At 49.4% G+C, this 57671-nt stretch carries 47 protein-coding genes and 1 pseudogene (1 of these 48 only partly in view); 19 read left to right on the top strand and 29 right to left on the bottom strand.

The genetic code is table 11. The features are described 5' to 3' along the window. Positions 1–118: 118 nt before the first annotated feature. Positions 119–1318 carry a cell division protein FtsZ gene (gene ftsZ, locus ACTHTK_RS04345; protein WP_003682480.1) on the top strand — a complete coding sequence of 400 codons (1200 nt, stop codon included), beginning with the start codon at positions 119–121 and terminating at the stop codon, positions 1316–1318. A 121-nt stretch (positions 1319–1439) separates the two neighbouring features. Here ftsZ and ispH read toward each other — a convergent pair whose 3' ends face one another. The 19 genes and pseudogenes from ispH to carA all read right to left on the bottom strand — a co-directional run bounded on the left by ispH (position 1440) and on the right by carA (position 23798). Next, a complete protein-coding gene (gene ispH, locus ACTHTK_RS04340) occupies positions 1440–2408 on the bottom strand; it encodes a 4-hydroxy-3-methylbut-2-enyl diphosphate reductase (RefSeq protein WP_107723742.1) in 969 nt (322 codons plus the stop codon). A 13-nt stretch (positions 2409–2421) separates the two neighbouring features. After that, positions 2422–2928 (bottom strand): signal peptidase II, encoded by a 507-nt coding sequence (gene lspA / locus ACTHTK_RS04335; RefSeq protein ID WP_308905100.1) that lies wholly within the window; start codon positions 2926–2928, stop codon positions 2422–2424. 148 nt (positions 2929–3076) lie between these two features. Continuing rightward, the gene (gene glyQ, locus ACTHTK_RS04330) at positions 3077–3976 is read right to left on the bottom strand and encodes a glycine--tRNA ligase subunit alpha (RefSeq protein WP_003685919.1); all 900 of its coding nucleotides are present in this window, start codon (positions 3974–3976) and stop codon (positions 3077–3079) included. A gap of 81 nt (positions 3977–4057) precedes the next feature. Next, positions 4058–4240 (bottom strand): DNA gyrase inhibitor YacG, encoded by a 183-nt coding sequence (gene yacG, locus ACTHTK_RS04325; protein WP_003682475.1) that lies wholly within the window; start codon positions 4238–4240, stop codon positions 4058–4060. After that, the gene (gene coaE / locus ACTHTK_RS04320) at positions 4237–4857 is read right to left on the bottom strand and encodes a dephospho-CoA kinase (protein ID WP_440378405.1); all 621 of its coding nucleotides are present in this window, start codon (positions 4855–4857) and stop codon (positions 4237–4239) included. The genes yacG and coaE overlap by 4 nt, the downstream gene beginning before the upstream one ends. After that, entirely contained in the window at positions 4857–5744 is an 888-nt protein-coding gene (locus ACTHTK_RS04315; RefSeq protein WP_440378404.1) for a prepilin peptidase, read from the bottom strand. Before ACTHTK_RS04315 ends, coaE begins: the two co-directional genes overlap by 1 nt. A 1-nt stretch (position 5745) precedes the next feature. Continuing rightward, entirely contained in the window at positions 5746–6987 is a 1242-nt protein-coding gene (locus tag ACTHTK_RS04310; RefSeq protein WP_070843323.1) for a type II secretion system F family protein, read from the bottom strand. 79 nt (positions 6988–7066) lie between these two features. Then, a complete protein-coding gene (gene pilB, locus ACTHTK_RS04305; RefSeq protein ID WP_440378403.1) occupies positions 7067–8746 on the bottom strand; it encodes a type IV-A pilus assembly ATPase PilB in 1680 nt (559 codons plus the stop codon). Positions 8747–9138: 392 nt separating this feature from the next. Next, positions 9139–10200, bottom strand: coding sequence for a DNA polymerase beta superfamily protein (locus ACTHTK_RS04300; RefSeq protein WP_107723735.1), 1062 nt, complete (start codon positions 10198–10200; stop codon positions 9139–9141). Positions 10201–10214: 14 nt separating this feature from the next. Further along, positions 10215–10973 carry a nucleotidyltransferase domain-containing protein gene (locus ACTHTK_RS04295; RefSeq protein WP_107723734.1) on the bottom strand — a complete coding sequence of 253 codons (759 nt, stop codon included), beginning with the start codon at positions 10971–10973 and terminating at the stop codon, positions 10215–10217. 51 nt (positions 10974–11024) lie between these two features. Next, positions 11025–14123 (bottom strand): type I restriction endonuclease subunit R, encoded by a 3099-nt coding sequence (locus ACTHTK_RS04290; protein WP_440378402.1) that lies wholly within the window; start codon positions 14121–14123, stop codon positions 11025–11027. A 78-nt stretch (positions 14124–14201) separates the two neighbouring features. Beyond that, positions 14202–15356: a restriction endonuclease subunit S gene (locus tag ACTHTK_RS04285; RefSeq protein WP_199903866.1), complete on the bottom strand. Its 1155-nt coding sequence runs from the start codon at positions 15354–15356 to the stop codon at positions 14202–14204. A gap of 132 nt (positions 15357–15488) precedes the next feature. After that, positions 15489–15572 (bottom strand): annotated as a pseudogene (locus ACTHTK_RS04280) (DNA-damage-inducible D domain protein); the annotation flags it as partial. Between the two features lie 116 nt (positions 15573–15688). Further along, positions 15689–17230: a type I restriction-modification system subunit M gene (locus tag ACTHTK_RS04275; protein ID WP_107723732.1), complete on the bottom strand. Its 1542-nt coding sequence runs from the start codon at positions 17228–17230 to the stop codon at positions 15689–15691. Between the two features lie 200 nt (positions 17231–17430). After that, the gene (gene carB / locus ACTHTK_RS04270) at positions 17431–20646 is read right to left on the bottom strand and encodes a carbamoyl-phosphate synthase large subunit (protein ID WP_107723731.1); all 3216 of its coding nucleotides are present in this window, start codon (positions 20644–20646) and stop codon (positions 17431–17433) included. A gap of 28 nt (positions 20647–20674) precedes the next feature. Beyond that, positions 20675–21580, bottom strand: a complete 906-nt coding sequence (locus ACTHTK_RS04265) for a hypothetical protein (protein WP_003748321.1) — start codon at positions 21578–21580, stop codon at positions 20675–20677. Between the two features lie 357 nt (positions 21581–21937). After that, a complete protein-coding gene (locus tag ACTHTK_RS04260) occupies positions 21938–22195 on the bottom strand; it encodes a SemiSWEET family transporter (RefSeq protein WP_049225703.1) in 258 nt (85 codons plus the stop codon). Positions 22196–22273: 78 nt separating this feature from the next. Further along, a complete protein-coding gene (locus tag ACTHTK_RS04255) occupies positions 22274–22531 on the bottom strand; it encodes a SemiSWEET family transporter (RefSeq protein ID WP_049225703.1) in 258 nt (85 codons plus the stop codon). A gap of 136 nt (positions 22532–22667) precedes the next feature. After that, complete coding sequence (carA, locus tag ACTHTK_RS04250; protein WP_070656162.1) at positions 22668–23798, bottom strand: glutamine-hydrolyzing carbamoyl-phosphate synthase small subunit; 1131 nt, start codon at positions 23796–23798, stop codon at positions 22668–22670. A 483-nt stretch (positions 23799–24281) separates the two neighbouring features. On the opposite strand from carA, the gene pilC reads away from it, so the two are divergent. Further along, positions 24282–27770: a PilC family type IV pilus tip adhesin gene (gene pilC, locus ACTHTK_RS04245; RefSeq protein ID WP_440379744.1), complete on the top strand. Its 3489-nt coding sequence runs from the start codon at positions 24282–24284 to the stop codon at positions 27768–27770. 274 nt (positions 27771–28044) lie between these two features. On the opposite strand, the gene ACTHTK_RS04240 is transcribed toward pilC, so the two are convergent. The 3 genes from ACTHTK_RS04240 to tal form a co-directional block, all read right to left on the bottom strand. Next, positions 28045–28779, bottom strand: a complete 735-nt coding sequence (locus tag ACTHTK_RS04240) for a LytR/AlgR family response regulator transcription factor (RefSeq protein ID WP_036493381.1) — start codon at positions 28777–28779, stop codon at positions 28045–28047. A 238-nt stretch (positions 28780–29017) separates the two neighbouring features. Beyond that, positions 29018–29905, bottom strand: a complete 888-nt coding sequence (gene gluQRS, locus ACTHTK_RS04235; RefSeq protein ID WP_371459654.1) for a tRNA glutamyl-Q(34) synthetase GluQRS — start codon at positions 29903–29905, stop codon at positions 29018–29020. Between the two features lie 152 nt (positions 29906–30057). Next, the gene (gene tal / locus ACTHTK_RS04230; RefSeq protein ID WP_107723726.1) at positions 30058–31113 is read right to left on the bottom strand and encodes a transaldolase; all 1056 of its coding nucleotides are present in this window, start codon (positions 31111–31113) and stop codon (positions 30058–30060) included. A gap of 134 nt (positions 31114–31247) precedes the next feature. Between tal and ACTHTK_RS04225 the strand changes: the two genes are divergently transcribed. The 8 genes from ACTHTK_RS04225 (at position 31248) to hpf (ending at position 37261) form a co-directional block, all read left to right on the top strand. After that, positions 31248–32222 carry a KpsF/GutQ family sugar-phosphate isomerase gene (locus ACTHTK_RS04225; RefSeq protein ID WP_107723725.1) on the top strand — a complete coding sequence of 325 codons (975 nt, stop codon included), beginning with the start codon at positions 31248–31250 and terminating at the stop codon, positions 32220–32222. A gap of 66 nt (positions 32223–32288) precedes the next feature. Next, positions 32289–32825 carry a KdsC family phosphatase gene (locus ACTHTK_RS04220; protein WP_003686818.1) on the top strand — a complete coding sequence of 179 codons (537 nt, stop codon included), beginning with the start codon at positions 32289–32291 and terminating at the stop codon, positions 32823–32825. Next, positions 32822–33403 carry an LPS export ABC transporter periplasmic protein LptC gene (lptC, locus tag ACTHTK_RS04215; RefSeq protein ID WP_003686789.1) on the top strand — a complete coding sequence of 194 codons (582 nt, stop codon included), beginning with the start codon at positions 32822–32824 and terminating at the stop codon, positions 33401–33403. Before ACTHTK_RS04220 ends, lptC begins: the two co-directional genes overlap by 4 nt. Further along, complete coding sequence (gene lptA / locus ACTHTK_RS04210; protein ID WP_107723724.1) at positions 33384–33914, top strand: lipopolysaccharide transport periplasmic protein LptA; 531 nt, start codon at positions 33384–33386, stop codon at positions 33912–33914. The genes lptC and lptA overlap by 20 nt, the downstream gene beginning before the upstream one ends. 70 nt (positions 33915–33984) lie before the next feature. Further along, positions 33985–34719: an LPS export ABC transporter ATP-binding protein gene (gene lptB, locus ACTHTK_RS04205; protein WP_107723723.1), complete on the top strand. Its 735-nt coding sequence runs from the start codon at positions 33985–33987 to the stop codon at positions 34717–34719. Between the two features lie 27 nt (positions 34720–34746). Next, positions 34747–35406 (top strand): energy transducer TonB, encoded by a 660-nt coding sequence (locus tag ACTHTK_RS04200; protein WP_107723722.1) that lies wholly within the window; start codon positions 34747–34749, stop codon positions 35404–35406. 135 nt (positions 35407–35541) lie between these two features. Beyond that, positions 35542–36897, top strand: coding sequence for an RNA polymerase factor sigma-54 (gene rpoN, locus ACTHTK_RS04195; protein ID WP_107723721.1), 1356 nt, complete (start codon positions 35542–35544; stop codon positions 36895–36897). A gap of 49 nt (positions 36898–36946) precedes the next feature. Then, the gene (gene hpf, locus ACTHTK_RS04190) at positions 36947–37261 is read left to right on the top strand and encodes a ribosome hibernation-promoting factor, HPF/YfiA family (protein ID WP_004518850.1); all 315 of its coding nucleotides are present in this window, start codon (positions 36947–36949) and stop codon (positions 37259–37261) included. 72 nt (positions 37262–37333) lie between these two features. On the opposite strand, the gene ACTHTK_RS04185 is transcribed toward hpf, so the two are convergent. Both ACTHTK_RS04185 and pgi read right to left on the bottom strand, forming a co-directional pair. After that, a complete protein-coding gene (locus tag ACTHTK_RS04185; protein ID WP_234394597.1) occupies positions 37334–38611 on the bottom strand; it encodes an AmpG family muropeptide MFS transporter in 1278 nt (425 codons plus the stop codon). 207 nt (positions 38612–38818) lie between these two features. Beyond that, positions 38819–40459 carry a glucose-6-phosphate isomerase gene (gene pgi, locus ACTHTK_RS04180; RefSeq protein ID WP_107723720.1) on the bottom strand — a complete coding sequence of 547 codons (1641 nt, stop codon included), beginning with the start codon at positions 40457–40459 and terminating at the stop codon, positions 38819–38821. A gap of 251 nt (positions 40460–40710) precedes the next feature. Between pgi and ACTHTK_RS04175 the strand changes: the two genes are divergently transcribed. The 7 genes from ACTHTK_RS04175 to ACTHTK_RS04145 all read left to right on the top strand — a co-directional run bounded on the left by ACTHTK_RS04175 (position 40711) and on the right by ACTHTK_RS04145 (position 50654). Continuing rightward, the gene (locus tag ACTHTK_RS04175) at positions 40711–41754 is read left to right on the top strand and encodes a LacI family DNA-binding transcriptional regulator (protein WP_107723719.1); all 1044 of its coding nucleotides are present in this window, start codon (positions 40711–40713) and stop codon (positions 41752–41754) included. A gap of 200 nt (positions 41755–41954) precedes the next feature. Next, complete coding sequence (locus ACTHTK_RS04170; RefSeq protein ID WP_107723718.1) at positions 41955–43277, top strand: MFS transporter; 1323 nt, start codon at positions 41955–41957, stop codon at positions 43275–43277. 208 nt (positions 43278–43485) lie between these two features. Further along, a complete protein-coding gene (gene parC, locus ACTHTK_RS04165; RefSeq protein ID WP_107723717.1) occupies positions 43486–45789 on the top strand; it encodes a DNA topoisomerase IV subunit A in 2304 nt (767 codons plus the stop codon). A 70-nt stretch (positions 45790–45859) separates the two neighbouring features. After that, the gene (locus tag ACTHTK_RS04160) at positions 45860–47446 is read left to right on the top strand and encodes a two-component system sensor histidine kinase NtrB (RefSeq protein WP_107696726.1); all 1587 of its coding nucleotides are present in this window, start codon (positions 45860–45862) and stop codon (positions 47444–47446) included. After that, positions 47439–49067, top strand: coding sequence for a sigma-54-dependent transcriptional regulator (locus tag ACTHTK_RS04155; RefSeq protein WP_063069330.1), 1629 nt, complete (start codon positions 47439–47441; stop codon positions 49065–49067). The genes ACTHTK_RS04160 and ACTHTK_RS04155 overlap by 8 nt, the downstream gene beginning before the upstream one ends. A 48-nt stretch (positions 49068–49115) precedes the next feature. Further along, positions 49116–49868: a class I SAM-dependent methyltransferase gene (locus tag ACTHTK_RS04150; protein WP_063069366.1), complete on the top strand. Its 753-nt coding sequence runs from the start codon at positions 49116–49118 to the stop codon at positions 49866–49868. A 102-nt stretch (positions 49869–49970) separates the two neighbouring features. After that, on the top strand, positions 49971–50654 hold the full coding sequence (locus tag ACTHTK_RS04145; RefSeq protein WP_107723713.1) for a 2,3-diphosphoglycerate-dependent phosphoglycerate mutase: 684 nt from the start codon (positions 49971–49973) through the stop codon (positions 50652–50654). A gap of 137 nt (positions 50655–50791) precedes the next feature. Here the strand turns inward: ACTHTK_RS04145 and ACTHTK_RS04140 are convergent, their stop codons facing one another. Next, positions 50792–51583: a DsbC family protein gene (locus tag ACTHTK_RS04140; RefSeq protein ID WP_107723712.1), complete on the bottom strand. Its 792-nt coding sequence runs from the start codon at positions 51581–51583 to the stop codon at positions 50792–50794. A gap of 135 nt (positions 51584–51718) precedes the next feature. On the opposite strand from ACTHTK_RS04140, the gene ACTHTK_RS04135 reads away from it, so the two are divergent. After that, positions 51719–53908: a primosomal protein N' gene (locus ACTHTK_RS04135; RefSeq protein WP_107723711.1), complete on the top strand. Its 2190-nt coding sequence runs from the start codon at positions 51719–51721 to the stop codon at positions 53906–53908. 80 nt (positions 53909–53988) lie between these two features. On the opposite strand, the gene ACTHTK_RS04130 is transcribed toward ACTHTK_RS04135, so the two are convergent. The 3 genes from ACTHTK_RS04130 to ACTHTK_RS04120 form a co-directional block, all read right to left on the bottom strand. Beyond that, positions 53989–54663, bottom strand: coding sequence for a hypothetical protein (locus ACTHTK_RS04130; protein WP_308882091.1), 675 nt, complete (start codon positions 54661–54663; stop codon positions 53989–53991). A 335-nt stretch (positions 54664–54998) separates the two neighbouring features. After that, complete coding sequence (gene erpA, locus ACTHTK_RS04125; RefSeq protein WP_003680162.1) at positions 54999–55337, bottom strand: iron-sulfur cluster insertion protein ErpA; 339 nt, start codon at positions 55335–55337, stop codon at positions 54999–55001. A gap of 132 nt (positions 55338–55469) precedes the next feature. Further along, entirely contained in the window at positions 55470–56156 is a 687-nt protein-coding gene (locus ACTHTK_RS04120) for a S24 family peptidase (RefSeq protein WP_003680158.1), read from the bottom strand. 261 nt (positions 56157–56417) lie between these two features. Between ACTHTK_RS04120 and ACTHTK_RS04115 the strand changes: the two genes are divergently transcribed. Beyond that, a complete protein-coding gene (locus tag ACTHTK_RS04115) occupies positions 56418–56693 on the top strand; it encodes a hypothetical protein (protein WP_003748371.1) in 276 nt (91 codons plus the stop codon). Between the two features lie 80 nt (positions 56694–56773). Here the strand turns inward: ACTHTK_RS04115 and argC are convergent, their stop codons facing one another. Then, positions 56774–57671 carry the 3' portion of an N-acetyl-gamma-glutamyl-phosphate reductase gene (gene argC, locus ACTHTK_RS04110; protein WP_107723709.1) on the bottom strand. It continues 149 nt past the right edge of the window, so the window shows 898 of its 1047 coding nt (coding positions 150–1047); its start codon lies off the right edge, out of view; its stop codon occupies positions 56774–56776.

Below are 57671 nucleotides of genomic sequence, written 5' to 3'. Positions count from 1 at the left end.
AACGCCGACAGCCGAATGGTAAGAAGATTTTTGCCAGTATCTGAATACTTCTTATATAATACGGATAATGAGTTATTTTTGAACCGTCCTTATAAAGCGGGGCGCGGAGGATTATTGAATGGAATTTGTTTACGACGTAGCAGAATCAGCAACGAGCCCTGCTGTTATTAAAGTTATCGGTTTGGGTGGCGGCGGTTGTAATGCCATCAACAACATGGTTGCCAACACTATTCATGGTGTTGAGTTCATCAGTGCCAATACCGATGCGCAATCATTGGCTAAAAACAATGCGGCTAAACGCATTCAATTGGGTACAAACCTGACTCGCGGTTTAGGTGCCGGTGCAAATCCTGAAATCGGCCGCGCTGCTGCCCAAGAAGATCGCGAAGCCATCGAAGATGCCATCCGCGGTGCAAACATGCTGTTCATCACTACCGGTATGGGTGGCGGTACAGGTACCGGCTCTGCTCCTGTTGTGGCTGAAATCGCTAAAGAAATGGGTATCCTAACCGTTGCGGTTGTGACCCGTCCGTTTGCTTACGAAGGCAAACGCGTACACATCGCTCAAGCAGGTTTGGATCAGCTCAAAGAGCGCGTTGATTCCCTAATTATTATCCCGAATGACAAATTGATGACTGCCTTGGGCGAAGACGTGACCATGCGTGAAGCTTTCCGTGCGGCCGACAATGTATTGCGTGATGCGGTTGCCGGTATTTCCGAAGTAGTGACTTGCCCGAGCGACATGATCAACTTGGACTTCGCCGACGTGAAAACCGTGATGAGCAATCGCGGTATCGCCATGATGGGTTCAGGTTTCGCACAAGGTATCGACCGTGCCCGTTTGGCTACCGATCAAGCTATCTCCAGTCCGCTCTTGGATAACGTTACTTTGGATGGTGCACGCGGCGTATTGGTAAACATTACCACTGCTCCTGGCTGCCTGAAAATGTCTGAGTTCAATGAGATTATGCGTATTGTCAACCAAAATGCACACCCTGAAGTGGAATGTAAATTTGGTGCTGCCGAAGACGAGAGCATGAGCGAAGACGCTATCCGTATTACCATCATTGCTACCGGCTTGAAAGAAAACGGTACTGACAACCAACTGCGCGCTGCTGCCCGTACCCAACAATTGGTACGTGGTGCGGAAGAAGCGCCTCAAGCTCAAAGCCAAAGTAGTGCTGAAAGCCTGGTTCGTACCAACCGCAATATCCGTTCTATGAATTTGACTGCGGCTGATTTCAGCAACCAGTCTGTACTGGATGACTTTGAAATTCCGGCTATCTTGCGTCGTCAGCAACATACTTCTGAGAAATAATCAGGATAATGTATGAAAAGACCTGCCTTTAAGGCAGGTCTTTTTTATTAGCAAAATAAACTTAAGGCCGTCTGAAAATTTTCAGACGGCCTTAAGTTTTCAAATAAAGCAAATAACAAGCCTACCCTTTATTGAGAATTTGTTTGTTTTCGCCCTCGCGGCGCAATTCTTTAGGCAAGACAAATACAATGCTTTCTTCTGCACCTTCTCCTTCGCGTATGGTCTCGTGCCCCCAATCTTGAATGGTTTGTAAGACTTCTCGAACTAAGACTTCGGGCGCAGATGCACCGGCAGTGACACCAACCTTGGTTTTGTTTGCAAACCATTCTTTTTTCAGATAGGAAGCATTATCGACCATATAGGCATCAACTCCGCGTAATGCGGCTACTTCACGCAAGCGGTTGCTGTTGGAAGAATTGGGCGAACCGACAACAATTACGATATCGCATTCTTCGGCCAATTCTTTAACAGCAGTTTGGCGGTTGGTTGTGGCGTAGCAGATGTCTTCTTTATGCGGATTACGGATATTGGGGAAGCGTTGGTTTAAGGCCGCAATAATGTCTTTGGTTTCATCTACCGATAAAGTGGTTTGGCTGACGTAGGCAAGTTTGTCAGGATTTTTGACGTTCAGTCCGGCTACATCTTCCACTGTCTCAACCAGAAACATTTTACCCGGAGGCAATTGTCCCATCGTGCCTTCTACTTCGACGTGGCCTTTGTGGCCGATCATAATGATTTCGTAATCTTGCTCATCGAGGCGGGCTACTTCTTTATGGACTTTGGTTACCAGAGGGCAGGTGGCATCAAAAACGCGGAAACCACGTTGTGCCGCTTCTTCCTGTACAGCTTTGGATACGCCGTGAGCAGAGTAAATCAGCGTTGCGCCCTTTGGGACATCCGCCAAGTCATCGACAAAGACGGCACCTTTTGCCCGCAGATTGTCCACGACGAATTTGTTGTGAACGACCTCATGGCGGACGTAAATGGGCGCGCCGAACTCTTCGAGTGCACGTTCAACAATGCTGATGGCGCGGTCAACGCCGGCACAGAAGCCGCGGGGATTGGCAAGGATAATGGTTTTTTGAGTCATGTGTGTTCCGTTTTCAGACGGCCTTTGTGTCGTTTGAAGGTGTTTTTTTGTGCAGCAAACCATCTAATACCAAGCAAACTGCGCCAACGCAGATAAAGCTGTCGGCAATGTTAAATGCTGGGTAAAACCAGTTTTGCCAATAGAAAAGCAGAAAATCGACAACGTGGCCGTGAATCAGACGGTCAACCACATTGCCAATTGCGCCGCCGATAATCATGGCTGCACCCAGTTTGCCCCAGCGTCCAAACTCATCGCGCCAGATGGCACGGGCCAAATACAGGCTGATGACGACGGCCAGACCTAAAAAGAAGAATTTTTGCCAGCCGCCTTGGTCGGCCAAAAAGCTGAATGCCGCGCCTGGATTATAGGCAAGCGTCAGGTCAAAAAAGTCTGGAATGATATTGAGGCGTTCGCCTTCGGTAAAGTGTTTCAAGATTTCCCATTTGCTCAGTTGGTCAAGAATGATGGCAACGAGGGAAAGTAAGAAAAAGGGCGTTTTTGCAGTAGAGGATGAACTCATGTTTTCAGACGGTTTATGTAATAAAGGGCTTATTTTACCTGAAAGCAGGCTGGAAGTGTTTGCGATGGCAATGACGGGAAGGCCGTCTGAAAATACAAACGCCACCACTTGAATGTATCAAAGGGCGGCGTGGTAAGCATGTGCGGGCTTATTGGTTTTTAAGCAATGGGAAGCCCAGTTTCTCGCGGCTTTCAACGAATTTTTGAGCAACGATACGGCTCAGTGCACGAATGCGGCCAATGTAGGTTGCGCGTTCGGTAACGGAAATGGCGCCGCGTGCATCCAAGAGATTGAACGTGTGACCGGCTTTGAGTACAAGCTCGTAAGCAGGCAGGGCAAGACTGGTGTCTTCAACTGCAAGCAGGCGTTTGGCTTGTTCTTCGTAGTCGTTGAATTGGCGCAAGAGCCAATCGGCATCGCTGTATTCGAAGTTGTAGGTGGATTGTTCGACTTCGTTTTGATGATAAACATCACCGTAAGTGACGATGTTGCCATCAAGGGTTTTTGCCCAAACGAGGTCGTACACATTTTCCACGCCTTGCAAATACATGGCGAGACGCTCGATACCGTAGGTGATTTCACCAAGTACAGGGGAGCAGTCGATACCGCCGACTTGTTGGAAGTAGGTGAATTGGGTTACTTCCATGCCGTTGAGCCAAACTTCCCAACCCAAACCCCAAGCGCCGAGAGTAGGGTTTTCCCAGTCATCTTCGACAAAACGGATGTCGTGTACTTTAGGGTCGATACCCAATTCGCGCAGTGAGTCGAGGTATAGGTCTTGAATATTGGCGGGAGCTGGTTTGAGCGCAACTTGGAATTGATAGTAGTGTTGCAAGCGATTGGGGTTGTCGCCATAGCGGCCGTCTTTGGGGCGGCGGCTGGGTTGAACGTAAGCGGCAAACCAAGGCTCCGGGCCTAACGCGCGCAGGCAGGTGGCTGGATGCGAAGTACCGGCACCGACTTCCATATCGAAAGGTTGGATAACGGTGCAGCCTTTGTCTGCCCAGTAGTTTTGTAATTTGAAAATAATTTGTTGGAAGGTGAGCATGGTGGATGGAATAGATTGGAATAAAGAGGGTATTTTACTGTTTTGAGCCTGTTTTGGATAGGCTGAAGGAAGCGGCGCAGTTTATTTGCCGTCCAATAGGTCTGAAAAGGGGTCGTCTTCCGAAGAAACGGTGTATTTTTCTTGCGCCCATTCGCCTAAATCAATGAGTTTACACCGTTTGCTGCAGAAAGGGCGGTAGGGGCTGTCGGTGTTCCAAACGACTTCTTTGTGGCAGGTTGGACATTTTACAACAGGAGCGGTCATGCAGTTTCTTTCAGTGATTGTGCAATGGATTGATAGTATTGATGCAAACGGGCAACCTTGATTTTTGCTTCTTCCAAGCTATGGGTATTGTCCAACACATCGTCGGCATGAAGCAGTCTGTCAGAGCGAGAAGCTTGGGTGGCCATGATTTGACGCGTTTGTTCGTCTGAAAAACCATTGCGTTGGTGTACGCGTTCGATTTGGACGGACTCTGGAACATCTACAACCAAAATGCGGTCAATCTCCGCTTTAAATGCTGGATTCTCAATTAAAAGCGGTACATCGACAATGCCGTAGGTGGAGAAGGCAAGTTGTTGTTTCTGCTTTTGGATTTTGTTTAAGATTAATGGCAGAAGCAGGTTTTCCAGTTGTTTTTTGGATTGAGGCCGTCTGAAAACTTCTTCCCGTAAAGCCATACGATTCAGACGGCCTTCATGATCAAAAACCTCATCACCGAAAAGTTGGCGGATGGCTGGAAGGGCTTCGCCGTTTTCAGCGGTCAGTGAGCGGCTGATGGCATCGGCATCGATAATGGGTATGCCAAGCTCGGCAAACATTTGGGCGATAGATGATTTGCCGCTGCCGATACCGCCGGTCAAGCCTATCCATAATGTCATTATCGGAATCCTGATTGTACGAGCCACCATTGTACCAGTTGGGTAATAGGTGCATTGGCAACCAAAATAATCCATCCTGCCACAGCAAGGCTGGGACCAAAAGCAAAATATTGGCCTTTGCCGACGCGGGCAATGAGTGCGCCCACCAGTCCGACCAAGGCAGCCATGAAGATCAGAACAGGCAAAATTCCTACGCCCAGCCATGCCCCAAGTGCGGCCAAAAGTTTGAAGTCGCCATTGCCCATGCCGATTTTACCGGTCAGAAGTTTATAGACGGCGCATAAAGTATAAAGGCTCATATAGCCTGCGATTGCACCCCAAACGGCTGAATGCAGGGGCACGAATGTATCGTTCAGATTAAACAACAGACCGATCCAAATTAGGGGCTGAGTCAGGCTGTCGGGCAAATATTGCGTATCGGCATCGATAAAGGTCAGCGCAATCAATATGGCAGTCAGAATCAATCCGCCAATAGTCGCCCATGACCAGCCGTATTGCCATGCGACAATACCGAATAAGACACCTGTCAGCAGCTCAATCAGCGGATAGCGTATGCCGATTGCGGTTTTACAGGAGTGGCATTTTCCGCCCAGGAAAACATAGCTGAGGATGGGGATGTTGTGCCAAAGTTTGACTGGGCTTTTGCATTTTGGGCAGCGTGAATCCGGTTTGCGCAGATTAAATGGCTGTTTTTCTTCATCTGTGAGCTCGATGCCCAAATGCTCTTTAGAAAATTGTGTCCATTCGCGTTCCATCATTATCGGCGTACGATAAATGACAACGTTCAGAAAGCTGCCAATCAGTAATCCCAAAATAACGGCTAAAGGAATGGCGAATGGTGCAAGAACGGAGAGGGCGTCGATGGCAGAGTAAATACTATCAAGCATATCAACCTACGACATTACCCAAGTTAAACAGAGGCAGATACATGGCAATCAGCAAGATACCGATGAGCGAACCCAATACCACCATGATGATAGGCTCCATCAAGGCAGATAAGCGGGAGACGGAGTTGTCTACTTCATCTTCGTAGAATTCGGCCGCTTTGTTCAGCATATCATCCAAAGAGCCTGACTCTTCGCCGATGGCCGCCATTTGAATCACCATGTTGGGGAACATATCAGTACTTTGCATGCTGGATGTCAGCGACAGACCTTGTGTTACCTTGGCACGGATGTCTTGAGTGGCTTCTTCATAGAGAATATTGCCGGATGCGCCTGCAACTGAATCTAATACTTCCACCAAAGGAACGCCGGCTGCGAAGAGGGTAGAAGTCGTACGCGCCCAACGAGCAATGGTCGCTTTACGGACGATGGTACCGAAGATAGGCAGCCTCAAAATCAAAGCATCGATTCGCTTTTGGAAGGTGGGCGATTTCTCATGGAGTTTGTACAGGCCGAAGGCGGAAGCAATCAAAAGGATGATCATAATCCAGCCGTAATCGACAAATAAATCGGACAAGTTCATGACGAGTTGGGTAAGGCCTGGCAGCTCTGCACCCATATTGGCATAAACTTCTTTAAAGGCTGGCAGTACAAACATCATCATGATGAAGATAAGCGCGATGGCCACCACGATAATGGCAATCGGGTAGGTCAGCGCGGTTTTAACCTTTTTCTTAATGGCTTGGGTTTTTTCTTTATAAACAGCCAGTTTGTCCAATAAGCTTTCCAGTACGCCGCCGGATTCGCCTGCGCTGACCAGGTTGCAATAGAAACGGTCGAAATATTTTGGATATTTGGAGAACGATTTGCCTAATGCGCTACCTTGTTCGACATCGGAGCGAACCTGCATCAGCATTTCGGTCATGCTCGGATTGGAGTGGCCGCGCGCAACGATTTCAAAAGCCTGCATCAGCGGCAAGCCTGCCTTCATCATCGTTGCCAGTTGGCGCGTAAACACCGTGATGTCTTCTTGGGTAATGCGACGTTTGCGTGCGGTTTTGACTTTGCTGATGCGCAAAGGACGAATGCCTCTGCGCTGGAGTTTTTTGCGTGCCTCTTCTTCATCTTTGGCAACTACTTCGCCGCGGACAAGTCGTTCGGTCTCGGTATTTTTTCCTTCAAATGTAAAACGCTTGCCTTTGCTTCTTGAGCCGAACAGACTTCTTTTTTGCTCTGCTTGAGCCATGAGTTATCCCTTGTTAGTAAGAAATAAAGCGGACTGTTTCCCCGTGCCGCTTTATTTTAATTTTCGAAAATATGGCAGTTTAGTCATTGGTATGAGCAGTCACTTCTTCCAACGAGGTCAGGCCTTGCATGACTTTCATGAGGCCGGCGCGACGCAAGTCTACCATGCCTTCCTGATAGGCCATGTTCATGATATCAACTTCTGTACCGTTGTTCATAATGACTTTTTGCATTTCATCGCTGACCGGCATGACTTCATAAATACCGACGCGGCCTTTAAAGCCTTTGCCACGGCAGCTGTCGCAACCAACCGGGCGGTAGAGTTTCCAATCTTGAGCCAAGTCCGCATCGGTAAAGCCGGCTTTTTTCAATGCCGGAACCGGCGGGCGCTCAACTTCGCGTTTGCAGTTCGGGCACAGTCTGCGCAACAGCCTTTGCGCCATAATCAGGCTGACCGAGCTGGCGATGTTGAAAGGCGCAACACCCATGTTCAAAAGGCGGGACAGCGTGGCCGGTGCATTATTGGTATGCAGGGTCGAGAAAACCATGTGGCCGGTTTGTGCGGCTTTAATGGCAATGTCGGCGGTTTCCAAGTCACGAATCTCACCGACCATAATAATATCAGGATCTTGACGCAAGAAGGATCGGAGTGCGGTGGCAAACGTCAGGCCTTGTTTTTCATTGACGTTGACTTGGTTGACGCCTGGTAGGTTAATCTCGGCCGGATCCTCTGCCGTTGAAATGTTGACATCTTCCGTGTTCAAAATGCTCAGGCAGGTATAGAGCGAAACGGTTTTACCCGAACCTGTCGGACCGGTAACCAACACCATGCCGTAAGGGCGGTTGATGGCCTCAAGCAGCATTTCTTTTTGGAAAGGCTCTAAGCCGAGTTGGTCGATATTGAGCGATGTACCATCGGAATTTAGGATACGCATCACCACTTTTTCGCCGAATAATGTCGGCAAAGTGCTGACACGGAAGTCAATCGGACGGCCGTGTTTGTGGAAGGCAATTTGAATTCTGCCGTCTTGCGGAATACGTTTTTCAGAAATATCCAAACGCGCCATCACTTTGATGCGCGATGCCAACTGGCCGCGCACGGCGACAGGCGGCTGTACGACTTCGCGTAATTGTCCGTCCACGCGGAAACGGACGCGTGCCATTTGCTCGTAGAATTCAAAGTGGATGTCCGATGCGCCCGCGTTCAGGGCATCGGATAAGGTTTTGTGGATGAAACGGGGGATAGGACCGTCTTCAGCTTCTTCATTGTCGATATAAAGCGATTGAGATTGCTGCGTTGCTTCATGTTCGTCGTTGATTTCTTTCAGAATGGTGGTCGAACGTTGGCCCAACCATTCCAGCAATGAGCTGAGCTGGTCGTCTGGAACCACTACCAAGTCGACACTTAAACCTGAAGCAAAAGCGATTTTTTGAAAGTTTTGGATTTGGGTCGGATCGGATACGGCGAAATAAACCTTGCGTCCGCGTTTGAAAATCGGAATGCAACGATTTTGCACCATTTGCTCTTCCGTCAGAATGTCGCTGACTACATTATTGCGCGGGTAGTAGTGCAAATCCAAAAGAGGATAGCTGAATATGCGCGCGACTAACTCTCCCAAAGCTTTAGGGGAGATGATGCCGTCTGAAAATAGGTTGGGCAGGATTTCTTTGCCCGATTGTAAAAGGCTGTTGTAATGTTCCGCTTGTTGATTTGAGATGGTCTGGCTTTGAACCAAAACACGCAATAATCCGACACTCATTTTATTTTCCGTTTCTTGTGCAGTTTTCCCTTTAATTTAGAGGAAAGCCGTATTATTTTATCATTATTATGATTAAAGCATATATTTAATTATGCAAATCTGCTTAAGTTGCAAAGACATGCTTCTGCTTTAATTGTATTTTTATTTCAGACGGCCATTATAAAGCAAGGGGAATAGGCGTTAAACTCGATATTTTGGGATTATGATGAAAAAACAACAATTTTGTCGTATGAATCCAATCAATAACGAAATTATATTTCATGTTGCTATTGCTTGTTTGGAGATGGCAGAAAAGGTTGTTTTGATGGACAGACGGTTGGAATTTGAAATATGAAAAGGCCGTCTGAAAAGAGGAAACACATAATTTCAGACGGCCTTTGTTTTTGATTCTCTTATCCGTAAATCTTGGTTCGGATTCCAACAAGGGAATTGATTGCCAAACTGCTGTTTACAGCTTCCGGTAGATCGGACTGGGCGAACAAATTTTCTACTTCGTTAACCAATGTTTCTGCACGCGCCAACAGTTCATTGTAAGGAAAAGAACCGCGCTTGATGGCCAGTAATTCGTCACGATTGGGACGGCGTGGCCGGATTTCGCCATAAAGGGCAATATCGCGCGCGGTTTCAAGCAGGCGGAAGATGTGCATCATATTTTTTGCATCGTAACCTTGGCCGTGCGCCTGCGTGCCTTGATAGCGTGTTTCGTTGCGTTCTGTCAGCCATTGTTGATAAGAGGCATATTCGCGGCAGTAGCTGCTGTATCCGTCTTGGTTGAAGGATAGATGGGCAAGCGGTGTTTCGCCTTCTGGAATGGTGCTGAGTGAAAGCGTTGTGGCTTCGGGTTTGGGTGCAATACCGTGGTAGCCAAGTGTGCCGTCGGTATCGTAAAACAGGGCATAAAGTTCTCGGGCGTGGGCTATTTTGATTAAGCCTACACGCCTTTGTTCCATTCCGCGTTGTGCAAGCCAGTACTGTAACGGTACGGTTTGCCTGCCTTCTATGATGTGGCAGAAATCAAGGATGCTTTTCTTTTCAGACGGCATCGGATTGCTGATTTTTTTATTCAATCCCCGTGCTTTTTTAATTTGTCCGTAAGCATAACCTGCAAAACTTTGCTGGCAGGTTTTGGAGATAAACCATTCGGTTTTGAACGCATCCATCAATGGCGAACGGTATCGCACACAGTCGGAAGGGGAAGCCAGCAGCTCCAGCGTGTTCGGATTGCTTTGCAGCAGCAATTCGATAAACCGTCCCAGTTCGTAATACACAATGTCGTTGGTTTCATTGCTGATTTGTGGGATGTATTCCATGCCGTAAAACATGAATTTGGGCAGATAAAACACGCCTTTGATGTCGGTATCGGACTCGGGCGTTGCCAAACCGTAGGCGCGGCTGCCGGACACGGCTTCAAGCAGAATCAGGTTTTGCGTGTACAAGTCTTCGAGGGTCAGCATATTCAGACGGCCTTTTATGGATAAATGCTTGCCAAGGTGGAGCGGAACAATTCGTTCAAAGGCCCGCTATCAGCAGGTTCGGCAGCAGGGGCAGACAAGGCAGAAACTTCGTTATATAGGTCAACAGTCAGCTTTTGCAGCTCTGGCGATAATGTGTGCAGATAACTTTCGTCTTGTCCTGTTTTTAATGCGACTAGATCAGTAATTTGGGTAGCACAATCTGTCTGCCACTCATTCATCAACTCAACCAAAGTCATTGGCGGAATACCGCCTTGTTTCACTGCCCAGCGAGCCGCCAATAAAGGGCGCAAGACGTAAAACCATTTTTTCAATTTAATCGGCTGTGCCAAATCCATGGCTTTCAAAGCATTGCCAGCGATACCGCGATAATGGTGCAACAACGCGGCGGCTTGGACGTATTGGGGAGCAAGTTCGTTCAGACGGCCTATGAATGCCTCATCTTGTGTATAAACAATCGGAGAACGCAGCCATTCCAGCAATACGGCATTGCTTTTTCTCAACAGGCGCAAAGCCTTGCGGATGTCCCAACCGCCTACGTCAAACCATTGGTTTTCAATAAATTCAAAAGTATCTTTTGCTTCATCAATTTGCAGATAATATTCTTGCGGGCGGATATAAATGGTGCGAACGTCATAATCGCTGTCGGGCGAAGCAAAGCCCCATGCGCGGCTTCCGCTCTCCGCCGCCAGCAGAAAATGCAGTGGTTCGGCAAGTGAAATTTGAGTCAGTTTTTCTTGAATAGTTTGTTTCATGATGTTTCCAGAAAAAAGCCGTCTGAAAACCTAAAGTTTCCAGACGACATTTTAAATATTTTTCCCTATGCCTTTAAATTTCTCTACAAACACAGAAATTTTTTGGAAGACACTTTGTTTTTTCGTTAAATACTGTGGGTTGAGCGGGCTCATTTTAGGCAGGGCTTCGGTTAGTTCCGTTCCGTTTTCACTGGCATAGCCGCGTTTGAGTGAGCTGGTTAAATAGCGTTTGGCGGCGGTTTCGTTCAGGCCTTCGGCGGCAATCAGCTCTGCTGCTTCGCTCTTCATCACTTCTTGCGCGTATGCGTAAAAGGTTTCTAGTATGGTAGGAACGTCGGGGACTTTATCCAAATCCGTATCGTTGATGAAATCCACAATCAGGCTCTCTTTGGCGCGGTGGCCGATGCTGGCGCGGATGATACGGCGGATTTCTTCTACCAGCTCCGCTTTGCCTTTGATTTTTTTGTGGTGCTCGAAAACCAGTTGCAGGATGTAATCCAGATTGATTTCCTGCGATTTGAGCAAATCCACCTCAAAAACCACATCGTCCCAATCGATTTTTGATTGCTCTTTCTGTTCGCCTGCTTTTTGGCGGCGCAGCCAGTCTCGGATGTCGTTATAGGCGGAACGGTAATCCTGCACGGCTCTTTCAGACGGCATCGGCACTTGCCGCATTTCCTGCACGTCTTCATCGCTCAAGTAGTATTTTTCCTGAAACGCCTTCATAGCATCTTCGTCCGCCGCATCCACATTCTGCAACTCACACAGCGCGGCAAATTCATCGTAGTTCTGCAATACGTTTTCCGCTCTCAGGTATTCGCCGAAGAGTTTGGCAAAATCTTTTTTGTCTTTTTCCGTTTCGATTTTGTCGGGATCGGGGAAACGCTCGTGTAATTCTTTTGCTATATCTAGATAACCGCGCCGTGCTTCGCCAGTCTGATCATCGGTATAGCCGTTCATGTATTCTTCGTAGCTTTTTTCCAGTACGACGTTTTTGGTGTTTTTGTCGCCGAATAGAGTTATCGCATCAATGGTTGCCTGCTCCAAATCGCGGAAGCAGACAATATTGCCGAAGGTTTTGGTGGCATCGTAAATGCGGTTGGTGCGAGAAAACGCCTGCATCAGGCCGTGATAGCGCAGATTTTTATCGACAAACAGCGTATTCAGCGTCGGCGCGTCAAAACCCGTCAAAAACATGCCGACCACAATCAGCAAATCCACTTCCTGGTTTTTCACCCGTTTTGCCAAATCGCGGTAGTAGTTCTGAAAGGCTTTGCTGTCCGTGCCGAAATTGGTTTTGAAACAGGCGTTGTAATCGTTGATGGCAGCCTGCAAAAATTCTTTCGCGCTGCTGTCCATCGCTTCCGGTTCGAAGGTCTCGTCAACAATTTCACCGACGGCGTTTTGCTCTTCGTTGGCTGCAAAGGAAAAAATGGTGGCCACTTTCAGCGGGTTCAGGCTGCCTGCCTGTTGTGTTTTGAACGCTTCGTAATAGCACTTCGCCGCATCCACGCTGCTGACGGCAAGCATGGCGTTAAAGCCCTTGCCGCCCGCATTCAAGCGGTGCGTTTTCTGCCTGAACTGGTTCAGGATATATTGCGTGATTTCGCGGATGCGTTCGGGATGCAGCAGGGCTTGGCGGTTTTCGGCGGCACTTAGTTTTTTCTCGTCCTGTTCCGCTTCCACGGCTTTGAACTGCGGGCGCACATCGTTGTAATCCACTTTGAATTTCAATACTTTTTCATCGCGGATGGCATCGGTAATCACATAAGAATGCAGCTCCCGCCCGAACACGCCCGCCGTGGTTTCCGCGCCCAAAGCGTTTTCGGGAAAAATCGGCGTACCGGTAAAGCCGAACTGGCAGAATTTTTTAAATTTCTTTTTCAGATTTTTTTGCGCTTCGCCAAATTGCGAACGGTGGCATTCGTCGAAAATAAAGACAACCTGCTGGTGATAAACCGGCAGATTATCTTCACCCTTCATCAGGTTATTCAGCTTTTGAATGGTGGTAACGATGATTTTGTTGTCGTCTTTTTCCAAATTGCGTTTCAAGCCCGCCGTGCTTTCCGAACCATTCACGCTGTCGGGCGAAAAACGTTGGTATTCTTTCATCGTCTGATAGTCCAAATCCTTCCTGTCCACCACGAAGAAAACCTTGTCGATAAACGCCGATTCCGTCGCCAGACGCGCCGCCTTAAAGCTGGTCAGCGTTTTGCCGCTGCCCGTGGTATGCCAAACATAGCCGCCGCTTTCCGGCTTGCTCCAATTCTTCGCCTGTGCCGAACTGTTGATTTTCCACAAAATGCGTTCGGCAGCGGCAATCTGATACGGCCGCATAATCAGCAGCGTATCATTCGCATCGAACACGCTGTAATGCAGCAAAACGCTCAGCAATACGCTTTTCTGCAGGAACGTGGCGGTAAAGTCTTTCAAATCCTTAATCGGATTATTGTCCGACCGCGCCCAATTCATCGTGAAATCAAAGCTGTTTTTGTCGCGCTTGGTGGTGTTGGCGAAATAGCGCGTGTCCGTGCCGTTGGAAATCACGAAGATTTGCAGGAATTTGAACAACGAATTTTCGCTGTTGAAGCTCTCTTTGCTGTAACGGTGCACCTGATTGAATGCTTCACGCACCGCCACGCCGCGCTTTTTCAATTCAATCTGCACCAGCGGCAAGCCGTTTACCAACACGGTAACGTCATAGCGGTTTGCATGCGTGCCCGTCTGCTCAAACTGGTTGATAACCTGCACATGGTTGCGGGCAAGGTTTTTCTTGTCCAGCAGATAAATGTTTTTCAGACGGCCGTCATCAAAAGCGAAATCATAGATATGGTCGTCGTGGATTTTGCGGGTTTTATCGGTAATGTTTTCAGACGGCCTGTCCAGATATTCCGTTAAAAACCTCGCCCATTCGCCGTCTGAAAACGCCACATCGTTCAGCCGCTGCAACTGGGCGCGCAGGTTTTCCAGCAGCCTGCTTTGGCTGTTCAAGTCTTTGCGGTATTCGTACCCCTGATTCTGCAAATCGGTGATTAACTCCGCTTCCAACTGGTTTTCCGATTGGTAGCTGCCCGACTGTTCGATTTTTTCATATTGGTCAAGCACGATGAAATTCGGCGTTTCGGCGATGGGTTTGGTTTCGAGGTTCACGGGTCGTCCTTTGCGGTATCGGGTTTTAAACGGTTTGATGTTCGGATTGGGCTACCTGAAAATGTGCAGGCTGCTTTTTCAGGCTGCCTTGGGGAAGGCAAGCAGCTGTTCGCGGTAATATTCGTATTGTTTGCGGCGCAGGGCGATTTCGTGCGGCAGGCCTTCGCTGATGGAGTGGGTCAGGGTGTCGAATTTGTCTAGGATGGCGGCAATTTTTTCCTGTTCGGGGAGCGGAGGGATGGGGATTTTAAGGGATTTAAGTTGACCAGCTGTAAGAAGGGGTTGTCCTGCTCCTCGTGCAAATTGATTTAATTTCATATTTTTTAATACGTAAAACAAATATCCAAATAGAATGTTATCTTTATTATCAATAATTAAGGTATTGTCTGAAACATCATATTCACCTTCTCCAATATGAACAAAACCAGCATTTGCACCTACACGAGCTACCAAAATGTGTTGTTTGCCATAAACTTTTTCATTTGTTTTTCCAATAACTCCCGTCGATCCATAAATGGGATAAATACCATTTATATCTCTTTTTTTGTTTTTCCCGGAAGAAATATTATGGCAAACCTCCCCTAACGTTTTCCAAACCACATCTTTCAGACGGCCTTTATAGCTATCAGCTATCCCCCCTCCGATTTGATTGTCAAAATCTAAAAGAAAGTCGCGGTAATACTGGTATTGGCGTTTGCGCAGGGCTAATTCTGCTTCCAGCGTAGCTTCCAGCGTAGCTTCCAGCTCGGTGAATTTATCAAGTATTTTTACAATTTTTTGCTGAGTTTCCAGGGGCGGGATGGGGATTTTTATTTCTAACATCTTTGCCTTTGTTAACTTTGCTCTATCTCCTCCTACTAAATAAGGGATAAAATTCATCTGTCTCAAATAATGAAATAGAAATCTATTATTCAATAGTTTATTACCCTGAACAACATGAACGTGATTATTCGCCCAAAATTTTCCTACTACCCATTGAATAGAATAATTAGTTAAGCTGGCAGAGCCATCTTCTGCAATTAGTAAAAATTCTCCATCGTGCGTATATCCATCAACATAGTCCTGGATATTATTTGCACCATAATAAGGAATTTTGCCTGCGACACGTAAAGATGCTTTAACAGGCTTCCTTAAGTTATCTGCAATAAGACACACCTCCCCCAACGGCTTCCACTCCACCGGTGCCGTCTGAATCATCTCAATCAATTTTTTCGCTTTGCTTTGCATATCCATGGTTGTTTTCCGTTTCTTTCCCGCTGCGGCGGGATGTGGGGCGGTTTTGTCCGCCGTAGGGTGGGCTTCAGCCCACCAATCCGCCTGCTGTTTTGCCGTTGTTTCGGTGGGCTGAAGCCCACCCTACTTTGTCTGCAAGGTGCGCGCCGACCAATATTCATTGCCTGTTTCGTCGATGTGTTTGGCGTTTTCAAAAGCGTTGTTTTCTGTTGTCATGTATTTTTCCCCGAAAATTTCTTGATTTGAACTTGTAAGGATTGCTTACAGGTTGCCGCCCGTATTTTCAGACGGCCTCTTTCTCATTCAGTTGTTGCAAAACATGCAACAACTGCCTAGGCCTCAATCTCTGTAATCACTTCGTCAATTTCACGCCGCAGCCGTTCGATTTTGGCGACGGTTTCGCTGATTTCGGCGTTGAGCTGTTTGATGTCGACGGCTTCGCGGGTGTCTTCGGCTTCGACATAGCTGCTAACGGCGAGGTTGTAGCCGTTGTCTTTGACGGTTTGCTGGGCAGCGTTTTGGGTGATATGCGGCACATCGGCTTTATCGGCGAAGAGTTTGACGATTTCAGCAATGTGTTCTTCGGTTAAGACGTTGTTGTTGGTTTCTTTTTTGAAGAAGCCGCTTGCGTCGATGAATTGGATGTCGGTATTGTCTTTGTGTTTGGACAAAACCAGGATATTGACGGCGATGCTGGTGCCGTAAAAGAGATTGGGCGCAAGGGCAATCACGGTTTCCACGTAGTTGCCCTCCACTAGATATTGGCGGATTTTCTGCTCTGCACCACCGCGATAGAAAATGCCGGGGAATGAGACGATGGCTGCGCGGCCTCTGCCGGAAAGGTAGTTCAGTGCGTGCAGGATGAAGGCAAAATCGGCTTTGGATTTCGGGGCGAGTACGCCTGCGGGGGCAAAGCGGTCGTCGTTGATTAAGGTGGGGTCGTCGCTGCCTATCCAGTTGATGGAATAAGGCGGATTGGAAACGATGGCATCAAAGGGTTTGCTGTCTTTGAGCTTGGGATTGGTCAGTGTGTCGCCCAATTCGATATGGAATTGGTTGTAATTGATGTTGTGCAGGAACATGTTCATGCGGGCGAGGTTGTAGGTGGTGTGGTTGATTTCCTGCCCGAAGAAGCCTTCTTCGATGATGTGCTCGTCAAACTGTTTTTTCGCCTGCAAGAGCAGGCTACCCGAGCCGCAAGCGGGGTCGTAGATTTTGTTGACTTTCTCCTGCCCGTGCACCGCCAGCCGCGCAATCAGTTTGGATACGCTTTGCGGGGTGAAAAATTCGCCGCCGGATTTGCCTGCGTTAGCGGCGTAGTTGGAAATCAGGTATTCGTAGGCATCGCCGAAAAGGTCGATGTGGTGGTCTTCAAAACTGCCGAAATCAAGTTCCGCCACGCCTTTGAGGACGGCGGCAAGGCGTTTGTTTTTGTCGGCAACAGTGCTGCCGAGCCGGCTACTGGTGGTGTCGAAGTCATCAAACAGGCCTTTGATGTCTTGTTCGGACGGATAGCCGGAGGCGGAGCTTTCAATCGCAGTAAAAATTTCTTTCAGCTTGGTGTTGAGCTCTTCGTTTTGATGAGCTTCGGCGGCAATATTGCAAAAAAGCTGGCTGGGGTAGATGAAATAGCCTTTGACTTTGACGGCATCATCTTTGATTTCAGGCGTGATGATGCTGTCGGACATGGCGGTGTAATCAATACTGCTGTCGCCAGCCTGCATATAGTCGGTGAAGTTTTCGCTGATAAAGCGGTAGAAAAGTGTGCCGAGAACGTATTGTTTAAAGTCCCAGCCATCCACCGCACCGCGTACTTCATCGGCGATTTTCCAAATTTGGCGGTGTAGTTGAGCGCGTTGTTGTGTGGCGGACATTAGACGTTTCCTTATTGTTGTGAGAGGATAAGTTTGGCCGTCTGAAAAGTTGGGAACCAGCCTTTCAGACGGCCTCATATGTAATAAACGTATGGGTAACTATCAAGATGAATTTCAGTAATCATGGATTCAGTCATAAATCCAATCTGTGGATCTGAATTGCATCTTCTTGGGCTGAATTAAAACAGTCCAAATTTCCCTTACTTCATTGCTTTTAATCGGCCATGCAATTCCTGTACGCTGTACACGCCCAAGTGTTCGCGGCTTTTTGCGCCTTCGCTCATGGCTTCGCCGCCGGCGATGGTGGTGTATTGCGGTACGCGTTGGGTGAGGGAGGTGCGGCGGATACTGTGGCTGTCGGTAACAGATTGTACTGTGCTGCCGACGGTGTTGACCACCAGTGCGATTTCGCCATTTTTAATTGCGTCCACGATGTGTGGGCGGCCTTCCTGCACTTTGTTGACCGCTTGCACGATGATGCCGTGTTCTTTCAAGTATTCGGCGGTACCGCGAGTGGCGCAGACACCGTAGCCGAGTGCTTGGAAGTTTTGTGCGGTTTTGACGATGAGCGGTTTGTCTTCGTCGCGTACGGCGAGGAATACTTTACCGGTTGTGCTTAAGCGTTCGCCTGCGCCGAGTTGGGCTTTGAAGTAGGCTTCGCCGAAGCTTGCGCCTACGCCCATGACTTCGCCGGTAGAGCGCATTTCAGGGCCGAGAATGGTGTCCACACCCGGGAATTTGATGAATGGGAACACGGCTTCTTTAACGGCGTAGAAGTCTGGGATGACTTCTTTTTCTACGCCTTGCTCTTTCAGTGAAATGCCTGCCATCACGCGTGCGCCGACTTTGGCGAGCGGTACGCCGGTAGCTTTGGATACGAACGGTACGGTACGGCTGGCGCGTGGGTTCACTTCCAGTACGAAGACCACGCCGTCTTGTACGGCAAACTGTACGTTCATCAAGCCGACCACGCCCAGTGCGTATGCCATGGCTTTGGTTTGACGGCGGATTTCGTCTTGAATTTCTTCGTCCAATGAGTATGGAGGCAATGAACAGCCGGAGTCGCCGGAGTGGATACCTGCTTGTTCGACGTGTTGCATGATGCCGCCGATCACGACGTCTTGGCCGTCTGAAACGCAGTCTACGTCTACTTCGATGGCGTTGTTCAAGAAGAAGTCGAGCAATACAGGGCTGTCTTCGGAAACTTGTACGGCTTCGCGCATGTATTTTTGCAACTCTTCGGCTGAGTGAACAATCTGCATGGCGCGGCCGCCGAGTACGTAAGAAGGACGGACAACCAACGGATAACCGATTTCTTCGGCTTTAACGAGGGCTTCTTCTTCGTTGTGGGCGATGCGGTTAGGCGGTTGACGCAGGCCTAAGTCGTTCAATACTTTTTGGAAGCGTTCGCGGTCTTCGGCAGCGTCGATGCTGTCGGCAGATGTGCCGATGATGTTCACGCCGTTTGCCACCAAGGCATTGGCCAGTTTGAGCGGGGTTTGGCCGCCGTAATGAACAATCACGCCCCATGGGTTTTCGGTGCGGACGATTTCCAATACGTCTTCCAATGTCAGCGGCTCGAAGTACAGGCGGTCGCTGGTGTCGAAGTCGGTTGATACGGTTTCCGGGTTGCAGTTGACCATGATGGTTTCAAAACCGGATTCGCGCAGGGCGAGTGCGGCATGAACGCAACAGTAGTCAAATTCGATACCTTGGCCGATACGGTTTGGACCGCCGCCGAGAATCATTACTTTTTTACGGTCGGAAGGACGGGATTCGCATTCTTCTTCGTAAGTGGAGTAGAGATAGGCGGTTTCAGTGGCAAACTCGGCGGCGCAGGTGTCAACGCGTTTGTAAACCGGATGCAGGTTCAGCGCGTAGCGGTGTTCACGGACTTCTTTTTCGCTTACGTTCAATAATTGTGCCAAACGTTTGTCAGAGAAGCCTTTGCGTTTCAGACGGCGTAAAGCGGCATAATCCAAGTCTTGCAACTGGCCGTTTGAAACAGATTTTTCTTCTTTCACCAAGTCTTCGATTTGCGCCAAGAACCAAGGATCGATGGCGCAGATTTCGTGGATTTCTTCCAGTGTGAAGCCTGTGCGGAACGCGTCTGCTACAAAAAGCATACGCTCAGGGCCCGGGTTGGCCAGCTCGCGACGGATTTCCGCTTTGTCTTCGCTGCGCGGATTGAAGCCGCACAAGCCGGTTTCCAAGCCGCGCAGGGCTTTTTGGAAGCTTTCCTGAATGGTGCGGCCCATTGCCATTACTTCGCCCACAGATTTCATCTGCGTGGTCAGGCGGTCGTCTGCGGCAGGGAATTTTTCAAAGGCGAAACGCGGGATTTTGGTTACGACATAGTCGATGGAAGGCTCGAATGACGCGGGCGTACGGCCGCCGGTAATGTCGTTGCGCAACTCGTCCAGCGTAAAGCCGACAGCCAGTTTGGCCGCTACTTTGGCAATCGGGAAGCCCGTTGCTTTAGATGCCAACGCAGAAGAACGGCTTACGCGTGGGTTCATCTCAATGACAATCATCTCGCCGTTTTCAGGGTTCACCGCAAACTGAACGTTTGAGCCACCGGTATCCACGCCGATTTCGCGCAACACTGCCAACGAAGCATTACGCATGATTTGGTATTCTTTGTCGGTCAATGTTTGTGCAGGCGCAACAGTGATGGAGTCGCCGGTATGCACGCCCATCGGGTCGAAGTTTTCAATCGAGCAAATGATGATGCAGTTGTCGTTCTTATCGCGTACAACTTCCATCTCGTACTCTTTCCAGCCGAGAACAGACTGCTCAATCAGCAATTCATGCGTGGGCGACGCATCAAAACCACGTTCGCAAATTGCCAAAAATTCGTCTTTATTGTAGGCAATGCCGCCGCCCGAACCACCCATCGTGAAAGAAGGACGAATCAGGGTAGGGAAGCCGACCTGTTCTTGCGCTGCCAAAGCCTCGTTCATGGTGTGGCAGACAAAAGATTTCGGGCAAGACAAACCGATTTTTTCCATCGCTTCTTTAAAGCGGCCGCGGTCTTCCGCCTTGTCGATCGCGTCTTCCGTCGCGCCAATCAGCTCGACATTGTATTTCGCCAGCACGCCGTTGCGCGCCAAATCCAGCGCACAGTTCAGCGCGGTCTGACCGCCCATGGTAGGTAGAATCGCGTCAGGACGCTCTTTGGCGATAATTTTTTCTACCGTCTGCCACATAATCGGCTCGATGTAGGTAACATCGGCCATTTCAGGGTCGGTCATAATCGTGGCAGGGTTGGAGTTTACCAAAATGACTTTATAGCCTTCTTCACGCAAGGCTTTGCAGGCCTGTGCGCCCGAATAGTCAAATTCGCAGGCCTGACCGATAACGATAGGGCCGGCGCCGATGATAAGGATGGATTTTAGGTCGGTACGTTTAGGCATGATGTTTCCTGTTGGATTAAGTCTAAAGTTAATCTATTTTAACTGAAGGTAATGTTTTCAATGAATTGAGAAAGTTATGCCATTCTGCAACTTCCTCCTGTTTCTCAATAATTTTTTCAAATGGCAATAAATTCTCAAAGGTTAGGAAATTAACGCAAAATTTAATGGCGGTATCTATTTTATTTTTTAAATTTGGAATTTCTTTTACTTCCTTTGCCCAATATGCTAAGTCTTTGGATGATAATAAATCAATTTTATCTATTGGGAAATTTTCTATAAATTTTTTTAGTGTATCAGTAATTAGAAGTTTTAAATTATTCTGATCATACATTGCTTCTATACCAGAAACTGTAGCTATATTTTCTTCGATATATTTAATTCCGGTCCTACCTATATTTTCGTAGATAGCTTTTTCTTTTTCTGTCAGTTCTCTTTCAATTGTTATTTGATAAGTCCTATCTCTAGACATTTTTGAAATTTTTTTTCGAACAGTTTCCGGAATTTCTTTGCCATCTCTTAATTGACTAATATATCGATTAATATTTTTTGCAATTTTAAGTCGTGTCTCACACCATTCATTTAAGTTGTTTAAATTGAAGGTATGTAATTCTTCTCGATTAGTGTAGTCTTTGATATCTTGAGTTAATTTCGATGACATAGTTTTAAAATCAACCCCAAAATATTTTTCACCACAATCTTTTCCAATATTTGTAATATGTCCATCAGTAGATACTACAATGTAACCATTTTGATGTTGGGTGTGGCAATTTTTCAATCCACATATAACTTTTCCATGTTCTCCACTATACTGACCTATAATTTCTTTTAATTTGGTTTCTTCTGGATTTATCTCTCTTCTAAAACCAGCCATTTCTTCTAAGTCAGACCAGTTTTTTATGTAAACTAAGTTTCTATCTTTTTTTAAAGTAATCATGATAAGTCTTTAAGATGCAGTAATGTATATATAGAGTTGAATGATCTTTTATTGCTTTAAAAGTTATCTGAAAATTAGTTGACTCTTCTTGAGAGTAAGCCATAGCCCGCATGTATGGTGTGTGCGGTACGCACGCGTTCTTCATTTTCCCTGCAATCCCAACCCACTGCGTGTGTGTCTTGCGGTACATACCCCACCGATGGGTTCAAAGGTAGTCTGAAAAAACGCTTAAGACGTTTGTTCCATCTGCCTTTCGATAAAAAGCTACCTGAAAAATTCCTGCCGTTGATATTTTGGTGACTCTTTTTCAGACGGCCTTTTGTGTTTTTATGTTGCACAGGCCGTCTGAAAACTTCCTTAAAAACTAGTGATAAATGTAATCAAACCCAAAATAATGCCTGGGGCGTTTGCCAGTATGATGGGGTAGTCGCGTTTTTCTTTCAAAAAGCCGTAGGCAAACCATAATGTGCAGTTGATGGCGGCGACGAGGGGTTGCAACGGCGAGCCGGGGTTGCCGGCAAGGTTGTTTTGGATTTGCGGGATATAAGAAACGTACATACCGACGCCGGCCAGGGTGGCGGTGACGGAAAGAATGTGCATTTGTTTTTCAGTCATTGGTTTTCCTTTCTGATTAGACGATTGGGTTTTCAGGCTGTACAGATGTTGATTTGCACAGGCCGTCTGAAAACTTCCTTAAAAACTAGTGATAAATGTAATCAAACCCAAAATAATGCCTGGGGCGTTTGCCAGTATGATGGGGTAGTCGCGTTTTTCTTTCAAAAAGCCGTAGGCAAACCATAATGTGCAGTTGATGGCGGCGACGAGGGGTTGCAACGGCGAGCCGGGGTTGCCGGCAAGGTTGTTTTGGATTTGCGGGATATAAGAAACGTACATACCGACGCCGGCCAGGGTGGCGGTGACGGAAAGAATGTGCATTTGTTTTTCAGTCATTGGTTTTCCTTTCTGATTAGACGATTGGGTTTTCAGGCTGTACAGATGTTGAGAGGGGGCTGAATTTATATTTTTGAAGTTTGGTTTTCAGACGGCCTGTTGTCGAGTTGAGTGTGGCCGTCTGAAAAAATCAGCTTTATTGTTTTGCTGCTTTGATATTGTCAATGAATTTGTCGAATAGATAGCCGACGTCTTGCGGGCCCGGGCTGGCTTCGGGGTGGCCTTGGAAGCAGAATACAGGTTTGTCTGTCAGTTCGATGCCTTGCAAGGTGTTGTCGAACAAGGATTTGTGGGTAATGCGTGCGTTGGTGGGCAGAGTGTCGGCATCGACGGCGAAACCGTGGTTTTGGCTGGTGATGACGACTTTGCCGCTGTCTAAATCTTGTACAGGGTGGTTGGCACCGTGATGGCTGAAGCGCATTTTCAGGGTTTTGGCGCCGATGGCGAGGCTGATCAGTTGGTGTCCTAAGCAAATGCCGAAAATCGGTTTGCCGCTTTCCATCAGTTTTTGTACGGCTTTGATGGCGTAGCCGCAAGGCTCGGGGTCGCCGGGGCCGTTGGATAGGAATACGCCGTCAGGATTGAGTGCCAAGACGTCTTCCGCGCTGGTTTGTGCGGGAACAACGGTCAGGCGGCAGCCGCGTGAGGCGAGCATGCGCAGGATGTTGGTTTTCACGCCGAAATCGTAGGCGACGACGTGGTAAGGCTGTTCGGAAGGTGTAACGAAACCTTTGCCCAATTCCCATTCGCCTTCGGTCCATTCGTAAGTTTCTGTGCAGGAAACTTCTTTTGCCAAGTCTTTGCCGACCATGCTGCCGAATGCGGCAATCAGTTCTTGTGCTTTTTCAACCGTAGCGTCCGCACCGGTCAAGATTGCACCGCCTTGCGCGCCTTTTTCACGCAACAGGGTGGTCAGGCGGCGGGTATCGATATCGGCGATGGCGACGGTTTTGTTGCGTACCAAATAGTCGTGCAGGCTTTCGGATGCGCGGAAGTTGCTGTGCAAGAGCGGCAAGTCGCGGATAATCAAACCGGCGACGTAAACGCAGCGGCTTTCTTCATCTTCGGCGTTGGTGCCGGTGTTGCCGATGTGTGGGTAGGTAAGGGTAACGATTTGTTTGCAGTAGGAAGGGTCGGTCAGGATTTCCTGATAGCCGGTCATGGAAGTGTTGAACACGACTTCGCCGGAAGTCGAACCTTCGTAACCGATTGATGTGCCGTGAAATACGCTGCCGTCAGCGAGAACGAGAAGAGCCGGAGTGGTCATGATGGAATCCTGTTTGCCTGATGATGGTCGGTTCGAAAAAAAATGGGTCAGGCCGTCTGAAAAATAAAAATTGTTTACAAAAAAGACAGCCTTCGGAAATCTCGGCTAAAAAAAAACACGCTCCGCAGCTTTGATTTTGCTGTGTAACGTGCTTTTTCAGACATAGCGGTCTATGCCGTAGAAGCAGTGTATTTTAAGTCAAAGTAATAGGAATTTCAAGCGTAGAGCCAATAATCGATAATTTAAAAACGTTTTATCTTTACGGTACAGTCCCTTGCTTTTGGAATGCCTGATGAATAAGGTTGAACTAAATATTCAGTCAGGCCGTCTGAAAACTGAGCAGGCAGATTGTTTCATTTTTGTTGTGCTTGAAATGCGCGCTTAGGGAAATTCAGCCGAATCAAACATGAAACAGGCTGTTTATGCTAAAATCGTAGCCCCATAAAAAATAAAAACAACGTCATTTTTAACTGAGATTATCCGATGAAAAAAGAACACATTATGCAAAACGCTCCATCAGGCCGCCATCGCCTCATTCATGCAAGCATCGCTTCCGCTTTAGCGCTCATTAGTATTTCTGTTCAGGCAAATACGCAGCAATTTGCCCAAACTCCTTTTTACCTGCAAAACAAAACCGATGTCAGCGGCCAACCCAAAGTCAAACACAATATTATGTTTTTGATTGATGACTCGGGCAGTATGTTGGCTGATGCTAAGGGTGATTATCATGTTCGTGATGAGAATAAAAAAATCAATATTGCAAAATCGGCATTAAAGCAGGTTTTGGCGCAATATAAAGATCAGTTTAACTGGGGCTTGCAGACTTTACACAATAATCCTCGGTATTGGAAATGGGATGAGAAAAAAAGGCAAGAGAATAATGCTATTTACGCATATACAGAACTGCCTAGACCCGATGATACCAAAGGTGATATGAAGGATTCTGAAGGCTTTACGGATGGTTCTGCCGGTCGAAACTGGGAATATGTCAGTAAAAAAGTAGATGAAATGCTGGCTTATCAAGGTACGCCGACAACGCGCCGTTATTATGAAGTTGTCAAAAATTTCGTTATCCCAAATATTAAATACCGTTGTCAAAAATCTTATGTTGTTGTGGTATCTGATGGTGATGCCAATATGAGTTGTAGCAATCAGGGTGCCGGTGAGGATCCTCGCTTATCGCGCAATACCAGCTTCAACTACGATCGAGATTATTACTATTCAAACTACTACCGAGCCATCGAACATAGCGCGGATACGCCTGCATACCAATATTTCGAGCCGTCTGCAGCGAAGGCTTATGACGATAAATATGGAAAAGGTGAATTTTTCAACGATGGCCATGGCTTTAGTGGATACTTTGACCTGCCACTTTATCAATATGATGCCCATATCCCGGAGCATGAAAAAAAAGTGATGTGCCAATATACCGATTATAAATTCGGGTATAGCGATTATTATCGTAGGCGAATGTGGATAGGTAGCGGCGAAATCATTGTTCCTATTTGGGATAGAAACTATGGTAATGAGAAACGCGGTATGCGTTTCTTCAGTCAGACTTTGGCAGAAAAAGACATCAAAACAGAAAAAGATGGCAAAGATGCTGCAGGCAAGAGCTGGGATGGTGATCCAAGCGATCCTAAAGGCGTAGATTATAGCAAGCAATTGGTTCAGACTTTTACCGTGGGCTTTGGTGAGGGAGTTTCTAAAGTCGGGAGAGAATATCTGGAAAAGGGCGCCAGTCGCCCAGAATGGTATTTTAATGCCGCAAAACCTGAAAAGTTGCTCGATGCTTTCAAGACCATTGTCGACAATATTGAAAATGACAGCAAGAATACGAAATTTGAAGGAGTATCTTCAACTGCACCGGCAACGACCAGTACAGGTATTCCCAATATGGCGGCAACGGTTCATTTGAATACCGGCTCTTGGAGCAGTCAGTTGCGGTTTTATAAATTAAACCGTGATGGTACGCCTATCAATACGACCGAGTTTGTTCAGCCATCATTTAATAATCGCCTCACTTTGGTTAAGGACGGCAGTAAAACCTATTTCATCGATAGAGTTGATAATGAGGCTTCAAATGCCGATTTTGGCATTTCAGACGGCAGTGCGAAAGATAAGTTGGAATGGAAAAATGCATTGCTGAAATGGACTGGCCGAGCAGGTAGTAATGAAGCCATTAAAGCGGATGCAGCCATTAAAGCGGATGCAGAGACAAAAGGTTATAGTCAGTCTTATCGAATTCGTCCCACTGATCCAGCTGACGCAAGTAAAGATGAGCGCAATTTGGGCGATATTTTAGACGGTTCGGTTGCGGCTATTGGCGATAAGCGCGACAACCGTCAAGAGTTTTTGGTCGCCGCTGCCAATGACGGCATGGTACATATTTTCCGTAATGGTACGTCTAGCAATCCTTATGACTTGAAACTCAGCTATATTCCGGCAGGTATGGAGCGCGAGGATGATCAAGGTCAAGCAACAACTTTGGGCAAAGTTCTGAAAGATATTGCACGCGATGGTTACGGCTCTAGCACGCCACACCGCTATATGGTTAATGGTGGTTTTGTTCTCCGTCAAACGCCTGATAAGCAAACCTTTATGTTTGGTGCGATGGGGCAGGGTGGACGCGGTGCGTATGCGTTGAATATTGGTGCGGTAGCTAACAGTGATCGTAGTGGTTGGAATACGACTGTGCCTTTGTTTGAAACAAAAAAAGGCTCTGGCAATACGCTGGGTTATACCATTGGTTCGACACAAATTGGTCGTGTGTCTATCAAGCGTGATACTACTCCGGTCAAGCTGGAATCTAATGTGCGCTATGCGGGTTTCTTGGCCAGCGGCTATCGTACTGAAGATGTGAACAGTACCGACAATGAAACAGCTTTGTATATCTATGATATGACGGGTAAAGAAGCTGGTACGCAAGATACCGGTAAAAATGTTTCTGAAGCCGGCAAGCTCTTGGCTAAAATTCCTGCGCCGAATGGCAAAGGCGGCCTCTCTACCCCTACTTTGGTAGACACCGATTTTGACGGTATTGTCGATATTGCTTATGCCGGCGACCGTTACGGCAATATGTTCCGCTTTGACTTGAGTGGTGAAACTCCGTCCAAATGGTCTGCGCAAATGATTTTCCAAGGATCGGGTAATCAACCGATTACTTCTGCGCCTGCGGTATCACGCCGCAGTAAAGATAAGTATGTCGTCATTTTTGGTACGGGTAGCGAGATTTATCAGAATGAATTAGAAGGTACCAACGGTCAAATCAATGCCGTTTATGGTATTTACGACGATGTGTCTCCTGATGAATCTAAAAAAGCGGTTTTGGCGAAAAGTAGTGAGTTGGAACAGCAAACCAGAGAAAGTGACGGCGAACACATTTATGTCAGCGACAATAAGGTTGGCGAAGGCAAAAAAGGCTGGAGCCTTACTTTGGGTCCGAATGAACGTGTGACCGTCAAACCAACCATGATTTTGCGTACAGCCGTTGTGACCATCCGCAAGTATGAAACCAAAACAATTCATACTGATTCTTCCAGTACAGATGTTTGTTTGCCAGACAGTACATCCACGCAAACGACAGCGAAAACGATTATTCTGGGCGTAAATGCTGAAAACGGCGGCCGTTTGGGCTTGCGTGATGCGCGTATCTCCAGTAAGGATCGCACGTTTATCAAACGTGAAAATAATGGCCAGATTTATTACGCCAACGGTATGACTTTTGATGGCGTTATCAACTTTACTTATATGAATTCCAGCAAAGCCGACGATTCTCCGGTCACTGCCGATGGCGATAGCGGCGGCACGGGTACGGATAAGGAGCTGAACGCTACGCCGAGCGTGCCAAACAATAAATGTTTTGCAACCAAAGGCGATCGCAGTCTCTTGTCCAATCAATTGGACAGTCTGGAAGTTCAAGGCCGTACATGCGGACTGAAACGCATCAGCTGGCGTGAATTGTTCTTTTAATCTGTAAGGCTTAAGTATCGAGGCCGTCTGAATTGTTCAGACGGCCTTTTCTGTTGAGTAGTAGTAATTCAAAGATGTTGGATTGGTGGATAGAAAAGCTTGTTTGAAAGCAAAACAAGGTTTGATCAAATTGAGAACTTGGATAAAGCTAAACGACAGACTTAGGTTATTCTTTTTTTAAATTTCTACTATTTGGCTGAGAAGTTAAAAGGCCGTCTGAAGATATCTTTTCAGACGGCCTTTAATTTAAGGACAACGAGTTAAGGAGTACATATTAGATGCTGTTTTTAATGATTTTCCGCAGGGTGGACAGTTGTCGGCGGCTGACGGGCAACGGGGTCGGAATATCAAGAATTTTTGCGCCCCATGTGGATGCGGATTCGTCGTTTTCGTCATCGTCTAGTCGAATCAGGCTGTCGAGGGTGTGGCGGAAGACGAGGGCATTGCGGTGGATACGGATGACTTTGTCGCCCAGTAATTCTTCCCAGTAAACCAAGGTCTTCGGTAATTCGTAGCTGTGGCCGTCGCCAGTAAACAGATAGACGGTTTTGTGTTCCGCCATCAGGTAACGCGCCTGTTGCCATGGGATTTCGACCATGCGTTCGCGGTTGTAGACTTTGAAATGGGTGAAACTGTCTGCTTTTTCGCGGTTTTTCTCGATGATGCGGTCAAGCGCGGTTTGCAGGCGAGTCATTTTGATCGGTTTGAGCAGATAGTCTGCGGCAGCCAGCTCAAAGGCGCGCAGGGCGTGTTCTTCGTAGGCTGTGGTGAATACAATTTCCGGCTGGCGTTTGGCGGTACGCTTAATGCGTTCGACAAATTCGAGACCGTCGATTTCCGGCATGCCGATGTCGGCAAAGACGATGTCGACTTCGTGGACGCTCAGCCACTCCAATGCTGGCATGGCATGGTGAAAGACGTTGAGCAGTACGACATTGCACTCTTCCAATAATACACGTAAGCGTTCTGCTGCTAATACTTCGTCTTCTACAATAATGGCACTTGGCATAGCGGTATTCTTTTTGTTGTATCGTGGGAGATCTGCCGCGCTTTGTCATCCTCAATAACGCGTCAGCCGTATGTTGTTACAACCTTGAAATTATCAGTTTGTGACAATTTTAGGAAATTTTTGAAATATACATGATTTTTCGCTTCTTGGGCATGGTTTGGGATGAATCGGAAGATTACTTACATAATTTTATGAAATATTGTAATACCTAGAGTAATTTTGTTGTAATCGTGCTAATTCAGTCTGTGATAATGGACGATTTTGGGATTTTGTCCATTTGCCAGTGTGCCACCGCCCAATCGAGCAATTCTTGAGGATGGTTCACGGTAGGTGCATCGGGTAGGTTGAGGTAGGTTAGGACTTGGCGGAGAAGCTGTTCTTTTTGATTCAAATCCAAAGCCGGGGCAAGGGTTTGTTTCGACCATTTTTGCCCTTGGTTGTTGGTCAACAGGGGAAGGTGGGCGTAGGCCGGTGTGGGAACGCCGAGGCATTGTTGCAGATAGATTTGGCGCGGTGTGGAGACGAGCAAGTCCTGACCGCGGACAATATGCGTTATGCCCTGATCGGCATCGTCGGCAACCACGGCAAGCTGATATGCCCAATAGCCGTCGGCACGAAGCAGGACGAAATCGCCGATGTCGTGTGCCAGATTTTGTACGTAATGTCCGACAATGCCGTCTGAAAAACCGATCACGCGATCGGGCACTTGAATACGCCATGCCGGCGTTTTGTTTTGCGTGTCGGGCCTTTGCTGAGGATTGCGGCAACGGCCGTTATACACAAATCCGTCTGCGCCATGTGTTGCCGCCGCCTGCCAGTCTTTGCGGCTGCAATAGCAGGGATACACCAGCCCGGCCGCTTTGAGGCGGTCGAGGGTGTCTTGATATAGGTCGTAACGGCGGCTTTGATAGGCGACTTCGCCGTCCCACTCAAAACCGAAAGCTTCAAGCGTGCGCAAAATGTCGGCAGCGGCGCCGGGCATTTCGCGCGGGGGGTCAAGGTCTTCAATGCGGACCAGCCATTTGCCCTGATGAGCGCGCGCATCGGCATAGGAGGCAACGGCGGTCAGTAGGGAGCCGATATGAAGCAGGCCGGTAGGGCTGGGGGCGAAACGTCCTATATACATGGCAGGGTGGTTTTGTAGGGCAGGGGAAGTATGCCTGCACGGTATTCAAATCGTGATAGAAAAGGGCGTGCCGTACACGCCCGAATTTGGGTTTCAGACGGCCTGAGACGTTTCAAAATGATTTAAGTTTCTCGGCCGTCCGTTCAATCCGCTTAAGCCAAGGGAGCAAGCAGTTTGGCAAAAGCGTCTTCAAATTGTTTCAAACCGTCTTCCTGCAAACGCGTTGCCAAAGTTTCGACATCAATGCCGAGTTTCGCGGTTTCGGCAAGCTGCGCTTGGGCTTCGTCCACACCTTCGGTCAAAGTGGCTTTGGCGGTGCCGTGGTCGATAAAGGCCTTGAGTGTGGCATCGGGAACGGTGTTGACGGTATGGGCGCCAATCAGGCTGTCAACGTACAAAGTGTCAGGATAGGCAGGGTTTTTCACGCCGGTAGATGCCCACAGAAGTTGTACGCGGTTGGCACCTTGTTCGGCAAGTGCGGCAAATTCGCTGCTGCCGAAGTATTGCGCCCAATCTTGATAGGCGGCTTTGGCCAGCGCAATGGCGACTTTGCCTTTGAGGTGGTCGGGCAGGGTGGCGTCCAATGCGGCATCGACACGGGAAATAAAGAAGCTGGCGACAACTTGGATATGGGAAACGTCGTGTCCTGCTTCCAAACGTTTGGCAATGCCGCGCGTGTAGGCCGCATAGGCTTTGAGGGTTTGGGCGCGGGAGAAGAGCAGGGTCAGGTTGACGCTGATGCCGTCTGAAACGAGGATTTTAAGCGCTTCGATGCCTTCGTCGGTTGCCGGTACTTTAATCATGACATTTTTACGGCCGATGGCGGCGTGCAGGCGGCGCGCTTCTTCAACCGTGCCTTGTGCGTCTTTGGATAATTCAGGCGAAACTTCGAGGCTGACGAAGCCGGTTTTGCCGCCGGTGGATTCATGTTCGGCAAGACATACGTCGCAAGCGGCTTGTACGTCGGCAACCGCCATGGTTTCGTAGCGTTGTTTCGGGGTCAGGTCTTGCTGTTTGAGCGCGGCTACTTCATCGGCGTACAGGGCATCTCCGGCAAAGGCTTTTTGGAAAATGGCAGGATTGGAAGTTACGCCACACACGCCTTGCTTCAGCATTTCTGCCAATTCGCCGCTTTGTACCAGCGAACGGGAGAGATTGTCCAACCAGATTTGTTGTCCTAATGCTTTAACGTCCGATAAAATAGTCATCTCTGATTCCTTTTACATAATAGGTTTGTTTGTGAAGTGGCGGTAATGCTACGCCGATTCGATGAATTTGAACAGTTTACAGCCGATTAATTTGGGCAAAACAAACCTAAATTCAAGCACGAAAGGTGGCTTTGATGGCGGAAAACACACTTTATCTCGACTGGGCGCGCGATGTATTAGATACGGAAGCCGAAGGTTTGCGTGAAATTGCAGCGGCTTTGGATCATGATTTTGTCCGTGCGGCAGAAGCGTTGTTGCACTGCAAGGGCAGGGTCGTCATTACCGGCATGGGCAAGTCCGGACACATCGGCCGCAAAATGGCGGCAACCATGGCTTCCACCGGTACGCCTGCGTTTTTCGTCCATCCTGCCGAAGCGGCGCACGGCGATTTGGGCATGATTGTGGACCACGATGTCGTGGTTGCCATTTCCAATTCCGGCGAAAGCGATGAAATTGCAGCGATTATTCCGGCATTGAAACGCAAAAACATCACGCTTATTTGTATCACTGCCCATCCGACTTCCACCATGGCGCGTCATGCCGATATCCATATTACCGCGGCGGTTTCTAAAGAAGCCTGTCCGCTCGGCCTCGCACCGACTTCCAGTACGACCGCCGTGATGGCGTTGGGGGATGCGCTGGCGGTGGTATTGCTGCAGGCGCGAGCGTTTACGCCGGATGATTTTGCTTTAAGCCATCCTGCCGGCAGCTTGGGCAAACGCCTGCTGTTGCGCGTGGCGGATATCATGCACAAAGAAGAAGCCCTGCCAGCCGTTTTGTTGGGCACGCCGTTGAAAGAGGCCATTGTCCGCATGAGTGAAAAAGGCTTGGGCATGCTGGCGGTAACCGATGCCGAAGGCCGTCTGAAAGGCGTATTTACCGATGGCGACTTGCGCCGTCTGTTTCAAGAACGCGACAGCTTTGCCGGTTTGAAAGTGGACGACATCATGCACGCTTCGCCGAAAACCATTTCCGCCGACCGCCTTGCCACCGAAGCTCTGAAAGCCATGCAAAGCGGCCATGTGAACGGTTTGCTGGTGGTAGAAGAAAACGGCGTATTGATTGGTGCGCTGAATATGCACGATTTATTGATGGCACGAATTGTCTGAAACGACGGCAAAAACGTTTTCAGACGGCCTTATGCTAGAATAGACCGTCTGAAATAAGGAAACCTTATGCAAAACCTCTCTTCCGACCTGCAACAACGTGCTTTAGGTATCAAACTGCTGATACTGGATGTGGACGGCGTTTTGACCGACGGCCGCATTTTTATCCGCGACAACGGCGAAGAAATCAAATCGTTCCACACTTTGGACGGACACGGTTTGAAAATGCTTCAGGCCAGTGGCGTGCAAACAGCGATTATTACCGGCCGCGATGCACCTTCCGTCGGTATCCGCGTGAAGCAGCTCGGTATCAACTATTACTTCAAAGGCATTCACGACAAACGTGCCGCCTACGCCCAATTACGCGAACAGGCCGGTGTGGAGGAGCATGAGTGCGCCTTTGTCGGCGACGATGTTGTCGATTTGCCCGTGATGGTGCGTTGCGGATTGGCGGTCGCCGTTCCTGAGGCGCATTGGTTTACTTTGCAATACGCCCATTATGTAACCCGACGATCCGGCGGCGCAGGTGCGGTGCGTGAAGTGTGCGATTTGATTATGCAGGCGCAAGGTACGCTTGAACCTGCTTTGAAAGAGTATGTACGATGAAAATCAGATGGCGTTACGGAATCGCCTTTCCGCTGGTGTTGGCCGTTTCACTCGGCGCACTGGCGGCGTGGCTCGGCCGCATCAGCGAAGTGCAGGTCGAAGAAGTCGTCCTCAATCCGAATGAGCCGCAATATTCGATGAAAGGCATCAACGGCAAACGTTTTGACCAAGAAGGCCGTCTGAAAGAAAACCTGAGCGCGGTCGATGCCGTCCAATATCCGAATAGCGCAGACGTGCATTTGGACAAACCACATCTTTCGTTTTACCGCGACGGCAGCCTGCTGTATGAAGTCGGCAGCGATAAGGCAGCGTACAATATTCAAAACAAAAAAGTCGTTTTTGAACAGAATGTTGTCTTAAATAAAGCGGCAGATGCCAAGCGTTTGGCCGGCATCGTCAAAACCGAACGTTTGAATGTTGATACCGAAGCGCAATACGCCCATACCGACAGCCCCGTTACTTTCCAATACGGACAGTCCGGCGGTCAGGCAAACGGCATGACTTATGACCACAAAACCGGTTTGCTGAATTTCCCTTCCAAAGTGAAAGCCACAATTTATGATACAAAAAATTTGTAAAACCTTAGCCCTTGTTGCCGTTTTTGCCGCCAGCCCGGCCTTTGCCCTGCAAAGCGACAGCAAGCAGCCGATTCAAATCGAAGCTGACCAAGGCTCGCTTGACCAAAACAACCAAAGCACTACCTTCTTCGGCAACGTCATCATCAAACAAGGCACGCTCAATATCCGTGCCGGCAGCGTGACCGTTTCGCGCAACGACAAAAGCGAGCAGTTGATGAAAGCCACCGGCTCGCCCGTCAAATTCAGCCAAGAGTTGGACGGCGGCAAAGGCGTGGTCAACGGCCAAGCCAATACTGTAACGTATTCTTCCGCAGCCAGTCTGGTTACCCTGACCGGCAATGCCAAAGTACAGCGCGGCGGCGATGTGGCCGAAGGTGCGGTCATTACCTACAACACCAAAACCGAGGTTTACACCATCAACGGCAGCGCCAAATCCGGTGTGAAATCCGCCGCGAAATCCGGCCGCGTCAGCGTGGTCATCCAGCCGTCCAGCACGCAGAAAAACAAATAAGAAAACACACAAAAAGGCCGTCTGAAAAAGGTTCAGACGGCCTGAGGTCAATATCGAAAGTCAACAGAATATGAGCGCAAACAACAGCCGTCTTGTGGTTCAAAACCTGCAAAAAAGTTTCAAAAAACGCCAAGTCGTCAAAAGCTTCTCCCTTGAAATCGAAAGCGGCGAAGTCATCGGCCTGCTCGGCCCCAACGGCGCGGGTAAGACCACTAGCTTTTACATGATAGTCGGCCTGATTGCCGCCGATGCAGGCAGTGTGATGCTGGACGGCCAAGAGTTGTGCCACCTGCCCATTCACGAACGCGCCCGCCTCGGCGTCGGCTACCTGCCGCAGGAGGCCTCGATTTTCCGCAAAATGACCGTGGAACAAAATATCCGCGCCATTTTGGAAATCAGCATGAAGGACAAAAGCCGCATCGATGCTGAACTTGAAAAACTGTTGGCAGATTTGAATATCGAGCGCCTGCGCAACAACCCTGCGCCGTCCTTGTCTGGTGGCGAACGCCGCCGTGTCGAAATCGCGCGCGTGTTGGCCATGCAGCCGCGTTTCATTTTGTTGGACGAACCTTTTGCCGGCGTTGACCCGATTGCCGTCATCGATATTCAGAAAATCATCGAGTTCCTCAAATCACGCGGTATCGGCGTATTGATTACCGACCACAACGTGCGCGAAACCCTCAGCATCTGCGACCGTGCCTACATCATCAGCGACGGTACGGTATTGGCTTCAGGCAAGCCGGATGATTTGGTCAACAATGAACAAGTCCGTTCGGTTTACTTGGGTGAAAATTTCAAATATTGAGTTTAGGCCGTCTGAAAAGGTGTATCTGTGTTGAAACGAATTTTTTTGTCTTCCTTTGCCGTTTTGGCAGCTACTGCCGTGCATGCAATGCCAGAACTGCCATTGCAGAATATGGGTGTGCGCCAAGGCGTGATAGATAAAAATGGCAAGCCGATAACCGGTATCGTAACGGCGACAGCTATCGTGGATAAAGAGGGTAAGCTGGGAAAAAGCCTCCATTGGGAAGTGGATGCGCTGGAATTGTTGAAACTTGCTCAAGAAGTAGGTTTGCCAAAACAAGTCGAGCCTTATAAAGAGTGTACTTATAATCAGAAAACCCAACAAACGGATTGTAAGACACTGGAAAGCCTTAAAAAATTCAGATTCTTTTATACTGTGCCAAATGGATTCAAAGAAGAGATAAAGACGAAACCTGTCCAAGTTGCTCCCCCACCTTATCCACAGCTTTCTACAGAGAATGGCGAGGAAGGGACTGTGGTATTAAATGTCTTTATCAATATAGATGGCAAAGCATTTGTATGGATACAAAAGAGTAGTGGGTCCCCGCGTTTAGATGCGGCAGGACGAAAAGCAGTTTTGAAGACAAAATTTCAACCTGCTACCTATCGCGGGAAGCCTGTTACCATGGTTTTTGTTCTGCCTATTACGTTTGCTTTACCGTTAGAAACCATCTCTACTGTTGAATAATTCATTTATCGGTTGATAAAAGAATAATATATTGAAATAATCATCCAATATATAAACAATATATTTGATACTTTCAGACGGCCCGTCAGATACAGGCCGTCTGAAATCCATAAAGCACATTTACTATCAAACATTATGTCTTCACTCGTCCTTAAACTCAAACAGACCCAGCAGCTCAACCAGCGGCTGCAGCAGTCTTTGCGCATCTTGCAGATGTCGGGTCTTGAGCTTGAGCGCGAAGTGGAAGACTGGTTGTCAGACAATCCTCTGCTTGAGCGTCCGGAAACCGATGAGTTTGCCGATAGCGGGCTCAACCGTGCGGTAACCATGCCGCGCGCAGGTCAGCAGTTGAGTGGCGACGATGCCGAAGATATTTGGAGCAACATCGCCGAAGAAGAGGATTTCAAACACTATCTGCATGCCCAAGTGTGCGAGCATCCGCTTTCGCAAGTGGAAGCAGCCTATGTTCACGTCTTGATTGATTTTTTGGACGAACAAGGCTACCTCACCGACAGTCTCGAAGAAATCATCGACCACACGCCGTTAGAATGGATGCTGGACGAAGAGGCCCTGCAAAACGCGCTGGATGTATTGCAAACCTTTGAGCCGCCCGGCGTGGCGGCGGCCGACTTGACCGAGTCGCTCATGCTGCAGCTGATGCGTTTGCCGGCTTCTCCGGCTAGACAAATGGCCGCGCATTTGGTGCAAAGTTCGCTTCAAGAGTTAGGCAAAAACCGCAAACAAAACGTTCTGCGTTTCCGCAAACTCTATCCAGATACCGATAGCGAAACCATAGAAGCTGCGCTCGATATGATTGCCGAGCTCAATCCCTATCCGGCCTACGGCTTCGCCTCTGCCACGCCCACGCCTTATATTCAGCCTGACGTTTGGGTCAAAGAGGGCAAGGATGGCTGGGAAGTCATCAGCAACGAGGCGGCTTGGCCGAAGCTGCAGCTCAATCAGGAGTATTGCGACCTGATGAAGGCGGCGGAAGAGGGGGCACCGGAGTGGAAGGAAAAAATCAACGAAGCCAAGCAGCGCATTGATTCTTTGGAGCTGCGTAAAAGTACGGTCCTCCGCCTTGCCGAGTATATCGTCAAAAATCAGGAAGATTTTTTTATCTTCGGAGAAATCGGCCTGTCGCCCATGCTGATGAAAGATGCCGCCGCCGAATTGGGTTTGGCGGAAAGCACCATTTCGCGCGCCGCCAACCAGAAATATTTGTCTTGCCCGCGCGGCCTGTTTGCGTTACGCTATTTCTTCACACAGGCAGTTAATGCCGATGATGATGGCGAAGGGTTCAGCCAAGGCGCAATCAAAGCCGTATTGAGCCAGCTGATTGAAAGTGAAGACAGCAGCAAACCCTATTCGGACGAGACCCTCGTCAAATTATTAAAACAACGCGGCATTGAAATCGCCAGACGTACAGTTGCAAAATATAGAGAATCATTAGACATACCACCGGCACACAAACGAAAATTTACCGAGTAGATATATTCCGATCCGTTTTGACGGACTAATCAACCGAAGGAGCTGTATCATGAATCTGAAAATCACCGGTCTGAATTTTGATGTTACCGAAGCCATCAAAAACTACGTTTCCGACAAGTTGGCACGAATCAGTCGCCACGCCGACAACATCATTTCCGTGACCATCACGCTCTCGGTGGAAAAAGTCAGCCAGAAAGCCGAAGCCGATGTCCATCTGGCAGGTAAAGATTTGCACGTTGAAGCGATTGAACAGGATATGTACGCCGCGATTGATGTTTTGATGGACAAGCTCGACCGCGCTGTTTTGAAACATAAAGAAAAAAGCGGCGATGTCCGTAGTACTGTCAAACCTGCTGCCGAATAAAGCTTTTGTATGATAAGGCCGTCTGAACATTCAGACGGCCTTTTGTTTTACTAGAAGTTTTAGACTGGCAATCTAGTTACTCTCTTTTTCGCCATTCCACGGTGCCACTTTAAACAGCAGCAACATGCCCGGTATGCCCAAAGCGAAACACAGCCAGTAGAAATTGAAGTAACCCATCGCTTCAATCAGATAGCCTGCCGAAGCATTGATAAATGTACGTGGAACGGCTGACAGGCTGGTAAAGAGGGCTAATTGTGTGGCCGTAAATGCAGGATTGGTTTCACGAGCCATATAGGCAACAAACGCCGCTGTACCCAGACCTACGCCTGCTGCTTCTGCACCAATTACAGCTGCAAGCATCATTTGCTCTGTCAGTGTGATGGTTTCAAACTTGCCAAAATTTGCCAACCAGGCAAAGCCTAGAATAGTAACCCATTGCGCCACGCCGAAAATCCACAAAGCTCTATTGATACCGAGCTTTATCATCCAAATACCGCCTACAATACCGGCAATGACAGCAGGCCATAAACCGGCATTTTTGGCAATGAGGCCGATGTCGGTTTTGCTGAATCCCATGTCCAGATAAAAAGGTGTAGCCAAAGAAGTGGCCATGCTGTCGCCCAGTTTGTAGAGAAAGATAAACAGCAATACCAATATGGCCTGTTTGATTCCTTTGCGGGAGAAGAACTCACTGAAAGGGTCAGAGACTGTTTGGGCAAATGTACGCGACACAGATGGTGGAATGTCAGGCTCTTTAGCTAAAAACAGGGTCATCAGCAGACCGGGCAGCATAAATAGTGCAGTAATGATGAATACGTTGTGCCAAGGCATCAAGTCGGCCAAAATCAAGCTGAGCGAACCAGGTACCAAAGCGGCAATACGGTAGGCATTGACGTGGATAGAGTTGCCTAAGCCTAATTCTTCATCTGACAAAATTTCGCGGCGAAATGCATCCAATACAATATCTTGACTGGCAGAGAAAAAGGCGACCACCAACGATAAGCCCATAATTACATATAAATGCTGAGCAGGATTTAGGAAGGCGTAAATGAGCAAGGTCAGCAGTAAACCAATTTGCGTAACCAGCATCCAACCGCGTCGCCGTCCTAAAAAAGGTAATCTGACCAAATCAATGACGGGAGACCAGATAAATTTCCAAGTGAAAGGCAGCCCGATAAGTGCCATCAGGCCGATGGTTTTCAAATCAACATGTTCGCTGCGCAACCATGCCGGAATCAGGTTGATCAGAAAATAAAGCGGCAACCCCGAAGTGAAGCCTGTAAAGATACAAATCAGCATTTTGCGCGAAAAAATCTTGCGCCAAGTGCTGGGTTGGGGTGCGGTTGTCATAGTGGAATCAATAAAAAAGAAAAGGGATATTGTAGCAAAGATGGGGGATATGGCGAATGAACTTCTGCTATCTTTATTGAATAATAAAAGGCCGTCTGAAACTTTAACAAATTAAGTTTCAGACGGCCTTTTGTTGGAACAAGTTGATCAGGTTTTGAAATGTCCGTAAGACAGGCAGAGATGTTTGTTTTACGGATATTTTCATTTTCAGACGGCCTTCGATGCTGCGTTGCAGTTGCGGTAGAAGGCAATCAGACCGTTGGTGGAGCTGTCGTGTGCCGGCGTGCCGCGTTCGAGTTCGGGTTCGATGGTTTTGGCCAGCTCTTTACCGTATTCCACGCCCCATTGGTCGAAGGGGTTGATACGCCAAATCACGCCCTGAACGAAGGTGCGATGTTCGTAGGCGGCCATCAGCATGCCGAGGTTGAAAGGCGTCAGGCTGTCGATGAGCAGGCTGTTACTCGGACGGTTGCCGGGGAATTCTTTTTGCGGCGCAAGGCGGTCGCGTTCGTCTTGGGGCAGGGCGGCCAATTCGATTTGCACTTCGTCTAAGGTCTTGCCTTTCATCAGCGCTTCGGCTTGGGCGAAAGCATTGGCAACGGTAAAGCGGTGTTGACGGTGGTTGCCGTAGATTGTGGTCATGGGGACGATGAAATCAACGGGAATCAGACGCGTGCCTTGGTGCAGAAGCTGGAAGTAGGCATGTTGGCAGTTGACGCCTTCATCACCAAAGACAATGCCGCCGGTGGTGCAGGAAACGGGTTGGCCGTCTGAAGTACGCTGTTTGCCGAGGCTTTCCATATCGAGCTGGTTGAGCCACGGGGTAAAGAGGCGCATGTTGTGGCTGTATGGGACAACGGTTTGGCCGTCTGAATGTTGGAAGTTGTTGTACCAAACGTTGATGAGCGCCATCAGGACGGGAATGTTGTGGCGGAATGGCGTTTCGAAGAAATGGGTATCCATCGCGTGTGCGCCGGCCAGCATTTTGCGGAACGCTTTTTCGCCGACGGCAACCATCAGCGGCAGGCCGATGGGCGACCAGACGGAATAGCGGCCGCCGACCCAGTCGGACATGGCGAAAACTTTGTCGGGGGAGATGCCGAAGTTTTGGGCTGCGGCCACATCGGCGGAAATGGCGCAGAAGTGGCGGTAGATGCCGGAATCAGGCAAACCTGCATCGCGGTACCAAGTACGCGCAGCGTAGGCATTGAGCAGGGTTTCCGGTGTGCGGAACGATTTGCTGGCAATGCTGAATACGGTGGTTTCGGGGTTGAGGCCGAGAAGGGTTTGGGTCAGGTCGGCATCATCGGAGTTGCTGACAAAGTGGACGCGGATGTTTTGCCAATAAGGTTGCAGCGCCTGTGTGGCCATACGCGGGCCTAAATCGGAGCCGCCGATACCGATGTGAACCAAATCGGTAATGGGTTTGCCGGTAATGCCTGCGTGGGTGCCGTCTAAAAGTTGGCGTGCGAATTCGAGGGTGCGGTTGAGTTCGTGATGAACTTTGGACACGATGTTTTCGCCGTCGACGTAAACAGGTTTGGCATTGGCAGGCAGGCGCAGGGCAGTGTGGAGGACGGCGCGGTGCTCGCTGGTGTTGATTTTTTCACCGCTGCTCATGGCCTGCATATATTGTGGCAAATCGGCTGCTTCGGCCAGTTGACACAATAAATCCAGGGTGTTTTCATCTAGACGGTTTTTGCTGTAATCAAATAACAAGCCGTGCAGAATTTCGTGCATATTGTTGAAACGTTCGGCATCTGCGGCGAAGCGTTCGCGCAGGGTAACGTGTTGAGTATCGGCATGATGGGCTTCCAAGGCTTGCCATGCATCTGAGTATGCGGACATCTCGTTTCCTTAGTATGTAACGGTAAACAAGCAGGGTATCTATTTTCTGCTTTTTGTAGTTGTTTGTAGTTTAACAAATTTGGACAACTTTTGGGAGATGGTAGGGTCGGTTTTATTTAAGAAATGTATGCAAAATGCAATAGAAACGGTTGATTATCATCAAGTTTCTGTAAAAAAGGGGGTATGACACCGATGTCTGCTGTGTTATCCTATGTAACATTATTGAAATCCTGTCGGGGCGGGTTCGTAAGATGGCTACAATTTATGATGTCGCTGCTTATGCCGGGGTATCTCCCAAGACGGTCAGCCGAGTGATTAACGGCGATGCGCCGGTCAGTGATAAAACCCGTTTCAAAGTAGAAACAGCGATTGCTGCTTTGGGCTATATCCCGTCTTCTGCGGCGCGGATTATGCGGTCACACCGTTCCGGATTGGTCGGTTTGATTACCGGCGCTATTTCGCGGACAGGCGAGAATACGGGCGGACACGGTATACCGGATATGTTCTTGATTAAGGGCATTCAGCAGCAGATTCGCGCACAAGGCAAGATTTTGATGATTGCCGACATCGACAACAAGCCGGGGCAGCCCGGTCAGATGGAGCCGCTGATCCGTACCTTTATGGAGCATCGTGCTGAGGGGATTTTATATGTGGCAGGTTTCCATCAGGAAGTATTGCTGCCGGAAGTGCCCAACCGTTGCCCGATGGTGTTGGTCAACTGTTTTGATTTGGCAGGTACGCCGTCGGTTTTGCCGGACGACGAAGCAGGGCAGTATGGCTTGGTGCGCCGGATTATCCAAAGCGGGCACAAACGGATTGCTTATGTAACTTTGCAGCCGGGCGTGGAAGCGACGAGATTGAGATTGGCCGGATACCGCCGTGCTTTGGCTGATGCGGATATTGTCTTCGATCCTGATTTGGTGCAAACTGGTTATCCTGACTTCAGCAATGACAGCGGATCTTTGATTTCGGCTATTTTGAAACTGTTGTCTTTGCCGCTTCCGCCGACGGTAATTTGCTGTGGTAACGATGAAATGGCAGTACGCGTGTACGGGATTTTGAGGACGCGCGGCGTGCGGGTTCCCGAGCAAGTTTCGGTTGCCGGCTATGATAATCACAGCGCGATTGCGGAGACGCTGTTTCCGCCGTTGACCAGCACCGAGCTGCCGTATCTGCGTATGGGTGCGATGGCGGCGGATTTGCTGTTTCGACATATTGAACACCCGGCCGGTGCGGTTCAGCCAGTCAAGGTCGTTGGGGAAACCATCTGGCGTCAGTCTGTGATTAATAAATAGTTTCAGACGGCCTGAAAATAATAAGCTTTAAACAACACAAACACACATCAAAATAAGATTCATGTAAACGGTCAAAATAAAGGCCGTCTGAAAACGGAGTTGCTTCAGTAAAAAGGGCAGCCCAAATACAATAAAAGCGTCATACCGCTGAAATTGGAGTTTGTTGTTTCCATAGTTTATTACCCAGGAGTAGCCTTCCTATGAAAATCTCCCCACAAGTGGCGATGACACTTCGCCAGATTATGCTGATGAACTTCGGTTTCTTCGGTATTCAATATAGCTTCGGGTTGCAGCAAACTGCGATTAATCCGATTTTCAGCTTTCTTCATGCCGACCCGAGCCAGTTGCCGATTTTGAATATGGCAGGTCCGATTACCGGTTTGCTGGTGCAGCCGATGATTGGTGCGATGAGTGACCGCACTTGGGTGCCGGGATTAGGTCGCCGCCGCCCGTATTTCTTGATTGGCGCCATCGGTTGCAGCCTCTGTCTCTTTATCTATCCGCACGTTACCGCATTATGGGTGGCTGTATTGCTGCTGTGGCTCTTGGACATCAGCAACAACACGGCAATGGAACCTTTCCGTGCCTTTATTGCCGATACCGTTCCTGAACACCAGCAATCCACCGGTTTCTTGATGCAGTCCGTGTTTACCGGTTTGGGTATTACCCTGGCCAACGTTTCCCTCTACATCTTCCAACAAATCGGCTGGTTGCAACAAACCTCCGAAGCGGGCATTCCGTATTGGGTATTCGGTTCGTTTTATATTGGTGCGGTCTGCTCCATCGGTTCGGTTTTGGTTACCGTTTTATCAACGGCCGAACGCGAGCCCAGCCCTGAAGAAATGGCGGCCATTAAAGCCCAGCCGAGCGGTCCGGCCCATGCTGTTAAAGATATTGTCGTTGCCGTGCGCGAAATGCCGACTGCCCTGTGGCAACTGGCCTTGGTGTATCTCTTCCAATGGTACGCGCTCTTCATCTACTGGCAATATATTTCCCACAGTATCGTCCAATCCGTCTGGGATTCGACCGTTGAAAATACCGAAGCGTATAGCCAAGCGGTTGCATGGACCGGCCTGGTAAACGGTTTTTACAACGTGGTAACCTTTATCTCCGCTTTCGGCCTGATGTGGATGGCGCGCAAATACGCCGCCAAATATGTTCACGCCTTTGCCGTAACCCTTGCCGCGCTGGCATTGCTTACCATTCCGCACATCGGTAATAAATACCTGATGTTTGCGCCGATGATTGGTTTCGGTGTCGGTTGGGCAAGTATGATGGGCGTGCCGTTTATGATTGTGGTCGGCTCTATCCCTAAAGAACGTTACGGCGTGTACATGGGTATTGTGAACATGATGATTGTGATTCCAATGCTGATTGAAACCGTATCTTTCGGCTGGGTGTACAGAACTTTCTTGGGTTCAAACCCTGCCAACGCGATGACTTTTGCCGGTGTTTCCCTGGCCATTGCCGCAGCGGTGACCTTAACCATTAAAACTGCGGCCAAACCGGCTACTGCAGAATAACGAAGTTTTGATTTAAAACCAAAATGAAAAGGCCGTCTGAAACATGAAATGGTTTCAGACGGCCTTTTTGGCAGAAACGGATTCCATTTGCTGACCTGATTCGGCAAGCCTTATTGTCGTTGCACTACCGTTCATCACTCAAATTGGCTATGACTACCGATTTTGCTTTACAATATCCTCCTTTAATTTATTTCGTTTTACCATCCTGATGACAGAACACATTTCCGCTCCAAGCCCATCTCCTATCGGCGAAGACTACCTGCTGTTAGGTCAATACGCCGAACGCGCCTATCTCGAATACGCCATGAGCGTGGTCAAAGGCCGCGCGCTGCCTGAAGTTTCAGACGGCCAAAAGCCTGTACAACGGCGTATTTTGTTTGCCATGCGCGATATGGGTTTGACGGCGGGGGCGAAGCCGGTGAAATCGGCGCGCGTGGTCGGCGAAATTTTGGGTAAATACCACCCGCACGGCGACAGTTCCGCCTATGAAGCGATGGTGCGAATGGCGCAGGATTTTACCTTGCGCTATCCCTTAATCGACGGCATCGGCAACTTCGGTTCGCGCGACGGCGACGGAGCGGCGGCGATGCGTTACACCGAAGCGCGACTGACGCCGATTGCGGAATTGCTGTTGTCCGAAATCAATCAGGGGACGGTAGATTTTGTGCCGAACTACGACGGCGCGTTTGACGAGCCGCTGCACCTGCCCGCCCGTTTGCCTATGGTGTTGCTCAACGGCGCGTCGGGCATTGCGGTGGGCATGGCGACCGAAATTCCGTCGCACAATTTGAACGAAGTCACGCAGGCGGCGATTGCGCTGTTAAAAAAACCGTCGCTGGAAACCGCCGACCTGATGCAATATATCCCTGCGCCCGACTTTGCCGGCGGCGGTCAAATCATTACGCCGGCGGATGAATTGCGCCGGATTTACGAAACCGGTAAAGGCAGTGTGCGCGTGCGTGCACGTTACGAAATTGAGAAGCTGGCGCGCGGGCAATGGCGCGTGATTGTGACCGAGCTGCCGCCGAACGCCAACTCCGCCAAAATCCTTGCCGAAATTGAAGAGCAGACCAACCCGAAACCGAAAGCGGGTAAAAAGCAGCTGAACCAAGACCAGCTCAACACCAAAAAGCTGATGCTGGATTTAATCGACCGCGTGCGCGACGAGTCAGATGGCGAACATCCCGTGCGACTGGTGTTCGAGCCGAAATCCAGCCGCATCGATACGGATACCTTCATCAACACGCTGATGGCGCAAACTTCGCTGGAAGGCAATGTGTCCATGAACTTGGTGATGATGGGTTTGGACAACCGCCCTGCGCAGAAAAATCTGAAAACGATTTTGCAGGAATGGCTGGATTTCCGCGTCGTGACCGTAACACGCCGTCTGAAATTCCGTTTGAACCAAGTGGAAAAACGGCTGCACATCCTTGAAGGCCGTCTGAAAGTCTTTCTGCACATTGACGAAGTGATTAAAGTCATCCGCGAGTCAGACGACCCGAAAACCGATTTGATGGCAGCGTTCGGGCTGACCGAAATCCAAGCCGAAGACATTTTGGAAATCCGCCTGCGCCAGTTGGCGCGTTTGGAAGGTTTCAAACTCGAAAAAGAATTGAACGAGTTGCGCGAAGAACAAGGACGTCTGAATATCCTTTTGGGCGACGAAAACGAAAAACGCAAGCTGATTATCAAAGAGATGCAGGCGGACATGAAGCAGTTCGGCGACGCACGCCGCACACTGGTGGAAGAGGCTGGACGCGCCGTGTTGACTCAAACCACCGCCGACGAACCCATCACGCTGATTTTGTCGGAAAAAGGCTGGATACGCAGCCGCGCCGGACACAACCTTGATTTGAGCCAAACCGCGTTCAAAGAAGGCGACCGCCTCAAACAAACCCTCGAAGGCCGCACTGTTTTACCCGTCGTCATCCTGGATTCATTGGGCAGAACCTACACGCTCGATGCCGCCGAAATCCCCGGCGGACGCGGCGACGGCGTGCCGGTTTCATCCTTAATCGAGCTGCAAAACGGTGCAAAACCCGTCGCCATGCTCACCGGTCAGCCCGAACAGCATTACTTGCTTTCAGGCAGCGGCGGCTACGGTTTTATCACCAAGTTGGCCGATATGGTCGGGCGAGTGAAAGCGGGTAAAGTGGTCATGACCGTGGACAGCGACGAAACCGTCCTGCCGCCAGTTGCCGTCTATGCTTCTTCGCTGATCAATCCCGACTGCAAAGTCGTACTGGCCAGCAGCGACCACCGTCTCTTGGCGTTTTCCATCGGCGAACTCAAAGTCATGCCTAAAGGCCGCGGTTTGCAGCTGATGTCGTTGGCTGAGGGTGCATCTTTGGAACACATTATGGTGACGACCTCTCCTGAGTTTACCGTTGTATCGGTCGGCCGACGCGGCGCCGAGCATCAGGAAAAACTGCGGATTGCCGATATTGACGGTAAACGCGGTAAAAAAGGCAAGGTATTGGAAATATCAGGCCGTCTGAAAAGTTTGTCCTGAAACAAGAACAAATATATTCAAATAAATTAAATTTACTACGACATTGCATGAAAATAAAAAAGGTTCACTTATGAACAGAGCCAATCTTCAAGAGCTGGGTAATCTGAGGGAGCGAATTCCCGGCGTCATCAACATTGCCCGAATAGCCATCGTCTTACCGCTTTTGGTTTTGCACGCTTTCGGCAGCTACACAGGCGGCAACCTGATTGGCGTTTCGTTGCCGGACGTTGAGTTTTATATCTGGGTAACGCTGTATTTCTTCCTGATTATGCTTTCCGTGTTCCGTCCGGGCTGGCAGTGGCAGTCTTTGGATTTGCCCAATGCCAGTGCCGTGGTCGACATCACCATGATGATGGTTTTGGTGTATATCTCCGGCGGTACGGCTTCCGGTTTCGGGATTTTGGTTTTGCCGTTTGTGGCCACGTCGTGTCTACTCAGTTATGGCCACTATCCTATGCTGTATGCAGGCTATACGGCAATGTTGTTTATTTTGAACCTGTTTTTAGACGGCAGTATGCGTTTCGATTCGTTTAATTGGGACGCGAAATCAATGGCGAATTCTTTAATGCTGATCGGCGCCAGCTATCTGGTGGCGATGCTGACCTCGTTTGCCGCCCGTTATCTCGAACAGGCCACAGAGTCCGCCAGCCGCCATCAACTGGCCTACCGCCGTATCAGCGGTTTGAACCATTTGGTTTTGAACCGAGTACAGGAAGCGGTTGTGGTGATTGATGCGACCCAACGCGTGTGGCTGTTTAACAAACAGGCAAAAATCTATTTTCCCAGCCTGATTATCGATCAGCAGGAAATCGTGTTCGGCGAACTGGTGGCCCGCTGGCAGCGCCAACCCGACAAACCTTTTGAAACCGATATCCATATTTTCCAACACGCCATGCACGTCCGAGCCGTTCCGCTGATTCAGGAGCAAACCGAGCTGCTGATGCTGTACGTCCGCTCATTGCGTGAAGTGGCTGCAGAGGCCATGTCCACCAAACTGACTTCGCTCGGACAGTTGACTGCCAACCTTGCCCACGAAATCCGCAACCCGATGTCCGCCATCCGTCATGCCAGCGATTTGTTGCAAGAGGGCGATGAGGCAGACCCGCTCAAGGCCAAGCTCTACAACATCATCGACAGCAATATCCAACGCATCGACAAGATGTTGGAAGACGTATCCCTGCTTAACAAACGAGACAACATCAGCCGCCAGCCGATTAATCTGATGAAATTCTGGTTGGAGTTCAAGCAGGAATTTACCTTGAACAATCCCGATGCCATCGGCTGTCTGCGCATGAATATGGACGGTAACAACCTGACCGTATTGGTTGACCCCGTGCATTTGCAGCAAGTGATGTGGAACTTGTGCAACAACGCTTGGCGACACAGCCGTCAAGATGAAAACGCTATCACCGTCCTTATCCGCCCTAGTGGCAGGATGCATATTTCCATCGTCGTGGCGGACAACGGCAAAGGCGTGCCGCCCGATGTACGAAATCATCTGTTCGAGCCGTTTTACACCACCGAAAAACAAGGTACCGGCTTGGGGCTTTACGTCGCACGCGAGTTGGCACACGCCAATATGGGGCAGCTGCATTATCACCCTGAAATGAACGGGTTTGAACTGATTTTACCGAAGGAGCAAGCGCAGGATGAATAAATTGCAAGAGCCGGTTTTGGTTGTCGATGACGAGGCAGACATCCGCGACCTGATGGAAATGACCCTGATGAAAATGGGTCTGCGCGTCGATACTGCGGCTGGTGTTGAAGAAGCCAAAGACAAGCTGGACAACAACGATTATTCGCTGGTGTTGACTGATATGCGTATGCCCGACGGCTCCGGCCTAGAGGTTGTTCAATACATTGATGAACTGATGCTCGATACGCCCGTCGCCGTGATTACGGCCTTCGGCAATGCCGACCAAGCCGTTGAAGCCTTGAAAGCAGGGGCGTTTGATTATCTGCAAAAACCGATTACGCTGTCGCAGTTGCGTTCATTGGTTAAATCGGCAGTGTCGGTTTCAGACAATACTGCCGAACCCACGCCGTCTGAAAAAGTCAAATCGCAGCCTGCGCCTGTTTCTGCCGCCCTGTATAAACCCGAACCTCAGCCGGCCAAGCCTGTCGTTACGCCGCCTAAGAGCGTACAGAGCGAATTTAACCGGCCTTTGACTGTTCCGGAAGGGCTCAATTCCTTAAAAGAGCGTTTTTCGGCCGGCAGCATCAATCCTGCTCTGCAACAAGATGCACCTATATTGGAAGGCGAGGACGATATGCCGCGCCTGTTGGGTACTTCGCCGCAAATGGTCGAAGTGCGCCACCTGATTCGCAGATTGGCCCACAGCCTTGTTCCTGTTTATATCTCCGGCGAGTCCGGTACAGGTAAAGAGCAGGCGGCGCGCACGATTCACGAGCTGTCCGACCGTGCCGACAAACCGTTTATTGCCGTCAACTGCGGTGCTATTCCTGAAAACCTGATGGAAAGCGAATTTTTCGGTTACAAAAAAGGCAGCTTTACCGGCGCGGATCAAGACCGTTTAGGTTTTTTCCAACACGCTGACGGCGGCACTTTGTTTCTTGACGAAGTTGCCGATCTGCCGCTTGCCATGCAGGTCAAACTCCTGCGTGCCATTCAAGAAAAAGCCGTGCGCCGTATCGGCGATGCGCGGGAAACCTTTGTGGATGTGCGCATTATTTGTGCAACCCACAAAAACCTCGAAGCTTTGGTCGAAAGCGGCGCATTCCGTCAGGACTTGTATTACCGCCTCAACGTAGTCTCCCTGCACATGCCGCCTTTGCGCGAAATGCGCGAAGACTTGGGCGCGCTGATTCTGTATCTGCTGTATAAACACCGTCACGGCAATCAAACCTACAAACTCAGCCCGAAAGCCCAAGAAGCCCTGTTGCATTACAGCTATCCCGGCAACTTCCGCGAGTTGGAGAATATCCTCGAACGCGCAGTTGCACTGACGGTCGGCCAAGTGATACAAGTGGACGACTTGCAGATTCAAAACGCCCCACAGGTTAAGGCTGAACGCAGCGGCTTCTCTTTTGACGATATTGCCGAACCTGACGCGCGCGAAACTACGCTCAATCATAGCCCCATTCCACCGTTTGATCCGCGTACCATGCAGATACAGGATTACCTCGACCAAGTGGAACGCAGCATCATCGAGCAGGCTTTGCAGCAAACCCGTTACAACCGTACCCAAGCCGCCAAGCTTTTGGGCATCAGCTTCCGCTCTATGCGCTACCGCATGGAACGCTTGGACATCAATTAAAACGTTCAGACGGCCTGAGTTTTCAAGGCCGTCTGAAACATGGGCATCATGTACAAGATTTATTTTGACGAAACCGCATCTGCCGAACTTCGCAGCCTTGCCGAGCCGTTCGGGCTGACCGTTATCGACCGGCAGCCTGAAGAAGACAGTTTCCTTATCGCTGACGAAAGCGGCATCAGCTTGTGCCGCGCAGGTGAAAAAGGCCGTGTCCGCGTTGATTTTGATGGCGGTGCCGCCCATTACCGGCGTACTAAAGGCGGAGGTGAGTTGATTGCCAAAGCCGTCAACCATACTGCGCAACCGACTGTCTGGGACGCTACCGGTGGACTGGGACGCGACAGCTTCGTGCTTGCCTCGTTGGGCTTGAATGTACAAACTTTTGAACAAAATCCTGCTGTTGCCTGTCTACTTTCAGACGGCCTCAACAGGGCAGGACAAAGTGAAGAGACACGGGAGATTGCCCAGCGAATTACTTTGCACTTCGGCAATGCCGTTGATTTAATGCAGAAATTGGCCGCGCAAAAAGGCAGACCCGATGTGGTGTACCTCGACCCGATGTACCCGGAACGCCGCAAAACCGCCGCCGTGAAAAAAGAAATGGCCTATTTCCACGACTTGGTCGGCGCGGCACAAGACGAAGCCGAGTTGTTGGACGCAGCGTTGAATACCGCCAAAAAGCGCATTGTCGTCAAACGCCCGCGCTTGGGCGAATTTCTTGACGGGCGCAAACCTGCTTATCAATACACAGGCAAAAGCACGCGTTTTGACGTTTACCTTCCGACAAGGCCGTCTGAAGACTAGAAGCAAATTTGCAACATATCAAAAGAAACCGCCGACGTTATCAGCGCGGCGGCAAAGTGTGCTATAAATACCTTTTCCCAAACTTCATTGGAGCAAACAATCATGAAATTAGTATTCATCCGTCACGGACAAAGCGAATGGAACGCGAAAAACCTTTTCACCGGCTGGCGCGACGTCAAGCTGAGCGAGCAAGGTTTGGCAGAAGCCACAGCAGCAGGTAAAAAGCTGAAAGAAAAAGGCTATGAATTCGACATCGCCTTTACCTCCGTTCTGACCCGTGCCATCAAAACCTGTAACATTGTTTTGGAAGAATCCGACCAACTGTTTGTTCCACAAATCAAATCATGGCGTTTGAACGAGCGCCACTACGGTCAGCTGCAAGGTATGGATAAAAAACAAACCGCAGAAAAATACGGCGACGAGCAAGTCCACATTTGGCGCCGCAGCTACGACACCCTGCCTCCTCTGCTTGATCCTAAAGACCCTCACTCCGCCCACAACGACCGCCGCTATGCCAACCTGCCTAGCGATGTTATTCCTGATGGTGAAAACCTCAAAGTTACCCTCGAGCGCGTCCTGCCTTTCTGGGAAGACCAAATCGCTCCGGCCATCTTGAGCGGCAAACGTGTATTGGTTGCGGCACACGGCAACTCCCTGCGTGCGTTGGCTAAACACATCGAAGGCATTTCCGACGAAGACATCATGGGCTTGGAAATCCCAACAGGTCAGCCGTTGGTGTACAAATTGGATGAAAACCTGAAAGTGATTGAAAAATTCTACCTGTAAGGTAAAGGAAAAAAAGGATGTGTTGGACACGTCCTTTTTTTATATTTGTCTATATCGAGGCCGTCTGAAGGCAGTTGATGGCGGGCGACATGAAAAAAGGACGCGTAAAGCGTCCTTTATGGAGATTAAACCCTGTATTACTGGTTTTTCTCGATGATTTCTTTGAGGTGAGGCATAGGGCTGTAACCACTTTGGCTGCGGCCGTTAGGAAAGACCAGGGTCGGCGTGCCGTTGAAGCCGAATTGTTCGCCCAATGAAGTGGTTTCCGCAACAGGGTTTTCGCAGTTTGCTTTGCCACTTGGGAGTTTGCCTTTGCGCATCCAGTCGATCCATGCCTGAGTCGGATTAGGCTGACACCATAACAGCTCGGCTTTGCGCGCGGCATCAGGGTGCAGGCTTGGAATCGGCATCATGAAGGTATAAATCGTGATGTCGGTCATTTTTTCAAATTCATGCTCCAAGCGTTTGCAGTACGGGCAGTCCGGATCAGAGAAAACAGCGACTTTCAGTTTGCCGTTGCCGCGTACTTCTTTGATGGCTTTGTCCAAAGGCAGGGAAGCGAAGTCGATTTTGTTCAAATCGGCGGCGCGTTCTTCAGTCATGCTTTGGCGCGTATTGACGTTGATGAGGTCGCCAACAAGCATATAGTCGCCTTTGGCATCGGTATAGATGATTTGTTTGCCGCTGACGACAACTTCATAAATGCCTTTAATCGGTGTTTCACTGACGCTCAAAACTTTCAAATCTTGGGCGGCATAGACTTTTTCCAGACGTGCTTTCAAAGAAGCGGCAACGGATTTGTCGGCAGGCGCTTCCGCTTTGGCAGCCTGTGCAGGCGCCGCGTTGGCGTTGGATACGGCAGGTTGACCGCATGCCAACAAAGGAAGGACGGCAAACGGTGTTAAGATTTTGATTAACTTGGTTTTCATGCGAGAGACTTGCGTGTGTTAAAAGTAAGGTATTGTATCAAACCTCTGTCATGCCTGCATTGTATTGAGGCTCAATTTATCGTCTGAAAATAGCTTTCGGCTGTTAAAATACGAAAAAATGATTTGATTGTTTGTATGTTCTACCACCGTATTGCCGTAAACGTGCCGCTTTCAGACGGCCTTTTGACTTATTCCTATTCCAAGCCGCTTCCTCCGGGAACGCGGGTACTCGTGCCTTTCCGCAATAAAACCGTTGTTGGGATTGTGTGGGAAACGGATATTGCGCCCGATATGGATACGGCGCGGATTTTGAGCGTTCAGACGGCCTTTGTGGAAGAAAAGCCGTTGCCTCAAGGCTGGCGTGATTTGTTGGCGTTTACGTCGCGTTATTACCACTATCCGACCGGGCAGGCAGTATTTACCGCATTGCCGCAGGGTTTGAAGGAAACGCGCGCGGTGGAAATGCCGCAGCCGCCGTTGTTTTACGCTTTGAACGAAGCGGGTAGGGCGCAAACGCCGCCGTCGTCTCGGTTCAACAAAAAAGCGGCTTTGTGGAGCGCGCTGCTGTCGGGCGGGATGACGATGGTGGCGTTGAAGCAGGTGAATGCGCAGGCGGCGAAGTTAATCGAAGATTGGGCGAAGCAGGGTTGGATTGAAACGATGGAAGCGGCAAAGTCCGTTTTAGAGTCGTGCCATGGGCAGGCTTCGCACTCTGAATTTGTGTTGAATGCCGACCAGCAGAAGGCTTCCGATGAAATTCAGACGGCCTTTGGTAAATTTCAGCCGTTTCTGCTGTACGGCATCACCGGCAGCGGCAAGACTGAGGTGTATTTCGATGCGATGGCGAAAGTGTTGGCGCAGGGGCGGCAGGTGTTGTTTCTGTTGCCAGAAATCAATCTCACGCCGCAGCTTTTGAAGCGGGTGGAAAACCGTTTTGCCGACGTGCCGACCGCCGTGTTGCACAGCCAGATGGCGGCAGGCAGGCGCACGCAGGATTATCTGCGTGCCATGTTGGGGCAGGCGAAGCTGGTGATCGGCACGCGGCTGGCGGTGTTCACACCTTTGCCTGATATCGGGCTGATTGTGGTCGATGAGGAACACGACGGCTCGTTCAAACAGGACAACGAATTGCGCTACCATGCCCGTGATTTGGCGGTGTGGCGGGCGAAGCAGAGCGGCTGTCCCATCATATTGGGCAGCGCCACGCCTAGCCTAGAGAGCTGGCACAAGGCGCAAAGCGGCGCGTACTGCCTGCTGCAACTGACCGAGCGCGCCCATGCTTCCGCGCAACTGCCGCAAGTGGATATCCTCAACGTAGGCCGTCTGAAACTCGACAACGGCTTCTCGCCGCAAGCCTTGCAGCTTTTGAAACAGAACTTTGAAGCAGGAGGTATGTCGCTAGTGTACCTCAACCGGCGCGGTTTTGCGCCCGCGCTGTTTTGCGGCGACTGCGGTCATACCTTCGGCTGTCCAAACTGTTCCGCCAAAATGGTGCTGCACCAACGCGCCCGCCAACTGCGCTGCCACCACTGCGACCACCGCGAACCCATTCCGTCCAAATGCCCCGACTGCGGCAACCAAGACCTGACCGCCGTCGGACACGGCACGCAGCGCGTCGAAGAAACACTGCGCACCTTCCTGCCCAAGGCCGCCGTCGTCCGCGTCGATAGGGACAGTACGGCGCACAAAAACGACTGGGCGGATTTGTACCGCCGCATCGCCGACAACGAAATCGACATTCTGATCGGCACGCAGATGCTTGCCAAAGGCCATGATTTTGCGCGGCTCAACCTCGTTATCGTGTTGAACGCCGACGGCAGCCTGTACAGCGCAGACTTTCGCGCGCCGGAAAGGCTGTTCGCCGAGCTGATGCAGGTGTCCGGCAGGGCGGGGCGCGCCGACAAACCCGGCAAGGTGTTGATACAGACCCAACTGCCCGAACATCCCGTCTTCGCCGCCGTTAAAGCGCAGGACTACGCCGTGTTTGCCGAAAACGAATTGAAAGAGCGGCAAATGTTCGCCATGCCGCCTTTCGGTTTTCAGACGGCCGTCCGTGCCGATGCGCCGCGCGTTGCCGATGCGATGGAATTTCTCAACGCCGCCAAAGAAACCCTGGCCCCGCTTTTGCCCGAAAGCGTCTCTCAGTTCGGCGCCGCACCCATGCTGATGGTCCGCCTCGCCGAACGCGAACGCGCGCAAATCTTCCTCGAATCCCCGTCCCGACAGGATTTGCACCGCGCCGTGAGTTTATGGGTGCAAGTGTTGCAGCAAAACCGCGATGGTAAAATCAGATGGTCAGTGGACGTTGATGTGCAAGAGGCTTGATTGAAATGATTCAATCAATAAGGAAATAAAAGGCCGTCTGAAAATCTGTTTTTCAGACGGCCTTGAGTTTTGAAATCAGGTTAGAAGAATTTTGCAGCGATATAGCCGAGTGCAAGCAGACTCAAAACGGCGAATACGATAGCCATTGTAAGCAGAAATTGTGTTTTCTTCCTTGCTGCAAGTGCGGCCAGCTCAGGATTTTGGCCTAACTCTTCGCGTAGTTGGGATTCCAATTCAGCACGGATTTTCTTGCGCAGCTTTTTCTCTTCCTGCTCGCGTTCATATTTGAGCTTGTGGGCAATTTCGGTTTGTTTTTTATGCTCGAAAGAGATTTTTTCCTGCCATTCAATGCGCTTGCGCTGGATGGCCAGCTCATTTTTTTCTGTCAAATCAAAGTGGCAGGTTTTACATTCCTGTGCGTCGAGTTCGTCGATAATCGTCATGCAGACTGGGCATTGGATAGGGTCGGGAGTGTTGACTGCCAACACGGGTTCTTCTTCGACTGCTTCCAACTCCATAGCCTGACGGACGATTACGTCCAAACCCAAATAGCTGAAGTAATGCTGCGCATTTTCGCGCTCGTCTTGGGTACATTTTTCGGCCACAATGGCTTGCGGACGCTCGGCCAAGGCTTGAATCAGGCTCTCGACTTCGTTTTCAGGCAGGTTGTCATACAGGCAGGCATGGATGCGCTCCTTATCCGTGTTCGGCGGATAGGAAACATATACGTCGAAAAATTTTTCTTGTTTGCTCATTGATATCCCATGAATATTTCGACTGCGTCAACCAAATGGGTTGGGCCTGAGGTTTTGTTATTGTGTTTGAGCTGTTTTGGCTTGCGATGCAGGCAAAAACAGAGGCCGCAGTCTTAGGCAGACCGGATAGGAGGTGCCTTTGTGTCGTTAATCGGCTGGACAATGATTTTTTATTTATATGGCAATATGCATGTCCAATGTTATGTCTATTGTAGAGTAAATATTCACGCCCGATATTATTATTATAAGATAAATCCAATATTGTTTAAAATAAATTCACACAAAAGGCCGTCTGAAGATACAGACGGCCTGTTTTTCATGAAGAAACGGATTATTTATACGGAGAAGGACGAGCCGCAACCGCAAGTCGTTTCGGCATTCGGATTGCGGATGACGAATTGAGAACCTTGCAGGCTTTCGGTGTAGTCGATTTCTGCACCAACCAGATATTGGTAGCTCATCGGGTCGACCAAGAACGTCAGGCCGTTTTTCTGGATTTCGAAATCGTCGTCGTTTTTGATTTCATCAAAGGTAAAACCATATTGGAAGCCGGAGCAACCGCCGCCGTTGACAAATACGCGCAATTTCAAATCGGGATTGTTCTCTTCGGCGATCAGGTCGGCAACTTTGGTGCAGCAGCTGTCAGTAAAGATAATAGGGCTTTCGTCTGACATGATGTGATTCCTTTTATATGAATATTTTTACTATTGTCGCGCAAACCGTTAGTCAAGGCAAGTTTGTGCAGACAGGGTCTGCCAGCTTACATGGAGGGCATGGCAGAAATTTCAAGCACCAGTATGTCAGATTTAGATGCTTCTGCCAAACCATTCTACACGGCCGATGATGGCAACGTCGTCGGTCGGGTTTTTCAAGTCGATTTCAAAAGTAGGGTAGGCTTCGTTGGCGGAAATGACGTTGACGATGCCGCCGGGTATCAGTTGCAGGCGTTTGACTAAAAGGTTTTCGTTGAGGCGCAAAACATAGAGGCCGTCGCGCGGCGTGGTTTGGCCGTGGTTGATGAGGATGGTGTCGCCATCATTAAGCACGCCTTCCATCGAGTCGCCTTTGACTGAGATAACGGAAAGGTTTTTGATGTCGCGCGTCACATAATTTTCTATCCAATAGCGTCGGAACGCCATGGCGAACATGGGCTGTTCATCGCCGACGAGCTGGCCGTGTCCGGCCGCTGCTTGGATGTCGTAACGCGGTACGAAGACAAATTCGTCTATATCGACAGGGTTGCCCAGTGTGTCGGTTGCCGTGGCTTTTGGGGCTTCGGAATCGGGGAAGGGAGAACCTTCGCCTGTCAAAAGCCAGTCTATGCTACAGCCTTTAAGTTGTTTGATTTTTTTTAGCGTTTCCGATTTCGGCAGGCCGCCTTCGTTCCAGATACGGCTGAATCCGGCGATGGTCATATCGATGTCGGCGGCAATTTTGGCTTGGCGGGCTTCATCTTTCCATAAGAAAGCCAGGCGGTCTTTAAAGGTATCCATGTTTATGCCTTTATGGAGGTATGTTTTTTATATGGTTTGGACGATTTGAGTGTATTTTACCTTAGTTTTTATAAAATTGTAAGAAAAAAATTACTCAATCTAAGAAAAAGTATTGCATATTTTATTTTTTCTTAGTATTATTCGTTTTGTCTTAGATAAATCGATATTTCTAGTTTTATATTTGATTTTTCTTAGTTTAGTTTTATTTGGTTTAGTTTTTCTGATTTAAACCTGCTATATGATTATGATGAGAGGTGTGAAATGACTCGTTCGCGTAAAAATATTTTTTGGGTGCTGCTGGCGTTGGTGCTGGGTTTTTTTGCCCTGCCTTTCGGATCTTCGGAAGCGCATGAAGCGGACGGTAATTTGACGGCTTCGGAATGCGAACGCTTGGGCAGCTTGAGTTTGGATCAGATGGACGGCAGGCTGCTGGCTTTTGCGAAAGAATGCGATATGGTGGAGGCTACCCACGATTGGGAGCAACAGTACGGCAACTTGAATGAAGAAGAAATGCTTGCCGGCGTGGTGTATGAGTGATGTTTGTGAATGAATCGATAAAGGCCGTCTGAACGATCAAAGTTTCAGACGGCCTTGTGTTTTTAATAAGGATGGCTGGCTTAAGGCATTAATGGTGCATTAGTCAGGCCGGTGGTTTCGGGCAGGCCGAACATAATGTTCATATTCTGCACGGCTTGGCCGGCTGCGCCTTTAACCAAGTTGTCGATGACGGAAAGAACAATCCACACATCGTCTTGTTCGGGCGCTCTTTGAACACTGATACGGCAAAGGTTGGCGCCGCGCACGCTGCGGGTTTCAGGTGTCGAACCTGAAGGCAAAATATCGACAAAAGGACTGTCGCGGTAGTATTCGCGCAGCAAAGCTTCAGGATCGGTATGTTCTTGCAGGTGCAGATACAGGGTGGCGTGCATACCGCGTATCATCGGAACAAGGTGTGGCACGAAAATCAGGCCGTCTGAAACATGGTCTTGCAGTCCGGACAGGGTTTGTCGGATTTCAGGCAGATGGCGGTGGCCGCCGACGCCGTAGGCTTTGAAGTTATCGCCAGCTTCGCACAACAGGGCGTGGGTGCTGGCTTTGCGGCCTGCACCGGAAACACCGGATTTACAGTCGGCAATCAGAGGCGCGTTGGCTTTCAGACGGCCAGCCTGAAGCAGTGGCAATAAGGGCAGGGAAACGCAGGTAGGGTAGCAGCCCGGATTGGCCACCAACATGGCTTTGGAGATGTCGTCTTTGTAAAGTTCGCACAAGCCGTACACCGCTTGGGAAACAAGTTGCGGCGCGGTATGGGTCATTTTGTACCATTTTTCCCATGTGGGGATGTCGCGGATGCGGAAGTCGGCAGACAGGTCAATCACGCGTACGCCTTTTTCGACAAGGGACGGTGCTTCTTTCATGGCTACGCCGTTGGGCGTGGCAAAGAACACGAGGTCGCAACGGTTAAGCCCGGCATCTTCAGGCGTTTGGAATGCAATGTCGTAAATGCCGCGCAGACTG

It is taken from the genome of Neisseria sp. P0006.S009 (assembly GCF_051962915.1).
Classification (GTDB): domain Bacteria; phylum Pseudomonadota; class Gammaproteobacteria; order Burkholderiales; family Neisseriaceae; genus Neisseria; species Neisseria subflava_E.
The sequence above is the reverse complement of the archived record's forward strand: the minus strand, read 5'-3'. Positions and strand labels throughout refer to the sequence as shown.

Bases quoted from the DNA above. Each gene is read 5' to 3' on its own strand.
- ACTHTK_RS04120 (WP_003680158.1), bottom strand. From the start codon at position 56,156: ATGGATACCTTTAAAGACCGCCTGGCTTTCTTATGGAAAGATGAAGCC.
- ACTHTK_RS04135 (WP_107723711.1), top strand. From the start codon at position 51,719: ATGTTCTACCACCGTATTGCCGTAAACGTGCCGCTTTCAGACGGCCTT.
- ACTHTK_RS04130 (WP_308882091.1), bottom strand. From the start codon at position 54,663: ATGAGCAAACAAGAAAAATTTTTCGACGTATATGTTTCCTATCCGCCG.
- ACTHTK_RS04220 (WP_003686818.1), top strand. From the start codon at position 32,289: ATGCAAAACCTCTCTTCCGACCTGCAACAACGTGCTTTAGGTATCAAA.
- ACTHTK_RS04140 (WP_107723712.1), bottom strand. From the start codon at position 51,583: ATGAAAACCAAGTTAATCAAAATCTTAACACCGTTTGCCGTCCTTCCT.
- ACTHTK_RS04260 (WP_049225703.1), bottom strand. From the start codon at position 22,195: ATGACTGAAAAACAAATGCACATTCTTTCCGTCACCGCCACCCTGGCC.
- glyQ (WP_003685919.1), bottom strand. From the start codon at position 3,976: ATGCTCACCTTCCAACAAATTATTTTCAAATTACAAAACTACTGGGCA.
- ACTHTK_RS04115 (WP_003748371.1), top strand. From the start codon at position 56,418: ATGACTCGTTCGCGTAAAAATATTTTTTGGGTGCTGCTGGCGTTGGTG.
- ACTHTK_RS04265 (WP_003748321.1), bottom strand. From the start codon at position 21,580: ATGATTACTTTAAAAAAAGATAGAAACTTAGTTTACATAAAAAACTGG.
- ACTHTK_RS04310 (WP_070843323.1), bottom strand. From the start codon at position 6,987: ATGGCTCAAGCAGAGCAAAAAAGAAGTCTGTTCGGCTCAAGAAGCAAA.
- carA (WP_070656162.1), bottom strand. From the start codon at position 23,798: ATGACCACTCCGGCTCTTCTCGTTCTCGCTGACGGCAGCGTATTTCAC.
- parC (WP_107723717.1), top strand. From the start codon at position 43,486: ATGACAGAACACATTTCCGCTCCAAGCCCATCTCCTATCGGCGAAGAC.
- ACTHTK_RS04275 (WP_107723732.1), bottom strand. From the start codon at position 17,230: ATGTCCGCCACACAACAACGCGCTCAACTACACCGCCAAATTTGGAAA.
- ACTHTK_RS04225 (WP_107723725.1), top strand. From the start codon at position 31,248: ATGGCGGAAAACACACTTTATCTCGACTGGGCGCGCGATGTATTAGAT.
- pilB (WP_440378403.1), bottom strand. From the start codon at position 8,746: ATGAGTGTCGGATTATTGCGTGTTTTGGTTCAAAGCCAGACCATCTCA.
- ACTHTK_RS04155 (WP_063069330.1), top strand. From the start codon at position 47,439: ATGAATAAATTGCAAGAGCCGGTTTTGGTTGTCGATGACGAGGCAGAC.
- ftsZ (WP_003682480.1), top strand. From the start codon at position 119: ATGGAATTTGTTTACGACGTAGCAGAATCAGCAACGAGCCCTGCTGTT.
- ACTHTK_RS04295 (WP_107723734.1), bottom strand. From the start codon at position 10,973: ATGAAACAAACTATTCAAGAAAAACTGACTCAAATTTCACTTGCCGAA.
- lptC (WP_003686789.1), top strand. From the start codon at position 32,822: ATGAAAATCAGATGGCGTTACGGAATCGCCTTTCCGCTGGTGTTGGCC.
- ACTHTK_RS04175 (WP_107723719.1), top strand. From the start codon at position 40,711: ATGGCTACAATTTATGATGTCGCTGCTTATGCCGGGGTATCTCCCAAG.
- pgi (WP_107723720.1), bottom strand. From the start codon at position 40,459: ATGTCCGCATACTCAGATGCATGGCAAGCCTTGGAAGCCCATCATGCC.
- hpf (WP_004518850.1), top strand. From the start codon at position 36,947: ATGAATCTGAAAATCACCGGTCTGAATTTTGATGTTACCGAAGCCATC.
- ACTHTK_RS04170 (WP_107723718.1), top strand. From the start codon at position 41,955: ATGAAAATCTCCCCACAAGTGGCGATGACACTTCGCCAGATTATGCTG.
- ACTHTK_RS04300 (WP_107723735.1), bottom strand. From the start codon at position 10,200: ATGCTGACCCTCGAAGACTTGTACACGCAAAACCTGATTCTGCTTGAA.
- ACTHTK_RS04285 (WP_199903866.1), bottom strand. From the start codon at position 15,356: ATGGATATGCAAAGCAAAGCGAAAAAATTGATTGAGATGATTCAGACG.
- ACTHTK_RS04185 (WP_234394597.1), bottom strand. From the start codon at position 38,611: ATGACAACCGCACCCCAACCCAGCACTTGGCGCAAGATTTTTTCGCGC.
- coaE (WP_440378405.1), bottom strand. From the start codon at position 4,857: ATGACATTATGGATAGGCTTGACCGGCGGTATCGGCAGCGGCAAATCA.
- lptB (WP_107723723.1), top strand. From the start codon at position 33,985: ATGAGCGCAAACAACAGCCGTCTTGTGGTTCAAAACCTGCAAAAAAGT.
- ACTHTK_RS04160 (WP_107696726.1), top strand. From the start codon at position 45,860: ATGAACAGAGCCAATCTTCAAGAGCTGGGTAATCTGAGGGAGCGAATT.
- ispH (WP_107723742.1), bottom strand. From the start codon at position 2,408: ATGACTCAAAAAACCATTATCCTTGCCAATCCCCGCGGCTTCTGTGCC.
- ACTHTK_RS04150 (WP_063069366.1), top strand. From the start codon at position 49,116: ATGTACAAGATTTATTTTGACGAAACCGCATCTGCCGAACTTCGCAGC.
- erpA (WP_003680162.1), bottom strand. From the start codon at position 55,337: ATGTCAGACGAAAGCCCTATTATCTTTACTGACAGCTGCTGCACCAAA.
- ACTHTK_RS04240 (WP_036493381.1), bottom strand. From the start codon at position 28,779: ATGCCAAGTGCCATTATTGTAGAAGACGAAGTATTAGCAGCAGAACGC.
- pilC (WP_440379744.1), top strand. From the start codon at position 24,282: ATGAAAAAAGAACACATTATGCAAAACGCTCCATCAGGCCGCCATCGC.
- carB (WP_107723731.1), bottom strand. From the start codon at position 20,646: ATGCCTAAACGTACCGACCTAAAATCCATCCTTATCATCGGCGCCGGC.
- tal (WP_107723726.1), bottom strand. From the start codon at position 31,113: ATGACTATTTTATCGGACGTTAAAGCATTAGGACAACAAATCTGGTTG.
- ACTHTK_RS04315 (WP_440378404.1), bottom strand. From the start codon at position 5,744: ATGCTTGATAGTATTTACTCTGCCATCGACGCCCTCTCCGTTCTTGCA.
- yacG (WP_003682475.1), bottom strand. From the start codon at position 4,240: ATGACCGCTCCTGTTGTAAAATGTCCAACCTGCCACAAAGAAGTCGTT.
- rpoN (WP_107723721.1), top strand. From the start codon at position 35,542: ATGTCTTCACTCGTCCTTAAACTCAAACAGACCCAGCAGCTCAACCAG.
- lspA (WP_308905100.1), bottom strand. From the start codon at position 2,928: ATGAGTTCATCCTCTACTGCAAAAACGCCCTTTTTCTTACTTTCCCTC.
- ACTHTK_RS04255 (WP_049225703.1), bottom strand. From the start codon at position 22,531: ATGACTGAAAAACAAATGCACATTCTTTCCGTCACCGCCACCCTGGCC.
- lptA (WP_107723724.1), top strand. From the start codon at position 33,384: ATGATACAAAAAATTTGTAAAACCTTAGCCCTTGTTGCCGTTTTTGCC.
- ACTHTK_RS04145 (WP_107723713.1), top strand. From the start codon at position 49,971: ATGAAATTAGTATTCATCCGTCACGGACAAAGCGAATGGAACGCGAAA.
- gluQRS (WP_371459654.1), bottom strand. From the start codon at position 29,905: ATGTATATAGGACGTTTCGCCCCCAGCCCTACCGGCCTGCTTCATATC.